Source organism: Meiothermus sp. (genome assembly GCF_026004115.1).
Lineage (GTDB): Bacteria > Deinococcota > Deinococci > Deinococcales > Thermaceae > Meiothermus.
In genome coordinates this window covers 5,001-48,203 of the sequence record NZ_BPIM01000002.1, presented here as the reverse complement: position 1 = coordinate 48,203, position 43,203 = coordinate 5,001, and the positions used below count along the sequence as shown (strand labels likewise).

At 60.6% G+C, this 43,203-nt stretch carries 43 protein-coding genes and 1 rRNA gene (1 of these 44 cut by a window edge); 27 read left to right on the top strand and 17 right to left on the bottom strand.

All coding sequences use genetic code 11. The features are described 5' to 3' along the window. From Q0X23_RS15905 to Q0X23_RS15890, 4 genes are all read left to right on the top strand, one after another. On the top strand, positions 1 to 559 hold a 559-nt coding region (locus tag Q0X23_RS15905), incomplete at its 5' end, for a TetR/AcrR family transcriptional regulator (RefSeq protein ID WP_308446101.1). Further along, a complete protein-coding gene (locus tag Q0X23_RS15900; protein WP_119340756.1) occupies positions 559 to 879 on the top strand; it encodes a multidrug efflux SMR transporter in 321 nt (106 codons plus the stop codon). The genes Q0X23_RS15905 and Q0X23_RS15900, both read left to right, overlap by 1 nt. Next, entirely contained in the window at positions 879 to 1,232 is a 354-nt protein-coding gene (locus tag Q0X23_RS15895; protein WP_119340757.1) for a multidrug efflux SMR transporter, read from the top strand. Before Q0X23_RS15900 ends, Q0X23_RS15895 begins: the two co-directional genes overlap by 1 nt. Continuing rightward, the gene (locus Q0X23_RS15890; protein ID WP_119340758.1) at positions 1,229 to 1,552 is read left to right on the top strand and encodes a multidrug efflux SMR transporter; all 324 of its coding nucleotides are present in this window, start codon (positions 1,229 to 1,231) and stop codon (positions 1,550 to 1,552) included. Before Q0X23_RS15895 ends, Q0X23_RS15890 begins: the two co-directional genes overlap by 4 nt. 42 nt (positions 1,553 to 1,594) lie before the next feature. Here Q0X23_RS15890 and Q0X23_RS15885 read toward each other — a convergent pair whose 3' ends face one another. After that, positions 1,595 to 2,869 (bottom strand): ATP-dependent 6-phosphofructokinase, encoded by a 1,275-nt coding sequence (locus Q0X23_RS15885; protein WP_206074902.1) that lies wholly within the window; start codon positions 2,867 to 2,869, stop codon positions 1,595 to 1,597. Between the two features lie 154 nt (positions 2,870 to 3,023). On the opposite strand from Q0X23_RS15885, the gene Q0X23_RS15880 reads away from it, so the two are divergent. From Q0X23_RS15880 to Q0X23_RS15870, 3 genes are read left to right on the top strand one after another with little or no spacing between them, the layout of a single operon-like run. Further along, complete coding sequence (locus Q0X23_RS15880) at positions 3,024 to 3,677, top strand: response regulator transcription factor (RefSeq protein WP_119340760.1); 654 nt, start codon at positions 3,024 to 3,026, stop codon at positions 3,675 to 3,677. After that, the gene (locus Q0X23_RS15875; RefSeq protein WP_297861262.1) at positions 3,664 to 5,397 is read left to right on the top strand and encodes a GAF domain-containing protein; all 1,734 of its coding nucleotides are present in this window, start codon (positions 3,664 to 3,666) and stop codon (positions 5,395 to 5,397) included. The genes Q0X23_RS15880 and Q0X23_RS15875 overlap by 14 nt, the downstream gene beginning before the upstream one ends. A gap of 46 nt (positions 5,398 to 5,443) precedes the next feature. Continuing rightward, positions 5,444 to 6,646 (top strand): MgtC/SapB family protein, encoded by a 1,203-nt coding sequence (locus Q0X23_RS15870; protein WP_119340762.1) that lies wholly within the window; start codon positions 5,444 to 5,446, stop codon positions 6,644 to 6,646. A 9-nt stretch (positions 6,647 to 6,655) separates the two neighbouring features. On the opposite strand, the gene Q0X23_RS15865 is transcribed toward Q0X23_RS15870, so the two are convergent. Together Q0X23_RS15865 and Q0X23_RS15860 are read right to left on the bottom strand one after the other, a co-directional pair. Further along, positions 6,656 to 7,498, bottom strand: a complete 843-nt coding sequence (locus tag Q0X23_RS15865; protein ID WP_119340763.1) for an isoprenyl transferase — start codon at positions 7,496 to 7,498, stop codon at positions 6,656 to 6,658. A gap of 212 nt (positions 7,499 to 7,710) precedes the next feature. Further along, positions 7,711 to 8,217 carry a hypothetical protein gene (locus tag Q0X23_RS15860; protein WP_297861261.1) on the bottom strand — a complete coding sequence of 169 codons (507 nt, stop codon included), beginning with the start codon at positions 8,215 to 8,217 and terminating at the stop codon, positions 7,711 to 7,713. 202 nt (positions 8,218 to 8,419) lie between these two features. Between Q0X23_RS15860 and Q0X23_RS15855 the strand changes: the two genes are divergently transcribed. The 3 genes from Q0X23_RS15855 (at position 8,420) to Q0X23_RS15845 (ending at position 11,983) form a co-directional block, all read left to right on the top strand. Beyond that, complete coding sequence (locus Q0X23_RS15855; RefSeq protein ID WP_119340765.1) at positions 8,420 to 9,952, top strand: serine protease; 1,533 nt, start codon at positions 8,420 to 8,422, stop codon at positions 9,950 to 9,952. Positions 9,953 to 10,196: 244 nt separating this feature from the next. Further along, positions 10,197 to 10,679 carry a hypothetical protein gene (locus Q0X23_RS15850; RefSeq protein ID WP_297861260.1) on the top strand — a complete coding sequence of 161 codons (483 nt, stop codon included), beginning with the start codon at positions 10,197 to 10,199 and terminating at the stop codon, positions 10,677 to 10,679. A 155-nt stretch (positions 10,680 to 10,834) separates the two neighbouring features. After that, the gene (locus Q0X23_RS15845) at positions 10,835 to 11,983 is read left to right on the top strand and encodes a phosphopentomutase (protein ID WP_119340766.1); all 1,149 of its coding nucleotides are present in this window, start codon (positions 10,835 to 10,837) and stop codon (positions 11,981 to 11,983) included. Here the strand turns inward: Q0X23_RS15845 and Q0X23_RS15840 are convergent. Genes Q0X23_RS15840 through Q0X23_RS15830 form a run of 3 tightly spaced genes read right to left on the bottom strand, consistent with a single transcriptional unit; the run spans position 11,980 to position 15,154 of the window. Next, positions 11,980 to 13,371, bottom strand: a complete 1,392-nt coding sequence (locus Q0X23_RS15840) for a nicotinate phosphoribosyltransferase (protein WP_119340767.1) — start codon at positions 13,369 to 13,371, stop codon at positions 11,980 to 11,982. The two genes, Q0X23_RS15845 and Q0X23_RS15840, sit on opposite strands and share 4 nt — an antisense overlap. Further along, entirely contained in the window at positions 13,368 to 14,399 is a 1,032-nt protein-coding gene (locus tag Q0X23_RS15835) for a bifunctional nicotinamide-nucleotide adenylyltransferase/Nudix hydroxylase (protein ID WP_119340768.1), read from the bottom strand. The genes Q0X23_RS15840 and Q0X23_RS15835 overlap by 4 nt, the downstream gene beginning before the upstream one ends. Continuing rightward, positions 14,396 to 15,154, bottom strand: a complete 759-nt coding sequence (locus Q0X23_RS15830) for an NUDIX domain-containing protein (RefSeq protein WP_170148248.1) — start codon at positions 15,152 to 15,154, stop codon at positions 14,396 to 14,398. The genes Q0X23_RS15835 and Q0X23_RS15830 overlap by 4 nt, the downstream gene beginning before the upstream one ends. 287 nt (positions 15,155 to 15,441) lie before the next feature. On the opposite strand from Q0X23_RS15830, the gene Q0X23_RS15825 reads away from it, so the two are divergent. Continuing rightward, positions 15,442 to 17,592 (top strand): glutamine synthetase III, encoded by a 2,151-nt coding sequence (locus Q0X23_RS15825; protein ID WP_119340769.1) that lies wholly within the window; start codon positions 15,442 to 15,444, stop codon positions 17,590 to 17,592. A 397-nt stretch (positions 17,593 to 17,989) separates the two neighbouring features. Here Q0X23_RS15825 and Q0X23_RS15820 read toward each other — a convergent pair whose 3' ends face one another. Next, a complete protein-coding gene (locus Q0X23_RS15820; protein WP_297861259.1) occupies positions 17,990 to 19,021 on the bottom strand; it encodes a hypothetical protein in 1,032 nt (343 codons plus the stop codon). A 186-nt stretch (positions 19,022 to 19,207) separates the two neighbouring features. On the opposite strand from Q0X23_RS15820, the gene Q0X23_RS15815 reads away from it, so the two are divergent. The 5 genes from Q0X23_RS15815 (at position 19,208) to Q0X23_RS15795 (ending at position 23,328) form a co-directional block, all read left to right on the top strand. Continuing rightward, a complete protein-coding gene (locus tag Q0X23_RS15815; RefSeq protein WP_119342357.1) occupies positions 19,208 to 19,723 on the top strand; it encodes a DinB family protein in 516 nt (171 codons plus the stop codon). Beyond that, on the top strand, positions 19,723 to 20,031 hold the full coding sequence (locus Q0X23_RS15810) for a DUF1905 domain-containing protein (protein ID WP_240637305.1): 309 nt from the start codon (positions 19,723 to 19,725) through the stop codon (positions 20,029 to 20,031). Before Q0X23_RS15815 ends, Q0X23_RS15810 begins: the two co-directional genes overlap by 1 nt. After that, a complete protein-coding gene (locus Q0X23_RS15805) occupies positions 20,028 to 20,543 on the top strand; it encodes a DinB family protein (RefSeq protein ID WP_119342356.1) in 516 nt (171 codons plus the stop codon). Before Q0X23_RS15810 ends, Q0X23_RS15805 begins: the two co-directional genes overlap by 4 nt. A gap of 164 nt (positions 20,544 to 20,707) precedes the next feature. Further along, entirely contained in the window at positions 20,708 to 22,600 is a 1,893-nt protein-coding gene (speA, locus tag Q0X23_RS15800) for a biosynthetic arginine decarboxylase (protein ID WP_297861258.1), read from the top strand. Positions 22,601 to 22,614: 14 nt separating this feature from the next. Next, positions 22,615 to 23,328: an FAD-dependent oxidoreductase gene (locus Q0X23_RS15795; RefSeq protein WP_371862147.1), complete on the top strand. Its 714-nt coding sequence runs from the start codon at positions 22,615 to 22,617 to the stop codon at positions 23,326 to 23,328. 38 nt (positions 23,329 to 23,366) lie between these two features. Here Q0X23_RS15795 and mutY read toward each other — a convergent pair whose 3' ends face one another. From mutY to Q0X23_RS15765, 6 genes are all read right to left on the bottom strand, one after another. Next, the gene (gene mutY / locus Q0X23_RS15790) at positions 23,367 to 24,365 is read right to left on the bottom strand and encodes an A/G-specific adenine glycosylase (protein WP_297861257.1); all 999 of its coding nucleotides are present in this window, start codon (positions 24,363 to 24,365) and stop codon (positions 23,367 to 23,369) included. A gap of 22 nt (positions 24,366 to 24,387) precedes the next feature. After that, a complete protein-coding gene (locus Q0X23_RS15785; RefSeq protein WP_119342358.1) occupies positions 24,388 to 24,801 on the bottom strand; it encodes a CoA-binding protein in 414 nt (137 codons plus the stop codon). Then, complete coding sequence (locus Q0X23_RS15780) at positions 24,785 to 25,363, bottom strand: ankyrin repeat domain-containing protein (RefSeq protein ID WP_297861256.1); 579 nt, start codon at positions 25,361 to 25,363, stop codon at positions 24,785 to 24,787. Before Q0X23_RS15780 ends, Q0X23_RS15785 begins: the two co-directional genes overlap by 17 nt. 34 nt (positions 25,364 to 25,397) lie before the next feature. Then, a complete protein-coding gene (locus tag Q0X23_RS15775) occupies positions 25,398 to 26,312 on the bottom strand; it encodes a metallophosphoesterase (RefSeq protein ID WP_297861255.1) in 915 nt (304 codons plus the stop codon). A 2-nt stretch (positions 26,313 to 26,314) separates the two neighbouring features. After that, positions 26,315 to 26,533, bottom strand: a complete 219-nt coding sequence (locus Q0X23_RS15770; RefSeq protein WP_119342352.1) for a hypothetical protein — start codon at positions 26,531 to 26,533, stop codon at positions 26,315 to 26,317. A 99-nt stretch (positions 26,534 to 26,632) separates the two neighbouring features. Continuing rightward, positions 26,633 to 28,024 carry an Ig domain-containing protein gene (locus Q0X23_RS15765; RefSeq protein WP_297861254.1) on the bottom strand — a complete coding sequence of 464 codons (1,392 nt, stop codon included), beginning with the start codon at positions 28,022 to 28,024 and terminating at the stop codon, positions 26,633 to 26,635. Positions 28,025 to 28,162: 138 nt separating this feature from the next. On the opposite strand from Q0X23_RS15765, the gene dcd reads away from it, so the two are divergent. The 3 genes from dcd (at position 28,163) to Q0X23_RS15750 (ending at position 30,622) form a co-directional block, all read left to right on the top strand. Next, positions 28,163 to 28,711 (top strand): dCTP deaminase, encoded by a 549-nt coding sequence (dcd, locus tag Q0X23_RS15760; RefSeq protein ID WP_119341950.1) that lies wholly within the window; start codon positions 28,163 to 28,165, stop codon positions 28,709 to 28,711. A gap of 211 nt (positions 28,712 to 28,922) precedes the next feature. Next, positions 28,923 to 29,471 (top strand): peptidylprolyl isomerase, encoded by a 549-nt coding sequence (locus Q0X23_RS15755; protein WP_297861263.1) that lies wholly within the window; start codon positions 28,923 to 28,925, stop codon positions 29,469 to 29,471. Between the two features lie 44 nt (positions 29,472 to 29,515). Continuing rightward, positions 29,516 to 30,622, top strand: a complete 1,107-nt coding sequence (locus Q0X23_RS15750; protein ID WP_119341962.1) for an ATP phosphoribosyltransferase regulatory subunit — start codon at positions 29,516 to 29,518, stop codon at positions 30,620 to 30,622. A gap of 201 nt (positions 30,623 to 30,823) precedes the next feature. On the opposite strand, the gene Q0X23_RS15745 is transcribed toward Q0X23_RS15750, so the two are convergent. After that, positions 30,824 to 31,291: an Lrp/AsnC family transcriptional regulator gene (locus tag Q0X23_RS15745; protein WP_206074927.1), complete on the bottom strand. Its 468-nt coding sequence runs from the start codon at positions 31,289 to 31,291 to the stop codon at positions 30,824 to 30,826. Between the two features lie 122 nt (positions 31,292 to 31,413). On the opposite strand from Q0X23_RS15745, the gene Q0X23_RS15740 reads away from it, so the two are divergent. From Q0X23_RS15740 to Q0X23_RS15720, 5 genes are all read left to right on the top strand, one after another. Then, a complete protein-coding gene (locus Q0X23_RS15740) occupies positions 31,414 to 32,598 on the top strand; it encodes a PLP-dependent aspartate aminotransferase family protein (protein WP_119341953.1) in 1,185 nt (394 codons plus the stop codon). Between the two features lie 425 nt (positions 32,599 to 33,023). Beyond that, positions 33,024 to 33,671 carry a GntR family transcriptional regulator gene (locus tag Q0X23_RS15735; protein ID WP_297861253.1) on the top strand — a complete coding sequence of 216 codons (648 nt, stop codon included), beginning with the start codon at positions 33,024 to 33,026 and terminating at the stop codon, positions 33,669 to 33,671. Between the two features lie 80 nt (positions 33,672 to 33,751). Next, entirely contained in the window at positions 33,752 to 34,717 is a 966-nt protein-coding gene (locus tag Q0X23_RS15730; RefSeq protein WP_119341963.1) for a tripartite tricarboxylate transporter substrate-binding protein, read from the top strand. Positions 34,718 to 34,727: 10 nt separating this feature from the next. Then, positions 34,728 to 35,159 (top strand): tripartite tricarboxylate transporter TctB family protein, encoded by a 432-nt coding sequence (locus Q0X23_RS15725; RefSeq protein ID WP_119341955.1) that lies wholly within the window; start codon positions 34,728 to 34,730, stop codon positions 35,157 to 35,159. A gap of 9 nt (positions 35,160 to 35,168) precedes the next feature. Next, positions 35,169 to 36,680 (top strand): tripartite tricarboxylate transporter permease, encoded by a 1,512-nt coding sequence (locus Q0X23_RS15720; RefSeq protein WP_119341956.1) that lies wholly within the window; start codon positions 35,169 to 35,171, stop codon positions 36,678 to 36,680. 33 nt (positions 36,681 to 36,713) lie between these two features. On the opposite strand, the gene Q0X23_RS15715 is transcribed toward Q0X23_RS15720, so the two are convergent. Beyond that, entirely contained in the window at positions 36,714 to 37,322 is a 609-nt protein-coding gene (locus Q0X23_RS15715; protein ID WP_119341957.1) for a hypothetical protein, read from the bottom strand. Positions 37,323 to 37,536: 214 nt separating this feature from the next. Here Q0X23_RS15715 and Q0X23_RS15710 point away from each other — a divergent pair, with 214 nt between their 5' ends. Continuing rightward, positions 37,537 to 37,842, top strand: a complete 306-nt coding sequence (locus tag Q0X23_RS15710) for a hypothetical protein (protein WP_119341958.1) — start codon at positions 37,537 to 37,539, stop codon at positions 37,840 to 37,842. Positions 37,843 to 37,885: 43 nt separating this feature from the next. Here the strand turns inward: Q0X23_RS15710 and Q0X23_RS15705 are convergent, their stop codons facing one another. Then, entirely contained in the window at positions 37,886 to 39,556 is a 1,671-nt protein-coding gene (locus tag Q0X23_RS15705; protein WP_119341959.1) for a DEAD/DEAH box helicase, read from the bottom strand. Positions 39,557 to 39,846: 290 nt separating this feature from the next. Here Q0X23_RS15705 and Q0X23_RS15700 point away from each other — a divergent pair, with 290 nt between their 5' ends. Then, the gene (locus tag Q0X23_RS15700) at positions 39,847 to 41,622 is read left to right on the top strand and encodes a stalk domain-containing protein (RefSeq protein WP_170148316.1); all 1,776 of its coding nucleotides are present in this window, start codon (positions 39,847 to 39,849) and stop codon (positions 41,620 to 41,622) included. On the opposite strand, the gene glp is transcribed toward Q0X23_RS15700, so the two are convergent. Beyond that, positions 41,619 to 42,836, bottom strand: a complete 1,218-nt coding sequence (gene glp, locus Q0X23_RS15695) for a gephyrin-like molybdotransferase Glp (protein WP_119341961.1) — start codon at positions 42,834 to 42,836, stop codon at positions 41,619 to 41,621. The genes Q0X23_RS15700 and glp overlap by 4 nt on opposite strands. A 252-nt stretch (positions 42,837 to 43,088) precedes the next feature. Between glp and Q0X23_RS15690 the strand changes: the two genes are divergently transcribed. Continuing rightward, a 23S ribosomal RNA gene (locus tag Q0X23_RS15690) occupies positions 43,089 to 43,203 on the top strand (it continues 2,775 nt past the right edge of the window).

Genomic DNA, 43,203 nt, shown 5'->3' with positions numbered 1-43,203 from the left:
ACTTGACGTTTATACCGTCCAGACGGTACAGTATGTTGCGGGTATCGGTATGGAGATTAAGTACCCAACCATAGAAGCCAGGACGCGGATTTTACAGGCCGCTGCGGAGGTGATACGGCAGGAAGGCGCGATGGCCCTAACGCTGGATGCGGTAGCAAGGGGAGCTGGGGTCAGCAAAGGGGGGCTGCTCTACCATTTCCCAAGCAAAGATGCACTGGTGCAGGGGTTGTTGGAATATCAGCTGGATACTTTTGAAGAGAGCCTGCGAGCCAGCGGTCTGCCTTTTGCCGAGGCCTATGTCAAGCTCGGCTCCTACGATGGCTCGCGGGGCCTGCTGTTGGGCATGCTGGCGGCCCTGGCCCTGAACCCTAGTTTGCTGGAAGTCGTGCGTGAACGCTGGCAGCGCTGGTACGCCCGGATTCCTCAGAACCCCGATGTAATGGTAGCAATCCTGGCCACCGATGGCATCTTCATGACCGATGTCCTTAAGTTGGGCGTGCCAGAGGGTGACTATAAGCGAAAAGTTTTGCAGCGAATGCTGGAACTGGCAGGTGGCTGATGGCCTGGGCCTTATTGATTTTATCCGGGCTTTTCGAGGTGGCCTTTACCACCCTGATGAAGCTCTCCGATGGCTTCAAGAAACCGCTGCCCACCCTGGGGTTTTGCGTTTTTGCGTTCTTGAGCCTGGAGATTCTCTCACACGTTATGTTGACTATCCCGGTTGGCACTGCCTACGCAGTCTGGGCCGGGATAGGCGCTTTCGGCACAGCGCTGGTGGGCATTTTCTTCTTCAAAGACCCGGTGAACCGGGGGCGTCTGTTTTTTCTCACCAACCTGATTCTTTCGGTGATCGGGCTGCGGGTATTCGGGGGTGCGTAGTGGCCTGGGTCTATCTGGTCATCGCTGGAATCTTTGAGGTGGGGTTCGCTACCAGCCTCAAGCTTTCGGAAAACTTTAGCAACTGGCCCTACACCATCGGCTTTTTCGTCTGCGCAGCCATCAGCTTTGGGCTGTTGGTAGTGGCTATCAAGCATATCCCCCTGGGCACTGCCTACGCTGTCTGGACGGGTATTGGGGCCTTTGGTACCGTGCTGGTGGGGATTCTCTTTTTTGGCGATCCCGCCACCGTGGGCCGCATCGTCTTTCTGGTGCTGCTGATTGGTTCGATTATCGGCCTCAAACTGGTCTCACCAGACGAAAGGAAACCTACACAGGTCAAGGAGGCTTCGTGAACGGCTGGGTATTGCTGCTGCTGGCAATTGTGTCGGAAGTGATCGGTTCGACCGGTCTCAAGGCCACGCAGGGCTTTAGTAAGCTTGGGCCCTCTGTAGTGGTAGTGGTGGGCTATGCCAGCGCCTTCTACTTTCTGAGCCTGGCGCTCAAAACCATTCCGCTCAACACCGCCTATGCGGTCTGGTCGGGGCTGGGCACCGCGCTAATTGCGGTATTGGGCTGGCTGGTGCTCAAGGAGCCCATGAACCTTCCGATTGCCCTGGGAATTGGGCTCATTATTGTGGGGGTGGTGGTTTTGAACCTGGCCTCGAGGCCCTGACTCCAGACCTTCACCGCCATGTTGGGCAGGTCGTCTTCCAGGTCACATCCCTCTGGGCTGCCCGGTAGCTCCTAAAACCTGCTGCCAGAGTTCGCTCTGAGGGTCAATCTGCTTGCGTTTTTGCGTAGCCATCGAAATAGGCACATGGGTGAAGTGCTGGTTCCAGTAGCCTACCATCATGTCGGTGCGCCCGCTCATGCCGGCATGGACAGCATGTTGCCCCAGGGCCAGACAATACTCCGAGTCCACTGCGTTGGCTGGTACGCTCCGGATGATGTAGCTGGGGTCAATGTATTTGATGGTGGCTTCCAGGCCTTTCTGGTCGAAATAGCGAGCCATGGCCTCCTTGAGGAAAAGCCCGATGTCCTTGAGCTTGACGTTGCCCGAGGCGTCTGTAGCTACTTCTCCTTCGATCAAGTCCTGGCCGGCGCCTTCGGCCAGGGCGATAACCGCATGGTGGCGGGTCAGAAGGCGCTCTTCTAGAGCGGCCAGAAAACCCGCCAGGCTAAAAGGCACCTCGGGCACCAGGCAGAAATTCACATCGGCGTTGGCTAAGGTAGCGTGGGCGGTGATGAAGCCGCTGTAGCGGCCCATCAGCTTGACCAGCCCGATGCCGTTGTAGGCCCCACGGGCCTCGGCGTGGGCAGCTTCCAGCGCCCTGGTGGCCTCCTCGACCGCGGTAGCCACGCCAAAGCTGCGTTCGATCCATTCGATGTCGTTGTCAATGGTTTTGGGGATGCCAATCACGCTAATCGCCAGGTTCCGCTTCTGTAGCTCCTGAACCAGGGCCGAGGCCCCGCGCAGGGTACCGTCACCGCCTACTGCAAACAGAACTTGTACCCCCAGTTGCTGCAAGCGCTCGATCATATCGGCGGGTTCCTGGGGGCCCCTCGAGGAGCCCAGCAGGGTGCCGCCGTCGTCGTGGATGTCCTGCACCATCTCGGGGGTCAGGAGCAGGGGCTCGATGCCCTGGCTGGCAGCCAGCCCGGCGTAGCCATAGCGGAACCCATAGATGCGCCTCACCCCATAGCTGTAGCTGAGGGTCATCACTACCGAACGAATCACGTCGTTCAGGCCCGGGCAGAGCCCGCCACAGGTCACGATTCCGCAGGCAATTTCGGTAGGGTTGAAAAAAATCTGGCGGCGGGGGCCCGCTAGCTCAAAGGTAGCGGGTGGATTTTGCAGCTCATCCAGCATGGAAGCCAGCAACACCCGGCTACCGTCCTCCACAAATACATCCCGCTGGTTTTGCAGAGGGCTCTGAAAGCGGGCCGGGCCCAGGATGGGAATTTGGGTGTTGGGAGTACTGTTTTGCACAAAGGCCATCTTATCCGTCGGTTGGGGTTTCAGGGCAAGGGTCTTTAGCCCTCAACCCGCCAGTGGACTTCCGCTAAAGAAGCGAAATTTTCGTTTCTGACGCAGTAAACATATTTCTCTGGTGAGCCTGACAACCACGGTGTACCCTAAAACTATGAGCCATCCCGGCCCAAAGGCAAGCCTGGGGGTATTGCTGGTAGACGACCATGCGGTCGTGCGCCAGGGGTTGCGGATGTTTCTGGCCACCGATGAGGGGCTTTATGTGGTGGGTGAGGCCGAAAACGGGCAGGAGGCCCTGGAGAAGGTGGCCCTTTTGCACCCCGACGTGGTGTTGATGGACTTGCTGATGCCGGTGATGGATGGGGTTCGTGCGACCCGCGAGATTAAGGCGCGCTTTCCCGAAGTAGAGGTAATTGCTCTGACCAGCGTATTGGAAGACCAATTGGTGGTTGAAGCCATGCACGCCGGGGCAACGGGTTATTTGCTCAAGGATACCCACCCCGAAGAACTGGTGGAAGCTATCCATGCAGCGGGCCGGGGGGAGGTGCGGCTGCACCCCGAGGCCGCGAAGCGGCTGGCCCAGGAAGTGCGCACCGCCGAGATGCGCGAGGCCCTCACCCCCCGGGAGACTGAAATCCTGCGTTTGATTGCGCATGGGCTATCCAACAAGCGCATCGCCCAGCAGCTCAACCTGTCCGAGCTGACCGTCAAGACCCACGTTTCTAACCTGCTGTCCAAACTGGGGCTGTCTTCGCGCACCCAGGCGGCTTTGTTCGCTATTCGGGAGGGGCTGGTTGGGCTCGAGTGACTTCCTGCTCAGGCTTGACCCCCGAACCCTGGCGGGGTTTTTGGAGGCCACCCGCGACGCGATTCTGATTGCCTCCGCTGAGCGCAGGCTGGTGTACGCCAACCGGGCAGCCCAGGACTTGCTGGGCTATAGCCTGGAGGAACTGCAAGCCGTGGACATCCTGGACTGGATTGCGCTGCCCTACCGCACACGGGTGGTTGAGCGCATCCAGCACAACCGCAGCGCCCTGCCCGGCTTCTTCGAGATAGCCCTGGTACGAAAGGACGGAAGCTGGCGGTATGTACGCTGCTCCATCTTGTATCTGGAGATTGAGGGCCAGTTGTACGGAGCGGTCATAGTCCACGACCTCACCTCACCCCAGACCCTGCGCCGCCACGAGGCGCCCACTACGGACGCGAACGGGCGGGATACGGCTCAGGACATGGTGGAGGAGGTGCGCCTCGCAAATAAGCGTCTCGAGGCGCCCACTACGGACGCGAACGGGCGGGATACGGCTCAGGACATGGTGGAGGAGGTGCGCCTCGCAAATAAGCGTCTCGAGGCGCCCACTACGGACGCGAACGGGCGGGATACGGCTCAGGACATGGTGGAGGAGGTGCGCCTCGCAAATAAGCGTCTCGAGGCCCTCTACCAGGCCGACGAAAAGCTCTATGCCTCCCTCGAGCTCGATCAGGTCTTGCAGGCGCTGGTAGATGTGTGCGTGGATCTGCTGGGGGCCGACAAAAGCTGCATCCTGATCTGGGATGAAACCCACCAGCACCTCATCACCCGCGCTCAGCGGGGGTTTGCCTCGCAGTTCGTACAGGTCATGAGCGAGTACGCCGGGCGGGGCCTGCTGGCCTACGCAGCCCAGAGCGGCGATACGGTGGTGGTACAGGACACCTACCAGGATGAACGCGTAGACCGCCACGTGACCGACCCCGAGGGCATTCGGGCCTTCATGCACATCCCCATACGCCTCGATGGCGAGGTGTTTGGGGTTTTTAGCATTAATAACTTGCTTCCCCACACCCTGGGCCCCGAGGAGCAGCGGGCTTTTACCTCGCTGGCCCGGCGGGCCGCCGTGGCCATTCGCAACGCCCGCCTCTACGCCGAGGCCCAGGGCAAGGCGGCTCTCGAGGAGCGCCAGAAACTGGCCCGCAACCTGCACGATTCGGTTTCTCAGGCCATCTACGGCATTGTGCTGGGGGTACGCACCGCCAAAACCCAACTGGCCCGCAACCCCGAACAGGCCCCCGCTGCGCTGGATTTCGTGTTGAACCTGGCCGAGGGGGCCATCGCCGAGATGCGGGCCCTGATCTTCGAGTTGCGCCCGGAGTCGCTTAAGCAAGAGGGATTGGTCGCAGCCCTGTCCAAGCAGGTCGCAGCGGCCAGGGCCCGTCATGGTCTTCGCCTCGAGGCCAGTCTATGCCCCGAACCCGCCCTGAGCCTGGAAGCCAAAGAAGCCCTCTACCGCGTGGCCCAGGAAGCCCTCAACAACATTGCCAAGCACGCCAAAGCCCACAAAGCGCACCTGCGCTTGCAGCAGGCAAACGGTATGGTACAGCTCGAGATTTGCGACGATGGGGTGGGGTTTGATAGCCAGCGCGAGTATTCGGGCCACCTGGGTCTGGTTTCCATGCGGGAGCGCATCGAGCGCCTGGGGGGTCGCTTTGAGGTTGTCAGCAGCCCCGGTGCCGGTACAACGGTGCGGGCAAACCTGCCTCTTCCGGGGGGTTGATGGGGGTGGGGGCTTTGTCCTGCGGCAAAAGGAGTAGCGTAATGATGTGCAGACGCTGCTGTGGCATTTACTGGCCGCCACCCTGATTGGGTTTGCGGTGGGCCTCGAGCGCGAACGGGCCAAAGTGGAGCGCCAGGGCTCGGCCATCGGGGGGGTACGTACCTTCACCCTGCTGGGATTGCTGGGCGGAGTGAGCGCCCTTGGGCCGAATTTGTGGTTGCCGGCGGCAGGTCTTTTGGCGGTGGCCGGACTGGCGGTGTACTCGCTCAGAAATAGCCGCGATGCCACCAGCCAGGTAGCCGCCCTGACCGTATACGTGCTGGGGGTGTTGTGCGGCCTGGGCACCGTGCTGCCGGCCCTGTTTGCCGGGGCCTTGCTGCTGGGGTTCCTGGCTTTTCACGACGAACTCCATGCTTTTGCAGGGGGGATTCAGCGCAGCGAAGTGGAGGCGGCGGTCTTGCTGGCCTTGCTGCTGGGGGTGGTCTACCCACTGCTTCCCGATGCCAACTATGGCCCCTATGGGGTCTGGAACCCCCGGGAAATCTGGCAGGTGGTCCTGCTGGTGGCCGGGGTCAACTTTGTGGGCTATCTGGCCTTGCGCTTGCTGGGTTCCAAAGGCCTGTGGGCAGCGGCCTTGATGGGCGGCCTGGTTTCGTCCACGGCCGTTACCCTTTCGATGGTGGCCCAGGGACGGGCTAACCCAAGCCGCAACCCGCTGTGGGCCAGCGGGGCTGTGCTGGCCTCGCAGATGATGCTGGGGCGGATTCTGGTCTGGAGCGCCACCGCTCCGGCCCTTTTGCAGATACTCTGGTTGCCGATTGCGGTGTGGCTGCTGTGGGGCTTGCTGACGGCGGCCTGGCTGGCCCGGCGCGACCGGAATGTGTCGGAAAGCATACCCGTGCAAAACCCCTTGCAACTTCAGAGTGCTTTGCTTTTTGCCGGGGTTTATGCGCTGGTCAAGCTGCTGACCAGGGTGGGCCTCGAGGTCTTCGGGAGTGCGGGGGTGTTTGTGGTGAGCGCCCTCTCGGGTGTGGCCGATGTGGACGCCATCTCGCTTTCGCTGGCGCGCCTGACGGCCAGCGAACAGCTGATCTTGCAGGTCGCGGCCATCGCCATCCTGATTGCGGCTTTGAGCAACACCCTGTTCAAAACCATGCTGTCGTTTGGCGCCGGGCGGCTGGGGGTTTACGTGGCCCTGGGGCTGTTGCCGGGTGGATTGTTGGCTTTGCTGACGATGCTGGGTCGCTAAACGCTTGCTTCACTTCCCAAAACGCCGCTCCCGTTTCTGGTAGTCGCGCACTGCCCTCAGGAAGTCCACCTTGCGGAAGGCAGGCCAGAAGGCGTCGAAGAAGTAGTACTCGCTGTAGGCGGCCTGCCACAGCAAAAAGCCCGAGAGCCGAATTTCGCCCGAGGTGCGAATAATGAAGTCGGGGTCGGGTACACCCGCGGTGTAGAGCCGCTCGGAGATGTGTTCCATGTCCAGCTCGGCGGCCAGCTCTTCCGGTGATTTGCCGGTCTGGGCGGCCTCGAGCAGCAGGCTCTTGACGGCATCCACAATTTCTTCCCGCCCCCCATAGCCCATGGCGATATTGAGGAGCATTCCGCTGTGGTGCTCGGTGGCTTTTTCTAGCTCTTCCAGGGCCTCCAGCACCTTGGGTGGGAAGCGGTCGTGCCGGCCAATTACCTTGACCCGCACCTCGTTGGCGTGGATGCGGGGGTCTTGGGCCATTCGCTTCGCTTCCTGAACAAAGAGCTGCATGAGGGTCTCGACCTCGGTCTGGCTGCGGTTAAAGTTGTCGGTGGAAAAGACCCAGATGGTCACGGTAGGAATTTTGAGCTCGAGGCACCACTCGAGCACTTCATAGGCTTTCTGTACCCCAAATTCGTGACCCTGATGTCCCTCCAGGCCCAGCTCCCTGGCAAAACGCCGGTTGCCGTCCAGAATCATCCCCAGGTGCTTGGGCGCCTGGCCCCGGCGCACCTCGGCCTCGATCCGTTTTTCGTACCACCAGTAAAGCGGCTTGAGCAAGGCACCAAAGAGCTGTACCAGTTGTTGTCGAATCGAACCTTTGGGAACGCGCACAGGGGATGTTGCCGCCATGGGCCACCTCAACCTATCTATCTTAGCGGGAAGTCTGTAGATAAGGTGTGCAAGTTGGGCGAAGCCAAGGCCTTGATCGTTTGCCACGCTGCCTGACCCTGAGCGGCTGGCTTTGGCGGATGGGGACGCTACCGGGATTTTGACCAAAAAATATGACCTGGACGAGAATTTCGGAAAACCGGCAAAGCCCCTGGTTGTGCAGCAAAAAGTGTTCAGCGACGCAGACGATCTACCTTGAGCACAAAGCTCAGCACGAAGCTGCCGTGTTTGGGGCTCTTCATCTGGATGCTGTTGCCCTGCAAGGTGAGGCTGGTAGGGGTGAGGGTGGTGATGGTCACGTTCCCGCTGCCGCCCCAACTCTTGCGGTTGTTGGGGTTGCGGTCATCCACGTAGCTCAGGGTGCCCCGCACCTGGGAGTTCAGGGGATCGCCTATGCGGTAGGTCTGGCCCTGTTTGAGCGGCCCTTTGAGGTCAACCGAAAGAATACGTGGCGCGTAGGGGGGTGGATTGCTGTTGGGGTCGGCAAAAAAGTGCAGGCTCACTCGAGCCGAGTCCTTGAATGCGTCCCCGGTCACCCGAATTTGGGGTTTGGCGGGTAACCTGCCCAGATCCAATCCGCGCACCTGAAGCCGGAAACTGCCGCCGGTGGCCGGGGTAAGCCCGGCTTGCGCCAGGGCCAAGGCTGCCAACATCAGTCCCATTACCCATAGTCTGGTCATGCCCCCAGGTAAACAGAACCCAGCCTGAGGGTTATGAAAGTTCTGTGGAGGCGCCTTGACTTTGCAGAGCTGGGTGGCTTGTGCAAACTGCTTCGGGAGGACTTGGCGTGTATTGGTGGTGCAAATGAACCGGGTTTGGGCTTAAGATCCTCTATATTCGGAGTTACAACGCAATGCATGCGTTAAACCGTGGAGGTTGACTATGAAACCTAGGGGTTTGGGTCTCTTAAGCTTGTTTTGTTTGCTGGTCTGGGGGATGGGGGGGACAGCCCTGGCCCAAACCCTGCCACGCGATGTACGTGAGCGCATTATTGCCGCCACAGTGTTCATCACCTACCCCACCGGCACCAACACCGCTAGTGTGGGTTCGGGGACACTGATTAGCCCCCAGGGCTTCATCCTGACCAACTACCACGTGATCGGCGACCTGGAGAACCGGCGCATTGCCCCACGCCTTTTCGTGGGTACCATTCGCTTTGTGGATCAGCCGCCGGAGGTACGCTACCAGGCCGATGTGGTGGCCAGCGACCCCAACCTCGATCTGGCCATTTTGCGCATCACCCGCACTTCTAATGGTCAGCCCATCGGGAATGTCACCTTTCCGGCGGTTCCCATTGGCGACTCCAATAAGCTGATTGTGGGTGACCCCATCTATGTGTTTGGCTTTCAGGGCACCGGCGGTAACACCATTACCATTTCTACCGGCGTGGTGGGCGGTTTTACCGGTGAAGACATGGTGAGCGGTGGCAAGCAGTGGATCAAGCACGATGCCCAGACCGGCCCCGGCAACTCGGGGGGCGGCATTTTCAACCAGGATGGCGAACTCATCGGTATCCACACCCGTGGGTTGTCGGGGCAGGGCAACTCCCGCACCGCCTTTATGCGCCCTTTGGCCCTGGCCTGGGGTCTGATTGGCCCCAATGTGGCGGGGTTGGTTAACCGGGCCCCCGCTGTGTCCAACCCCCAACCCCAGCCGCAGACAGCCACCAGCACCGCCTGGCCCCCGGCCCTTGGCACCGGCCAGACCTGGCAGGTGCGGATTCAGGGCGGCCAGTGGACGGGCGAGTGGTCGGTGGTGGTGGGCCAGAAGGATGCAGACGGCGACTTTGAGGCGACTGCCAGCCTGGGCAGCCGCCGCACCGAGGCCTTGTTTTTCCTGCAAGACAATATCCTGCGCCTGAACATTGGCGACCGGTATCCGCTGGCCCGCTGCCGCTTCGACCCTCAAAACGTGAGCGGGGTCATCCAGGGCAAGCTGTTCGTGTTCAAGGATGCCAACTCCGATGCCGAAGAAATTGGTACCTGTGTGGCCAGCCAGCGAGGCGCCCAGGCTGTACAGCCGGTGCAGCCCCAGCAACCCCAGGCCGCCTGGCCCCCCAGGCTGGCCGTGGGGCAGCGCTGGCAGCTCAGTGTGACGGGTAAAGATCTCGAGGACGCCGGAATCGTGACCCTCTCCGAGCGCGACAGCGATGGCGACCCCAAGGGAACTGCGGTCTTCGGCAATAACTTCTCAATGGTGGCTTACTTCTACATGAGCCGCAGCGGAGCTGCTTTCCTCGACATGACCGTTCCCAGCGGGGCAGATAGCCACCGTGCCTGGTTCCGCTGCCACTTCGAGCAGCAGGGCAATGCGGCCAGTCTCAAGGGAACCCTCCAGACCTTCCGCACCGATGCCAACGGTCAGATTAGCGACCTCAAGGATGTGGGGACCTGTACTGCTACCCTGAGCCGCTAGCGAATGCAGGCTAACTGAAGAAGCCAGAGAGCCAAATCAGACTCCTTAATGTTTATCGAGCGGCCCTAACTATGTGGTAACCGGATGCAGTTGCTAGGCAGTCCCAAGCTGACGAATCAATCCAGAATGCAATACCCAAACGAATTCACAGTTTGAGGTGCTTTGGGTACGTGGAGGTTAGCGAAGTAAGTTTTAGGGCATTCAACCATAGGTTCCTGTAGTTGATCTTCTGGAGGAGTAGCTCATGAAAAAGTTGATCATACCTATTTCTCTTGTCTTTATGCTTGGTTTTGCGCAAGAACAGCCTCAAGTTTTTGGAGATGCCAGATTTGTTGAACGACAGGATGTTATGACTGACGAAGACCGTTCTTCCGTGGTCATCTCTGAGTTAGCAGCACAACCAAATGCAACGTTGATTTGGCGGTGTAGAGGAGATCGTTTAGAGGTGTTGGTATTTGCTGGAGAAATACTAGATAGTAATTCAAATCGGTTGTTTTTCAGAAGTGATAAAGGTGCGGCAGCAGTGATAGTTGGTAGTTTGTCTACCAATAGGCGAGCGGTTTTTATCAATAACTCGGATCATAAAATGTTTACCCAAGCCGTCTTGGGTACAAAAAATATTTTCGCAGTTCGATTTGGATTTCTCGAAAATGAGGCGTTTACGTATCAATTCCGAGTATCAGGTCTAGCAGATGCATTGGCTAGATTGAAATGCTACAAGCAATAATCCGGCCTTATCTTATGAGGGTTTCTGAATTGCTTCTTCTTAGGCTATTCCTCCGGGCCACAAAGACAACTATCTTCCCTGGCGCCTGAAAGCATTGTGGACTGAGTGCAGAGCGTCTTCCTCTCTTCCGGTTCCCTCTCCGGTATGCTTGGGGCATGAAGATAACCACCATCGTGCTGGACTCGGTGGGACTGGGCTATCTGCCCGATGCCGCACAGTTCGGCGATGAAGGAGCCGATACCCTCGACCACACCGTGCTCAAAACCGGCCTCGAGCTCCCCCACCTGGCCTCGCTGGGGCTGGGCCATGTACCGGGGGTGCACACCCTGCCCAGGGTTGCAGAGCCTTTAGGCGCCTTTGGGCGCATGATGGAGGTGAACCCCGGCAAGGACACCTCCACCGGCCACTGGGAGTTTGTGGGGATTCGCCTCGAGCACCCTTTTCAGGTTTTTCCACAGGGTTATCCACAGGATTTCCTGGCACAGTACATCCAGCGCATCGGGGTGGAAGGCTACCTGCTCAACCAACCCTACTCGGGCACCGACGCCATCCGCGACTTTGGCGACGAACACCTGCGCACCGGTTGGCCCATCGTGTATACCTCGGCGGACTCGGTTTTTCAGGTAGCCGCGCACATCGGCAAGGTGCCCCTGGAAACGCTCTATGCTTGGTGCCAGACTGCCCGCGAGATGCTGGTGGGGCCGCTGGCCTGCGCCCGGGTGATTGCCCGCCCCTTCGAGGGTGAGCCGGGCCACTACTACCGCCGAGAAGACCTGCGCAAAGACTTTGCCCTGGAACCCCCGCCCAACGTGCTGGATCTCATCAAAGCCGGCGGATTGGAGGTGGTGGGGGTGGGCAAAATCCCCGACATCTACGCTCACCGGGGCTTCACCCGCGAGGTCAAGGCCGGCAGCAACGCCCTTGGCCTGGAACGCACCCTGGAACTGATGCGCGAGCCTTTCTCCGGCCTGGTCTTTACCAACCTGGTGGACTTCGACGCCAGGTACGGCCACCGCCGCAACCCCCAGGGCTACGCTGAGGCCCTGGCTGCCTTCGATGCCCGGCTGCCCGAGTTGCTCGCTGCATTGGGGCCGGAGGATTACCTTTTCATCGTCTCCGACCATGGCAACGACCCCACCTACCGCGGCACCGACCACACCCGCGAGTACGGGTTGCTGCTGGTGGTGGGGCCCGGAATGGCCGGCAAAGACCTGGGCACCCGCGCCACCTTTGCCGACCTGGCGGCCAGCCTGGCCAGGGGCTTCGGCCTCCGGTGGACGGGGCCTGGTACAAGTGTTATCTAGGTGTTTTGGCGCACCTCTTCAAAGGTGTAGCGCCGCATGATCTCGCCGTTTTCAAAAACCGTCTGCAGGATGCTCTGGGGATGGGGCTGGGTCTCTTCCAGCGGCAGCTCTACCGTGCGGATACCCCGCTCGTCCTTGATGACGTCCAGGCGGCCCTTTTTGGAGAGTTTGCTGGGGTCGTCTATCGGGCTTTTGCCTACCCCGTAGGTCTCGCCGTTCACGCTAACCAGGTGCAGCTTCTGGGCGAACTTCTGGGTGTCGCGGTGGGGGTGCTGCAAGAGGGCCCCGCCCATGCCGAAGGCCACGTTGGAGGCGCTGTAGCCCCACTGCTCGAGCAAAAACAATACCTTGCGGATGGTGTCGGCGTTTACCCCATCGCCCTGGATGACCCGTACCCCGTTCAAGACCTTGTAGCCCTTTCGGTTGAGGGTGGCTCCAAACCTGGCCTCGAGGGTTTGCACAGTGCGCAGTACCACAAAAGGCGGGTCGCCCGAGTCGGGCCGGATGACCACGGTGGCTCCGGACTGCTGAATGAGCTCGCGCAGGTCCTCTCCGATAATCTGGCCTACGGCGTGCTCGCGGTTGTAAGAGTCGATCACCATGGCAAAAAGTGCCCCCGGCTTGCCGTAGGTCTCGATCATCTGCCGGTAGGCCTGGACCTCGCCCTCGCGGCCAAAGCTGGTTACGGTGGCGTGCTCCATGGCCGGAATGGAGTAGCCGGCCATCTCGGCCCCGTAGTAGTTGCGGGCGTAAATGAGGGCAGTGACGGTGTCGGTGCCCTGGAAGTTGACCAGGTGGGCCATGCCGCCCAGCCCGGCGCTCTCCAGGCTGCTCACCCCCCGCGCGCCAAAGTCGTGCAGCTTGAAAGGCAGCTCGGCCTCAGGGTCGTCGGCGGTCTTCTCCAGGTAGGCCTGAAGGATGTTGCGGATGTTCCAGGAGATGGTGCAGACCGTGGTGGGATACCAGACTGCCCGCAGCAGGGCAGTCTCGAGCCAGCCCGGCAGCCAGGGCACCCGGGGGTCGGTGCTTTCGATAATCACCAGCGGGTTATGCACGGGAATTACCGCTCCTTCCGGCACGGCCCGGATGCGCACGGGGAGCCTGCCGCCCAGCTCCTCGGCAATGTAGCGCCAGCCGTCGGTGGGAAAGGGCAGGCCGTGGGTCAGAAAGACCTCTCGGGCCTCCTCCACATCGGCCATACTGACCCCTTTGGACAGGTACTCCATCAGAAAGGCCTGCAGGCCAAAAAAGCGCACAAAGTTGGAGTCGCCCCCCCGGCTCTCAATGTACCAGCTCGCGTAGGTCATGTTCTTGGGAAACTGGGCGAAGTGGCTGGCCTTGTAGCTGTCGGTGTTGAGAATCAGGTTGTGGGGGTTGAGGGGTTTCATGGGAGCTCCTTTCTTTGGGGCTTGACCGGTTTTTGCGGCGCCCGCCCCAAAAACCAACAAATCTGCTGATAGTGGTCTTCAAAGAAGCGAGCCTGGTGGGGCTCGAACTCGTCTAAGGGCAGCCAGAAAGCCCGGGCTGCGTCGTCTTGCCCTTGGACGGCCGGGGGTGGGGCGCTCCCGAGGTCGAAGTAGTGTCCGAAGCTAATCACCCTGCCCCGCAGGCTTCGGCCCGGGTAGTCGAAGGCTTTGGTGGCTTTGAGCAGGGAGGGCTTCAGTTGCAGGCCGGTTTCTTCGCGTAACTCGCGCAGGGCGGCCTCGAGCAGGGTCTCCTTAATCTCCACATAGCCCCCCGGCAAAGCCCAGGCCCCTTTGCTCAGGGCCCCTGCCCGCTCGACCAGTAGCACGTGTGCCTGGGCCAGCACCGTTGCGTCGGTAGCCACATGAAGCAGGGGATAGGGGTAGCGCTGGTCGAGAGAGCGATAGTACTGCAGGGTTTTCCATTCGGCCTGCAAACGGCCAAACTCTGCCGTGGCGGCAAACTGCTCCATGAAACGCAGTACGGCCTCGGGTACCATGGCCTTCCAGTCGGCGTTCCCGGCAAAATAGCTATTGCGCACATCGGTGGCGTTGAGGGTGCTCGCCACCCCACTGGGCTCAAAGGGCCAGTTGCCAAAGCCGTGCAGGTAGTAGCTGCTCTCGTCCTTGTGGTAGCCGGTGATGTAGATCTCGGCCCCTGGGCCTGCAAGGCCCTCCACGGCGGCCCGCACCGTGCGAAACCAGCGGGGGTCGTCGTAGAAGTCATCCGCGACGGCTACGAAGTGAAGCCGCTGGGCGGCCACGGCGTCCAGGCTCGCCCTGATCATGGCCTCGCGTTCGTCGGCGCTAAAAGGGTTTTTGGGGGTGGGATAGCAAAAAGCACTGCCCAGCACCACAATCAGCCGGTCAAAGCGGGCCAGGGCACGGGTAATGGTCTCGAGGTGGGCGTGGTGGGGCGGCTGGAAGCGCCCGATGAACACCGCCGTTTTCATAGCTCCCTCCGAAAGCGGTAAAGTTCCGCAGGCCGACCCAGGCCGCGCTCGAGCTCGCCGGTGGGCTCGAGCATCCCCGAGGCCAGCATCTTGCGGCGGAAGGAGTCTTTGTTGAGCCTTTTTTGCAGGATGGTTTCGTGTACGGTCTGCAGTTGGCGTAACGTAAAGCGCTCTGGCAGCAGCTCAAAGCCGATGGGGGTGTAGCCGAGTTTGCCCCGGATGCGCTGGATGGCTACCCCAAGAATCTCGGCATGATCGAAGGCCAGCGAGTACTTTTTGAACTTGCTATCGAAGATCTCCACCGCGCTTTCCCCCTCCGGGATGCGCAGCCTGAAGAGGGCCTTCTCCTCGCCCATCTCGCGGATGTGGCTGGCTTCCACCAGGGCGTAATAGGCCACGCTGATTACCCGCGTGCGGGGGTCGCGTTCAGGGTGACCAAAAGTGTAGAGCTGCTCGAGGTAGATGGGGTGGCGCAGGGGACCCTCCCGCTCCATGCCCGCTACCCCCTCGAGGCCGGCTTTTTGTCGTAGCACCCGCGCAGCGGCTTCGTCGAGCGACTCCTGCATTTGCACGAACCCGCCCGGCAGGCTCCAGTAGTTAAGGAAAGGATGCTCTTTGCGCTTGATCAGCAGGGCCTCCAGATGCCCGTCGCGCAGGGTCAGAATAACCACATCTACCGTAACGGAAGGCCGGTCAAATGCGCTGGCATTGTAGGAGTCCAGGTAGCGCTGTTCTTCGTGGCTGCGTTGATGCACCGGGCCCTCCAGGATAGAAAAACTTATATGCAATAAGCATATATCTAGTATCTAGATAAGTCAAGTCGTTCCGGCCTAGCGCTTTGTTGCGCCAGTATTCTTGCAAAATGTACACAAAATAAATGACGTTTAGCCAGTTTTTGCCTAAGGGTCTTGATGAAGTTTATCAATTTGTGCTAACGTGTCTCTTCAAGCGGTTGCTGGCGATACGCTTTGAGGTTGAAAAAGTTAGATATATAAAGCATCTAAATGTCAACCAGCGACCTGGCACCGCCCCAGGAGGCCCCATGAACCACGATTTTGACGTCATCTCGGCTGCCCGCAACTGGCGTTTCAAGGATGTTCGGCAGGTTTCCAGCGACATTGCCGGAGAGGTCTTTGCCAGTGATGTGCTGGATATGGATGAACTGCGCGAGCTGGTTTCCAAGCCGGTCTGGAAGTCGCTGCAGGCCACCATCGAAAAGGGCACCCCGCTCGACCCCAGCATTGCCGATACCATCGCCTTGGCCATGAAAAAGTGGGCCCTGGAAAAAGGTGCCACCCACTACACCCATTGGTTTCACCCCCTCACGGGCTACACTGCCGAAAAACACGATAGCTTCTATAGCCCCATCTCCGAAGGCAAGGTGATTGCCTCCTTCACGGGCAAGGAGCTCATCCAGGCTGAGCCGGATGCTTCTTCGTTCCCTTCGGGCGGTCTGCGCGCCACCTTTGAAGCACGGGGGTATACGGCCTGGGATCCTACCTCGCCAGCCTTTATCATGCGCCACTCCAACGGGGCAACCCTTTGCATTCCCACCGCCTTTGCTAGCTGGACCGGCGAAGCCCTCGACCTCAAAACCCCCCTGCTGCGCTCCATCGAGGCCCTTAACAAAAGTGCCCAGCGGGCCCTCAAATACTTTGGCCTGCAGGCCAATAAAGTTTCCTCGACCCTGGGGGCCGAGCAAGAGTACTTCCTGATTGACGAAGAGTTTTACTTCCGCCGCCCCGACCTGGTCATGACCGGGCGTACCCTCTTTGGGGCCAAGCCGCCGCGCGGTCAGGAACTTGAAGACCACTACTTTGGCTCCATCCCTGACCGGGTGCTTTCCTTTATGACCGACGTAGAAAACCAGCTCTATGCGCTGGGGATTCCTGTAAAGACCCGCCACAACGAAGTAGCCCCCGGCCAGTACGAAATTGCCCCCATCTTCGAACCCTCCAACATTGCTGCCGACCACCAGCAGCTCATCATGCAGGTGCTCAAGAACACCGCCCGCCGCTATGGCCTGGTGGCGCTGTTGCACGAGAAGCCCTTTGCCGGTATCAACGGCTCTGGCAAGCACTGCAACTGGAGCATGGGTACCGACACCGGTATCAACCTGCTCGAGCCCGGCGATACCCCCCACGACAACCTGCAGTTCCTGTTTTTCTGCGCAGCCGTTATCAAGGCAGTGGACGTGCACCAGGATCTGCTGCGCATCAGCGTAGCCTCGGCTTCCAATGACCACCGCCTGGGGGCCAACGAAGCGCCGCCGGCCATCCTCTCGATCTTCCTGGGTGAGCAGCTCACCGACATCTTAGAGCGGCTGGTCAGCGGTAAAGGCGGTTCAGGCAAGAAGGCGGGTGTGCTCGAGCTCGGAACCCCAGTGCTCCCACCTCTGCCCAAGCACGCCGGCGACCGTAACCGCACCTCGCCCTTCGCCTTCACCGGCAACAAGTTCGAGTTCCGTGCGGTGGGCAGCAGTCAGAGCATCTCCTTCCCCATTACCGTGCTCAACACCATCGTGGCCGATGCCATTGACGCGCTGATGGACGCGGTCGAGGCCAGGATGAAGAAGAAGATGGCCTTTGAACAGGCCGCGCTAGAAGTCATCAAGGAGACCTACGCACAGCACAAGCGTATAGTTTTCAATGGTGATGGCTACTCTGCGGCCTGGCACAAAGAGGCCGCCAAGCGGGGGTTGTTGAACCTGCGCACCGCAATCGATGCCATCGAGCACTTTACCGATGAGAAAAACATCAAGCTATTCACCCGCCTGGGGGTTCTCAACGAACGCGAGATTCACGCCCGCCAGGAGATCATGTACGACATCTACTTCAAGCAGGTCAACATCGAAGGCGAGACCACCGAGTGGATTGCCCAGACCCAGATTCTACCGGGGGCCCTGAGCTACCTGGCCGAACTCTCGGAGATTGAGGTCAAGTCTCGGGCGGCCGAGCGTACCATCGCGCAGGTGGTGCAGGCCACCGATGCCCTCTCCGATGCCTTAGAAAAGCTCAAGGCCCAGAACGCCGAGCTTGGCGGCGACGAGGTGCACGAAAAAGCCCACCACATGCGCGACAACGTGCTGCCGGCCATGGCCGAGGTACGCAAGGCAGCGGATGCACTCGAGCGCATCCTGGCCGATAGGTACTGGCCTCTACCTAGCTACCGTGAAATGCTTTTCGTCAAGTAAGAACCTGCCTCTGCCTCCGACACCTCCCTTTACGGGGGGTGTTTTTTTACTCCAGGGCCAGCTTCACGAACATCGAGCCATCCGGGTTAGAGCGCTCTTTACATAGAATGAGCCTCCCGAGAATCAAGAATCCTCTATCCCAGACAGAACAGTTGCCGCCCGGAAACTCGAAACCCAAGCACTCGTGGGCGCGTAACAATCGTCTGGGCGCAGACGCATTCTCGTTTTCGTGGGCGGCCACGTCTTTTAGGAGCGCGATAAACCTGTCTGCCGACCTCCGCGGAGTTATCTGGTCAACCCTGTAGCTGTTTTATTGAGGGCCTGGCGCTGTCTGAAACAGCCCGATAGTCGGCAATCGGTAGGTAACTTTGTGCGCGGTGGGCTTCAGTACGTCGACTCATCTAAAGAATTCGGTTGAGTAACGAAGTGGTGTGATGATGGGTAAAAACCAACATTTTGGAGAGGATTGGTTTGAAAGCCGTTGCCAAGCAGAGAGGGAATGTTGTATTGGACGGTGACGAGTACGGTAAAGGGCAATCTGCAGCCAGTCCTTAGCTCTAGGAATAGACCGGATGTTTCTCCGTTTTTGCCGTCGCCACAGCCTGCCATTCCCCACTTCGGCGGTGTTGTTGGTTTTGGGGAGCCGGGGTTCAAGCCAGTAACTTTTGACCTGATTCCAAGCCCGCATGAGGGGTTCCAGACAGCCCTTCCAGCGGGGTAGCAGCACTTGCCAGAAATAGGCTTCCGCCTCCCCCAAGGTCTTCATCTCCAACAGCACTTGCAGTTCCAGCTGCAGCCGATTCCTTTGATCTTTGGTGGTCTTGCCCAGGATATCCCTGCTCAGGTGGAACCAGCACCTGACCTGTTGCACTTTAGACCCCAGCCAGTTCAAAGCCTCTGCGATCTCGGGCGCCCCATCGGAAACCACATAATCAAGCGACCCATCGCTGAGCAAATCCCGTACCCGTTCAAACCCCCGCTCCTCGGCCAGATCAGCCGATATAGGACAGCCGCTCTGGGCTTCCCAGACCCCATAACCCTGGCCCCGGCTATCCCGCCCATACACCCAGTCATCCACACAAACCTTGCGGATAAGCCCTTTGATCTGTGCGTTCTCTGCTTTGAGCAAGGTCTGTCCCCGGTAACCACCGCTTTCTGCCCAATCCAGTCGGGTGGCCAGCACAATCGGATAACCCAGCAAGGCAGCGATATCCGCTTTGACCGCCTCGGTAACCCGATAGCTGTCAAGGATGACAAATAAACCCTGCACCAGGCGGCTATACCAGCGATAACGTTGGCATTCTGGGGTATATTCCACCCTTATCTGCCGTTTGCACGCAGCACAGCGCAGGCGTTTGAGTCGGGTTTCTTCTATGCCATTCAGGGTTCGAAGCTTCCGCTTGCGATAGCCGCCACATTCGACTTTCACACTTCCGCAGTTCTGGCAAGCTACACTATCTTTGGGCTTCTCTGGGTTATTCACAAATCCAGTTTAGAAGCCCCTTCCTTTGCTCAACCGAATTTTTTATATGACTCCAGTACGTCCCTGCCTATGCAGACTGACATAAATACGCTAAAATCATATTTATAGCCGGGTTGTGCGTAAGGAAAACGTATGAATGATTCTATTTTGGAGGCCCTGCTGGACTCTTATGCGCGCAACAACGCCATCTTGCTGAATCTGCTTCAGGCACTGCCTGAAGGGGGTCTGGATGCACAGGTACTCGAGGGCAGCCCGAGCATTGCGCAGCAGTACGCGCACATGCAGCAAACCCGTCTGTTCTGGCTGGGCCAGGTCGCGCCCGAGTTTGCTACGGGTATGAACCAACTCTTCCGCCAGGCCGGGGAGGAATGGGTGGCCGAACGTGAAACTGCCTGCATCGAGCAAGCACTGAACCAGAGCGCCCACGCCGTGTGTGAGGCGGTACGGGATCGGCTACATACCGGCCAGGCCATGCAGGGGCCACACGCTTCCTACGATCACCCTATTCTTTTGCTTCAACACCTGCTCTGGCACGAGGGCTACCATGTGGGGCAGATCAAGCTAGCCCTTAAGGCTACTGGCTACAGCATGCCGGAGGAAGTGGAAGAAAAAGCCATCTGGAGCCAGTGGCGAACGGAGGTTTGGTGATGATGGGCCTGCAGTTCAGCGGTGAAATCTGGGAGTGGCGCGGGCCTGCGCCGTTCTACTTTGTGACCGTTCCCGAGGAGCAAAGCCAGGCCATCAAGAGTGCCGAACGGTTGCTGACCTACGGCTGGGGCATGATTCCAGTGAAGGTGCGCATCGGAAAGACCGAGTGGAGGACCTCGCTTTGGCCCAAGGACGGTCGGTATGTGCTTCCGCTCAAAGACCAGGTGCGCCAGGCCGAGCGCCTGGAAGTGGGTCAGACGATCACGGCGAAGCTCGAGGTCAGCCCAGAGCGGAACAGGAAGCGATGAACATCCCCGAGATGTACAACTACCTGGTTCGCGCGCGCCGCGAGTTGTGGGGGGTACTCGAGGCTGTCCCAGACGATGTGCTGTCGCGCCCCCTGCTGGCTGGCGAGCGCTTCCACTGCATCAAAGACCTGGTGTTTCACCTGGCCAGCGTGGAGGACTCCTGGCTGCATGAGGACATAATGCGTACGGAGCCGGTGTTGATGAACATGCCGGCCCTGAGGAACACCACCGGCGGACCGGCGTACGCGGGCTTTGCCCTGCACGCCCTGCTGGACTACTGGAAGGCTGTCGAGCAGAGCACCCGGGCCTATCTCACCGCGCTCACCGATACCGAATTAAAGCGGGTGCTGAGCCCGCACGACGACCTCGAGCAGCGCTACACGGTGGAGAGCATCCTGTGGCACGTGATGCTGCACGAAGTGCGGCATACCGCGCAGATAGCTTTGCTGTTGCGTATCCAGGGCATTAAGCCGCCCGCCCTGGACTTGCTGTGGTTCTTGCCTAGGTTTTGAGGCCCTCGACATAAAAGCGCGTTGCGCCTACAGGCTGTTCATGTTTGTGCGGGGTGGCTATAGCATTGGGGGGCAGTTTGCCCTACACTCTCTTCTGGACAGCGCACGGCGAATGCCCCTCTGACATTCCACCCGTAGCCTGTGTGAGGAGACCCGGATTCAAGTTGGAGAAGCTCAAACGTTACACTGCCAAGGATGCCGAAGAAACCTACCTCGTCCCCCACTGGGCGGCGGGGTTTTTTCGGGTAGGGGAGGATGGCGAGCTCGAGGTCACCCCTGAAGGGCCGGATGGCCCCAGCGCTTCGCTGTACGAAATTGTGCAGGATCTGCGCGATGAAGGCCGCCCGCTGCCGGTGATGCTGCGTTTCCCGCAGATTTTAGAAGCCCGGGTCCTGGCGCTCAACGAAGCCTTCAAGCGGGCCATCAAGAAGTACCACTACCACGCCGGTTATCAGGGGCTTTTCCCGGTCAAGGTGAACCAGCGGCGTATGGTGGTCGAAACGGTGGCTCGAGCCGGCAAGCAGTACGCCTACGGCCTCGAGGCCGGTTCCAAAGCCGAGTTGGCCCTGATTCTGGCCCAGGATTTGCACCCCGAGTCCATCATTGCCTGCAATGGCTTTAAAGATGACGACTTCATCCGCCTGGCCCTGATGGGCAAAAAGCTGGGCAAAAACGTGGTGATTACTCTGGAGAAATTTGCCGAGCTGGGGCGGGTTATTCGCATTGCGCAGGAGCTGGGGGTGGAGCCCCAGATTGGCATCCGCTACAAGCTCAAGACCAAGGGTTCGGGGGCCTGGGAGGAGTCTGGGGGCGAGGCGGCCAAGTTTGGCTTTACCACCCCTGAAATTATCCGGGCCGTGGACATCCTGGCTGAAGCCGGGATGCTGGGCACCATTGCCATGCTGCACTCGCATATCGGCAGCCAGGTAACGGATATCCGCCGCATCAAGCAGGCCGTTCGCGAAATAGCCCAGACCTACGTACAGCTTCGCAAGCTGGGGGCTCCGGTGCGCTACCTGAACCTGGGGGGCGGCCTGGCCGTAGACTACGACGGCTCCAAGACTGCCTTCTACGCCTCGGCCAACTACACCCTGGAGGAATACGCCGAAGACCTGGTGTACGTGACCAAGGAAATCTGCGATGGCCACGGAGAACCGCACGCCATCCTGGTGACCGAGTCGGGGCGGGCCGTGACCGCCTACCACAGCGTGCTGATTTTGGAAGTGGTGGATACCATCCGTCCTCCAGGCGAAGAAAAGCTCGAGCAGCCCAAGGATGCCCACCCGGTGGTGAAGGACATGTTCGACCTGGCCAGGGGGATCTCGGCCAAAAATTACCGCGAGGTCTACCACGACGCCTTCGCCAACAAGGACACCATCCAGAACCTCTATGACCTGGGCCTCATCTCGCTGCGCGACCGGGCCGCTGCCGAGGCGCTCTTCTACCAGATTGCCCGCAAAACCCTGAAGCTGGCCCTGGAGCTCGACTACCCTGCCGACGAGCTCGAGGACCTGCAAAAGATGCTGGCCGACAAGCTGGTCTGCAATTTTAGCCTTTTCCAGAGCCTGCCCGACACCTGGGCCATCAAGCAGATGTTCCCCATCGTGCCGCTCTCTCGCCTGAACGAGCGCCCCACCCGCGAGGCCACCCTGGTCGACATCACCTGCGACTCCGATGGCAAGATCGACCGTTTCATAGACACCCACGACGTGCGCAACACCTTGCCTGTACACGAAATTCGTCCGGGAGAACCTTACTATCTGGGGGTTTTCCTGACCGGGGCCTACCAGGACGTGCTGGGCATGAGTCATAACTTGTTTGGCCGCATCGGCGAGGCTCACGTGGTCGTGGATGAAGATGGCTACGACATCGAGCGCTTCATAATAGGAGAGAAAGCCCGCAAGGTAATCGAAAAGATGGGCTACGAGGAGGGTGAACTGGCCGAGGCCGTAGAAAAGCTGGTGCGCTCCTCCAAGAAACTTACCCCGGCTGAGAAGGGATCTTTCATGGAACTGTACGCGCGGGAACTGGTGGGATATACATACCTGGAAGACTAGCCCTAATCGTACCAATGACGCCAATCGCTGACTACGACGTACTGATTGTGGGTGCTGGCTTTGCCGGTTCCGAGGCCGCCTACGCCCTGGCTAAACGTGGGGTGCGGGTGGGGCTTGTGACCACCAGTCTGGACTCGGTGTTTCTGCCCTTCACGCCTATCCAGGCCCCCTTTCCCAGCGGCTCTTTGCTGGCCGAGGTGGGTCAGGAGGGCCTGAAGGGTTGGGAACTCCACAGCAGGGCCAAGTATCGCCTGGAAAACCAGCCCAACCTGCACCTCCTGCAACTCTCCGTGACCGGCTTGCTGCTGGAAGGGCAGGCCGTGGCGGGCATCCGAAGCTGGGAGGGGCCACGCAAAACCGCGCCAGTAGTGGTGCTGGCGGTGGGCAGTTTTCTTTTGCCCAGGCTCTATATTGGCAGCGTGGCCGAGGAGGCCGGGCGGCTCTCGGAGGTGGCTTACCCCGACCTGTACCAGTACCTTCAGCAGTTGGGTTTTGCCTTTATTACCCAGGGGGCCCAGGTTGCTGAGCAGAGCGGAACGCCTGGTTACCGGGTGGAGTACCAGGTTTTCGCGCCCGGCGAGTGGGACTCAGCGACCTTCCGTCTGCATCGCCTGGGGGGGTTGTACGCAGTGGGGCTGTGTGTGCTGGGGCAGGGGACCTATGCCCAGATGGCCGAGGAAGGGATGCGGCTTGCGGAAAGCCTGCAGACTACAGTCAATCGTCGATAGTTGAATGACCATAGACCTATAGACCACGCAACTTGCAACTACAAAAGCCGTAGAGACTTGGTTTCAACCAACTTTAGTATCTTGCGATCCAGCCGCGATAAAGGGCGCTGCCCGGGGTTTTCTTTGGCCTCGTAGGGGGCTTTGTAGACCTGGATGTTCAGTTTGCGGTGCGTGAAGTCGTGGCGAACCGCGCCCACTGGCTCAGCTTTGTCCAGCCCAAAGCGGGCCAGCAAGCGCTCTAAAGCCCCTGGGTCTTCCTCCATCGGAACCCCCCAAAGCCCGCCCAGCACGGGGCCCTGGCGCAGTTCCAGGTGGACGCCCGCAGGCCCCTGCAAGACCAGCGCTACCATCTCGAGGCTTTTCTGCAGGCGTTTTTGGGCGGCAGGGTAGCGCTCGGGGTGGTTCTTTCCCTGGCAGAACGGGGCTACCGGGCAGGCCCCGCAGCTTGGGTTTTTGGGGGTGCAAACCGTGGCCCCCAGCTCCATCAGGGCCTGATTCCAGTTGCCGGGTGTGTCTCTATCGCCTCTGCGGTTCACCAGCTGGGCCATCAGGGTATCGGCGGTCTCCTGCACCTGTTTGGGGCTTGGCTTTTCCCAGGCAAACAGGCGCGACAACACCCGCCGCACATTGCCGTCTACCGTTGCGACGGGCTCCCCAAAGGCCATCGAGGCCACTGCGGCGGCGGTGTAGGGGCCGATACCGGGCAGGGCGAGCAGTTCAACGGACGAGCAGGGAAGCGCCTGGCCAGCGAAAACAAGCTGTTGGGCCAGCTTGTGCAGGTTGCGGGCCCGGGCGTAGTAACCACAGCCCTGCCAGGCCTTCAAAACATCTTCCTGGCTGGCTTGGGCTAGGGTTTCCAGGTTGGGAAATTGCTGCAAGAAGCGCTGGTAGTAGGGAATGGCCTGCTCGACCCGGGTCTGCTGCAAGAGCATCTCCGATAGCAAAATTCTGTATGCGTCAGATTCCCCCCGCCACGGCAGCTTGCGCTTGTGGTGCTGGTACCAAGTAAGCAGGGCTTTATGGAGGTTGCTGGGCATGGAAAAGCCGTGGTTGAGCGGTTCAGCAAAAGGCCTGGCCGAAAAGCTGCCGATGCACAACCATCAAGCAGCGATCCTGCACGACCGGTATGCCGGCCTGTCGCAGGGTTTCGGCAAAGGCCTCGTGCACAATCCCCGATTGTAGCCAGACCAGCCTGGGCTTGACGGCCAGAATCTCCTCCAGGTGGCCCGGCAGGGCCTCGCTCCGCCGGAACACGTTCACAATGTCGATGGGTGGCTCGAGTTCGCTCAGCGTGGCCACAATGGTACGCCCCCAGAGTTCCTGCCCCGCATAGGCAGGATTCACCGGCAGCACGCTGTAGCCGCTTTGGGTCAGATAGTCCGGTACATAGAAGGCCGCTTTGGCGGGGTTGGGATGGGCACCCAGCACCGCAATGGTGCGGGCCTGGAGCAAGAACTCACGCAGATTTTCCACCCAGGCCTCCATTCAAAAGTTCGATGATCTCGGTAAAGCCGGCTTCCTGGGCTACCTGCAAGGGGGTTTTACCCTGAAAATTTGGCAGGCTCAGGTCGGGGTGAGCGTTGGTCAGGAGCCAGCGCACGGCCTCAGTATGGCCTTGCATGACCGCCAGCTGCAAAGCCTGCTCAACCCCTTCTCTGGCTCCATACCTCCAGACCAGCTCGAGCATTTCCGGCAGCCCCGAGAGCGCTGCGTGGGGCAGCAAGGGTATGCCGTGGGCGCTTTTGTGCTTTGCGCGTGAGGGGTCACGCTTCAACATGGCCTGAACGGTTTCTACCTGCCCCAGCATGGCTGCGGTGGAGATTTCCAGAGGGGCTCCTCTGGATAGCAGAAACGCCACAATGGCTCGACTCCCCACATGGGCGGCCCCTTGAATGGCTGTTTCGGTATCGCCGGGCCGCCATTCGTGGGCCAGATTTAGCAACTCCGGGGTTTCATCCAGCATAGCCTGCACTTTTGCCAGATCGCCATGTCCAGCAATCACAAACTCACGGATGCGCTCGAGGGAGAGGCTCATGGGGGTAGCTTACAGCAGGCCATCGGCAGTCCGGCTAGACAAACCGCTCGGGGTGGGTGACCTGGTAGAGCCGCCAGGAGTCCCAGTCTCGGGGTCTGGTTTGAGCTTCGGCCCACTGCCAGAAGTGCATTAGCATAGAGCGCGCCGTGCGGGTTTCGTGGTAGAAGATGTCGGCCCCCAGCCCGCCTGCTTCCATCAGGCCCGAGTCGTAATAGGCCTGCAGGGCGACTTGCAGGTTGTAGGGAATCTGGCGAAAGTCCACCTGCACGTGGTTTTCCCCGATTTCCACCACCACATACTGAGCCCTTACGTCGCCGTTGAAGGGCGCCCCCACGGCCCCGCTGTTGAGCACCAGGGCCTCGCCCAACTGGTACATGAAGGGGCGGTGGGTATGTGACCCCACCAGCAGGCGGGCCGGGTAGTCCTCGCTGATTTCCACCAGGGTGCTCAGGGTTTGGTGTTCGTCGTAGCCTTCACGGTAGTGACGGGGCGAGCCATGGGTAGCCCGCACCAGCACGCTTTCACCCAGGCCTTCGGCTTTATCCAGGCCCAGGGCCCGCCGGGGTGCTTCCTCGATTACCACTTGAAAAGGCAGGCTGCCCAGCCAGTCCAGATGGTCCCGAGAGAGCTGGGCCACCGACCAGGCCGTGGGCTCGAACAAGGGGTCGGTGTAAAGGTCGTTGAGCGAAGGGTCGCGCTGGGCCCATTTGACCAACAAGTCGTCGTGGTTGCCCAGGGTAAACCAGAAGCCCTCGGGGGCCAGGGCGCGGCCTTGTTTGGAAGACGACAGGTCCAGCAGACGTTCCAGTACCTCGCGGTTGGAAGGCCCCCGGTTCACGATATCGCCATTGACTACCACCAGCCGGGGCCGGACTTCCTGCAGGTCGGCCAGGACGGCCTCGAGCGCCGGAAGATTGCCGTGAATATCCGACAAGATGGCAACGCGCATACTCAGTTTCCGGGTGCGAAGGGGTTGCGCTGCAGGGTGATGATGCCGGTGACCAGGGCCACTATAGCCAGCAGGCTAACGATGCTCAGGGCCTGTAAAAGCATCCAGAAAAAGTCCCGCAGACCCCACAAGGGAGAGGTTTTGGGGGTTTGGCGCAGTAGCAAAAACCCTGTCAGGGTAATAACCCACAAAAACGCCAGAACCACCAGCGCTCTGCCCACAGCTTTTTAGGATAACAGCCCAACCCAATTCCAAATAGCACAGTTCCCACCATTGCGCCAAACGCTACATGCGTGCGTTCTACAGGAGTACAGGCTGCTTCACTTGCCATCTGAGTTGTCGGGGTTTTCCTCGTCGCCGGGGCTGGAGTCCCCTGAACCCGAACCAGGTGTCCCACTGCCGGGTGGGGTTCCGGCAGGCGGTGTGGGGGGCGCAGGGGTGCGCTGATTGGGGGGCGGCGGGGCTTGTCCGGCGTTTACGCTGGCCCAGGCATAAGAGGCGCGCAGCATGTCCAGGTCTTTCTGGTCTACTACGCCATCGCTGTTGAGGTCGCCTTCCAGTTTTGGGGTGACGGGGGCTGATGCCTGGGGTACTGGCGTGGCCGAATCCTTAGGGGGTGAGGGGGGGCCTGGTGGGGTCGGTGTGGAGGTGGGCTGGACTGGTTCGGGTTGGGCGGGCTGCGCTTGACCAGGTTGGGCGGGCTGCGCTTGACCAGGTTGGGCGGGCTGCGCGGGGCTGGGGGGTACGGGTTCGCTGGGGGGGGTGTTCTCGGCAGCGCTGGGGGGGTTGGCGGCCTGGTTTTCGGAGGAAGCGGGCGGGGTCGCTTGTGCTTCGGTCTGGCCTTGAGGGGAGCTGTTTTCAGGGGCTTGGGGGGTGTTGGCCGCAGGCGCTTGGGGAGCGGTGGTAGTCAGGCGGCGGCCCCAGTTGCGGGCAAGGGCCTCGAGGTCGCTGTACTTGTAGCGCCCCTGAGTGCTTACCCGCTCGATGGCCTGGGCGTTGCCGGCCAGTTTGCCGTTTTTGTCGTAGAAGGCCACCCGGGTTTCGCGGAAGCTGGCTTCGGGCCGCACCTTTTTGTCGGGCAAGGGGGCGGCGGTGAAGCGAAAAACTTCGAAATCTTTGCGTGGGCCGATAAAGGCGGCATCAATATCCACCAGGCCCTTTTCCTCATCGTAGCGAAGCACATAGAGTACGCCGGCATCGGCCTTGAAGGTATCCAGGGTAGCTTTGAGGTCTTTTAGGGGAATTTGTGCCTGAAAGCCCCTGGCCTCGCGGTCGCGCACCCGGAACAGGTAGGGGAAGGGGTCGGATACCTCGGCCAGGGGGAAGACCTGGTCGAGCCGGGGGGGCGGGGTTTCCCCTATGACCAGGGTTACTTTTTGGGTGCGATTGGAAAGGTTGGCGTCCTCTACGCTCACCGTGAGCTCGAAGTTGCCCTTTTCCTGGGGCGTGCCGCTGATGCGCCCGTTGCTGTAGGTGAGGCCTTTGGGCAGGTTGCCCTCGAGGCTGAACTTGTAGGGCCGGATGCCGCCGTCTGCGGTGAGGGTGGTGCTGTAGGGTTCATCTACATAACCCGTGTCGATTCGAAGTGTCAGACGAAGGGGTTGACGGCTTTGGTTGTTTTGGCTGTCCGAACCGCAGGAGGCCAGCAGAATACCTAAGAATACGGGTAAACTCGCCCAAAGAACCCTGCTCAATACCGGTAACCCGCGCATGAGTCCAGTTTAGACCGCCGGATGAAGCCTGGTTGTGAAAATGGCCTGGCTATTACTCATGCGGGTACAACAATGGGGCCTCCACGATAAGCGTGATGGGGCATGCCTTCAGCGTTTGGGGCTTGTATAGTGTGGGGCATGAGTGTTAAGCCCGACTGGTGGATACGTGAAAAAGCCAAGCAAGGCATGATTGAGCCCTTCGAGGAGCGCCTGGTGCGCGATGGGGTGATCAGCTACGGGCTCTCGAGCTTCGGCTATGACCTGCGGGCGGCCCGCGAGTGGAAAATTTTCGCCAACGTGTTTCACACCATTGCCGACCCCAAAGGCCTGGATCCCAAGAGCTTTGTGGACTACGAAGGCGACGAGGTGATCATCCCACCCAATTCCTTTGTGCTGGCCCGCAGCATGGAATATATCCGCATGCCCGATAACGTTCTGGCCATCGCCATCGGCAAAAGCACCTACGCCCGGGTGGGCATCGTGGCCAACATCACCCCCCTGGAGCCAGGCTGGGAGGGGCATGTGACCCTCGAGTTCTCCAACACCACCCCCCTGCCGGCCAAGATGTATGCCGGGGAGGGCGTGGTGCAACTGGTGTTCTTCGAGGGGGAGCGCCCGGAGGTAACCTACAGCGACCGCAAGGGCAAATACCAGGGCCAGCAGGGCATTACCCTGCCCAGGATTTGAGTGAAGCCCAAAGCTGAAGGCTCAACCCCGAAAAGCAAAACCTTCACTGCCCTCGACACCTGGCCCTGAACCCTTCTGGCGTGTTCTCATCTGGGTAAGTAAACTGTTCCAGATGCGCGTTGCTTTGATCGTTGCCGTTCTGGTGGCCCTGGCCGCTGCCGCCTTTTTCTTGTGGCAGGGGAGTGGAGCAGACCGCAGTTTTGGAGGAAACATGGAAGCCCTGCCCTACAAGTCCGACAAGCCCGTGACCAAGTTTGCTAAAGCCGAGCAGGTGATTGACCCTGCCAAATTCGACTACTACGCCGAAATTGAAACCAGCAAGGGAAAAATCGGTATAGATTTATATGAAACAGAAGCGCCCAACACGGTCAACTCGTTTGTATTTTTGGCCCTCCACCGATACTTTGAGGGCATTGTGTTTCACCGGGTCATTCCGGGGTTTGTGGCCCAGACCGGCGACCCCACCGGCACCGGCATGGGCGGCCCCGGCTACCAGTTTGGGCTGGAAGTGACCCCCAAGCTCAACTACGACAAAAAAGGCGTGCTGGGTATGGCCCGCACCATGGATCCAAACTCCAACGGCAGCCAGTTCTTCATCACCTACGGCCCCACCCCCAACCTCAACCAGCAGTACACCATTTTTGGGCAGGTGGTACAGGGAATGGATGTGGTGGAAAATATCAACCCCACCGAAGGCCCCCAGGCCCGCCGGGAACGCGACAAGATTTTGTCGGTGAAGATATTTGCGAAGAGCAAATAGGCTTTAGCTCCGAGCCGATGGCTTTTGGGCTATCCGGTACCTGCATGATTCCCGAAGGCACCCGCTACTTTCTGCCCCCCGAGGCCCGCCAGCGCCGCGAACTGCTGGAGCGGCTGGCAGGGCTCTTGTATGGCTGGGGGTACGAGCCGGTAGAGCTGCCCTCACTGGAAATCTACGACCCACAACACACCCTGGCCGAGCGCGCTTTCAAGCTCGTAGACAAAACCGGCGAGGTACTGGCTTTGCGCTCGGAGTTTACCACCGCGGTAGCAGGGCTTCTGCGTAGCAACGGGCGGTTGGTGTCGGGCCAGCCGGTGCGCATGCAGTATGCCGGAACCCTCTGGCTGCGCGAGGCCAACGCCGAACTGGGGCGCAGCCGCGAGTTTAGCCAGGTGGGGGCCGAGCTGGTGGGGGTGAGCAGCCCCCAGGCCGACGCCGAGGTGCTCGAGCTGGCCTGGGAAGCTTTGCAACTCATTGGCTTCCCCGAGGCTAAGATCGAGGTGGGGCTGCCCGCCCTGGTGCGGGATTTGCTGGACGCCACGGGCTTGCCCGAAGAAAAAAAGGAGCGCTTGCGCCAGGCCATCCACCGCAAGAACAGCCCTGAGCTGGAGTCCTTGCTGAAGGACTATCTGGTACACCCCAGCTTGCAAAAGGCCCTGCTGGCCCTGCCCGACCTGTACGGCGGGCGGGAGGTGCTGGAAGAAGCCCGCAGGCTGCCCCTCTCGGGCAAAGCCCAGGCCGACCTGGACTGGCTCGAGGCCGTCCTGGCCCTGCTGCCCGAAGTACCGTTGCTTCTTGACCTTGGCCGGGCCCGGCTCCTGACCTTCTACACCGGCCTCAACTTCCAGGCCTACACCCCCGACTTTGGCCTGCCCCTGCTGGGCGGGGGCCGCTACGATGGGGCTTTGCTGCCTTATGCGGCGGGCTTTGCTCTGGGGCTCGAGCGGGTCATGGAGGCGCTACGCCTGCCGTTGTCCGAGGTCCCGCCAGAGGTACTGGCGCTGGATCGGGCTCTGGCCCGAAAGCTGCGCTCGGAGGGCAAGCGGGTAGAACTGGCCTGGACAGCCAACCTGCGCGACCTGAAGGAGTACGCTTTGGAAAAAGGAATCCGCTGGCTGGCGGTAGAGGGGCGGCTCGAGCCCATCGGGTAATACCGGATTCAAAAAGACTGGCTAGGAAACCAAAAACCCCAAAGGTCGTCTTTTTGAATCCTGGAGCACACCCCTCCCGAACGGTCGGCGAAAAAAGCATCTCCCTTTCCAAGGGGCGGTATCGCCCTCCGCTACGCGGATAACTTCGGCCCTGTTGATTCGTTACCGTTCGGTAACGAATCAACCGCACCTGGTATGTGTTCACACTGGCAACTCGGTGGTGCTCTTAACCTGCCGCAGCACCGCCGAGGAGATTACCGTGCTCAGGCCCGGAATGGCGGTGAGGTGATCCAGTAAAAATTTCTGAAACTCGTTCAGGTCGGCCACCATAATCTTGAGCAAAAAGTCGTCCTCGCCCATCACCACGTGGCATTCGGTGACCTCGGGGTATTTAAGCACCTCCTGCTCAAAACGCTCCACATCGGCGCGGCTTTTGTGGTCGAGCTTGACCCGCACAAATACGCACAGGCTGCGGCCGATTTTGTCCTTGTCCAGGAGGGCCACATAGCCCCGAATCACCCCCAGTTCCTCCAGTCGCCGAACCCGGCGCAGGCAGGTTGAGGGGGAAAGGTGAACCTGCTCGGCGAGTTCGCTGTTGGGGATGTGGGCCTGGCGCTGGAGGATGCTCAAAATTTTGCGGTCTTTTTTGTCCAGTTCAATAGTTGCCATGAGATTGCTCCATCTTAGCATTTTGTGCAATTTGATTGCATCAAAGAGCGAAAAATCGGGCGTTATCGCAAACTTTTGCCGTCCAAATGGTGCTACGCTAAAAGTAAATCCGAGGTATGCTTATGAAAATCAGAACCCAGGCCGTGCACGCCGGACACCACCCCGACCCCATGACCGGAGCCCATGTGGTGCCCATCTACAGCACCTCTACCTTCGCCTATGGTTCGTTTGCCAGGGGAGAGCGGCTTTTTGCCGGGGAGGAGGCGGGCTATATCTACGGGCGCGTCGGTAACCCCACCGTGCGGGCCTTCGAGGAGAAGCTGGCCAGCCTCGAGGGGGCCGAAGATGCAGTGGCCTTTGCCAGCGGAATGGCCGCCATCAGCGCGCTGTGCAACACCCTGCTGGCCCCCGGCGACGAAATCGTGTATCTGGCCCCTCTGTACGGCGGCACCGAGGGCTACTTTCTGGAGACCCTGACCAAATTTGGGGTGCGGGTAACCGACGCGGGGAGTGTGGAGAACCTGCCCCAGGTCCTTTCGCCTGCCACCCGGCTGATCTACCTCGAGACCCCCACCAATCCCACCCTGCGCATCTACGACCTAGCGGCGGTGGCCCAGCTTGCCCGCGCAAGAGGAGTGCTGACGGTGGTGGATAACACCTTTGCCACCCCCTACCTGACCCGCCCCCTGCAGCACGGTATTGACCTGGTGCTGCACTCGGCCACCAAATACCTGGGCGGCCACGGCGACTGCCTGGCAGGGGTGCTGGCCGGCCCCAGGGAGCCCATGGAGGCAGTGCGGGCCGAGGGGCTGCGGCATATCGGCGGTACCTTGGGGGCCTTCGAGGGCTACCTGATGCTGCGGGGCCTCAAGACCCTGCCCCTGCGCATGGAGGCCCACTGCGCGGGTGCAAATCAGGTAGCCGAATACCTCTCCCGGCACCCTGCCGTGCGGCGGGTCTATTACCCCGGCCTGCCCTCCCACCCCGGCCACGAGACGGCCCGGCGGCAGATGCGGGGCTTTGGGGGGCTGGTCTCCATTGAGCTGGAATCCAAACAGGCGGCGGCCATTTTCCTGGATAGCCTGAAGCTTTTCACCCAGGCCGTAAGCCTGGGCGATGTGGAGTCGCTGGCCACCCACCCGGCCTCCACCACTCACCAGCTTCTGCCGCCCGAGATTCGGGCTGCCCACGGCGTCAGCGATGCGCTGGTGCGCCTTTCGGTAGGCATCGAGGACCCCGAGGATTTAATTGCCGACCTCGAGCAAGCCCTTGCCCAGGTAACGCGGGCTACGGCGGCCTCGAGGTAGCCTTTGCTCCAGGGATGAGTATTTGTGGCGAGACGCCGGTTTTTATACCAGATTCGGTTAGTTCGTCACCCTTTGGTGACGAACTAACCCGACCGAAGTTATCCGCGTAGCGGAGGGCGATACCGCCCCTTGGAAGGGTGAGGCTTTTTTCGCCGACCGACAGGGAGAGGTGTGCTCTAGGATTCAAAAAGACAGCCTCTGGTGTTTTTGGTTTTGTAAACTGTCTTTTTGAATCCGGTATTAGGTGTGCTGGCGCCCCGGGTCAAAGGTTTAGGGCTTCAAGGGCCACGTTTGCAGTCCGACAAACCCCATCGGCCATAGACCATTGACTGCAGACGTTTTTTTCCTGCCATCGGCGAAAGGTTTGCACCTTTTCCTGAACCTCGAGTTGAGCTGGTATACCAAAAAGGGTAGCATATCCTTCCATGCTGGCTCCGCAAACCGAAGAGGCTTACCGCCGCCTGCGCCGGATGATTTTGTCGCTGGAACTGAGGCCTGGCGAGCCCCTGGTTGAGCGCAAACTGGAAGAACTGCTGGCGGTTTCCCGAACCCCCATCCGGGCCGCCATTCAACAGCTTTTCCGTGAGGGGCTGGTACAGCGCACGGGCCGGGTCTACACCGTAGCCCCCCTGGATCTGGCGGAACTCGAGGAGGCTTTTGAGTTTCGTACCTGGCTCGAGACCTACGTGGTGCGGGTGGCTGCCTCGCGCCGGCCCAACGCCCGCCAGCTTCGGGAACTGCTGGCCTCGGTAGAAGCCGACCTCGACCCCGAGATCGAACTGGAAAAAGCCACCGATTTCCACCTGGCCCTGGCCAAGCTTACCGGCAACCGCTTTGTGGTGGCCTCGCTGGCCCAGGTTTTGCAACGCATCTACCGGGCCCGCTACCTGGAAATTACCCGCCCCCAGGGGGCCGACCAGGCCCTGAGCGACCACCTGCACTTGATCGAACTGCTGCAGCAGGGGCAGGCCGAGGCGGCAGCAGCCTTTTTGCAGAGGCACCTCGAGCGTTCCCGGGAGGCCTTATTAGAAAGCCTCGAGGGCTCCATTTTGCTGGGCGTACGCTCATCTTGACGCCCAAGGTGGGCCGGATAGAATCAATGACACGCTATACCTTGGGCGATTTTTGCCTGTTGGAGATAGGAGGAACCATGATGCGATTGGCAACTTTAGCTGTAGTTTTGCTGGCTGCTGGAGGGGGGCTGGCCCAGTTCACCCCGCGCAACCCCGAGTGCATCGCCCCTGCCGGGGCAGGCGGCGGCTGGGACTTCACCTGCCGCAGCGTGGCCCAGGTGATGCAAGACCTGAAGATTGTGTCCCAACCCATCAAAACCACCAACCTAACCGGGGGTGGTGGTGGGGTGGCTTATGCCAACGTGGTTACTCAGCGTAACAACGATGCCAACCTGATTGTGGCGGCCAGCCCGGCCACCACGGTGCGGCTGGCCCAGGGGCAGTTCAGCCGCTTTACCGAGCGAGATGTGCGCTGGCTGGGCGCTGTGGCGGCCGACTTTGGCCTGGTGGCGGTCAAGGCCGACGCGCCCTGGAAAACCATGCAAGAGCTGGTGGCGGCCTGGAAAGCCGACCCCTCCAAAATAGCGGTGGGCGGGGGCAGCGCGGTGGGCGGCCAGGACCACATGAAGGTGTTGCTTCTGGGCCGGGCGGCAGGTATTGAGCCGCGTTCCATCAAATATGTACCCTTCGATGGCGGTGGCCAGGCCCTGACCTCCTTGCTGGGGGGCTTTATCCAGGTATTCGCCGGAGATGCTTCGGAGCTTCGGGCCCAGGTGGAGTCCGGTACGGTGCGGGTGCTTGCGATGATGTCGCCCCGTCGCCTCCCTGCGCCCTATGCCAACGTGCCGACCCTTCGGGAGCTGGGCTACAACGTAGACTGGGTGGTCTGGCGCGGCTTCTATGTGCCTAAGAATATGCCCACCGAAGCCTACGAGTTTTGGGCCAGGGCTTTGCGGCAGGTGGAGCGCAGCCAGGAGTGGGCCAAAGTGCGCGAGCAGAACAGCCTGGGTCAGTTCTTCATGACCGGGGCCGAGTTCCAGGTCTTCATCGACCGGCAGGTCAACCAGTTCCGCAACCTCTCCCGCGAACTGGGCATCATCCGCTAGACCCCAGCCGATGGCCGACCGCATCGTAGGCGTCCTGGTCTTGCTGCTGGCCCTGGGGTATGGCCTCGAGGCCAGCCGCATGCAGGTAGGCTTCCTTTCCGACCCTTTGGGCCCCCGGCCTTTCCCCTACATCATTGCTGTATTGATGGGGCTTTCGGCCCTATGGCTCATCTTCAAACCTGACCCCAGCCCCACCTGGCCGCCCGCGCGCTTCTGGCCGGTGCTGGGGCTGGTGCTCTTGAGCCTGGTGGCGTATGCCTATTTGGTGGTGCCGCTGGGTTTTATACTCACCACTACCCTCGAGATGACCTTGCTCTCGCTGCTGTTTGGCGCCCGCTGGTGGCAGGGGCTGGGGGCTGCGCTGGCCTTCACCCTGGCCGTCTACTTCTTGTTCACCGAAGGGTTGGGTGTGACCCTGCCGGTAGGCCGGATTTTCGGATAGGGGAGACCGGTGGACATCCTGCAAGCCCTCCTTAATGGTTTTGGGGTCGCTTTCCAGCCCCTCAACCTGTTCCTGGTGGTGCTGGGCTGCCTGGTGGGTACGCTGATTGGGGTTTTGCCAGGTATTGGCCCTATCAGCGGGGTGGCCCTTTTGGTGCCCCTCACCTTTGCCCTCAAGATGCCGCCCGAGTCGGCCCTCATTTTGCTGGCGGGCATCTACTACGGGGCCATGTACGGCGGCTCCACCACCAGCATCCTGCTCAACATCCCCGGCGAGACCTCCTCGGTGGTCACGGCGCTGGACGGCAACAAGCTGGCCAAGCAGGGCCGGGCCGGCCCCGCACTGGCCATGGCGGCCTGGGGCTCGTTCATTGCCGGCACCCTCTCGGTGGTGGGCCTGATGACCCTGGGCCCCTTGCTGGCCCAGTGGGCCATCCGCTTTGGGCCTGCCGAATACTTTGCCCTGATGGTTTTTGGCTTCTCCACCCTCTCGGCCCTGGCGGGCAAAAACATGTTCAAGGCCCTGATCGCTACCGGCTTTGGCCTGATGCTGGCCACGGTGGGCCAGGACCCCCAGTCGGGCATATCGCGCTATACCTTTGGGCTCTTGCAGCTCGAGGACGGCATGGACTTTCTGGTGGTGGCCATCGGGCTTTTCGCGGTCAGCGAGGTGCTCATGCTTCTGGAGGAGAAGACCCCCGGCGCCATGCGGGCCCAGGTGGGGCGCATCTACCTTTCCTTGCGGGACTTCATGGCCTCGCTGCTCACCATTTTGCGTAGCAGCGTGCTGGGCTTCCTGATAGGGGTTCTGCCGGGGGCCGGAGCCTCCATTGCCAGCTTCGTGGCCTACACCACCGAGAAGCGCCTGCTGGGCGCCAGAGCCCGCTTTGGCGAGGGCGACCTGCGCGGGGTGGCGGCGCCAGAGTCGGCCAACAACGCGGCGGCGGGCGGGGCCATGATTCCCCTCCTGACCCTGGGCCTGCCTGGCAGCGGTACGACTGCCATCATGCTGGGGGCCCTGATCAGCCTGGGGGTCACGCCGGGGCCGCAGATGTTCCAGAAGAACCCCGAGGTGGTCTGGGGCCTGATCGCCTCGATGTACGTGGGCAACGCGGTGCTGCTGCTCTTGAACCTGCCCCTGGTGGGCCTTTTTGTAAGGCTTTTAGCCGTGCCCGCCTGGTTCTTGATTCCGGCGGTGCTGGCCATCAGCTTCATAGGCGTGTATGCAGTCAACAACAACCCCTTCGACCTGCTCCTGATGGCGGCGTTTGGCCTGGTGGGCTACCTGATGCGCAAGCTCGAGTTTCCCCTGGCTCCGGTGTTGTTGGGCCTGGTGCTGGGCTATCTGATGGAGATTAACCTGCGCCGGGCCATGACCATCAGCAACGGCGATGTGGGCTATCTGTTCAGCAGCCCCATTGCCGTCGCGCTGTGGGTACTGGCTGCACTCTCGCTGTTCGCGCCTGTGATAATCGCCCGCTTCCGCAAGCAGGGCTTGGGGCAGGGCGATGAGGAGTTGTAGGCAGGTTAGCAACCGCTGTTCTAGAGGAAGCTTTTAGCGCATTTCCTTTACCAGAACCTGTGCAGTACCAAAGCATCCGGGATCGGTAAAAGCTTCGGTCCCTGAGCCGTTGTTGGCAGCTCTTACCCAAATGCTTACGGTGTGGGTACCTGTCGGCAGGCCCGTCACCACACCGTTCATTGTTGCGTTGACCCCTGTCCCCCCGACTTCATTGCTGAGCACCAGGGCGCGGATTCTCCCGGTTGCTGTGGGGTTGTTGTCGACCCGTAACTCGAAAATGGCCCCATTTGAGCTGGTCAGGGACTGGACGTACAGCCGCCCGGTGAAGGTCAGTTCGATGGTTGAGTTTGCGTCTTGCTTGTTGAAGGTTCCCAGGTCTGCGATTTTGGTGTAGGTGTTTGTGAAGGCTGCAACGGTTTCGCAGGACACTGGAATTGCTGTGCTTCGCAACAGCCCGGTGGTGGGTTTGGCCTCGAGGGTGTCCACGGCTGTCTTCAGGGCTGTAAAATTGGCGTTCAAGGCTGCCGCACTAATAACTTGCCCGGCCGAAAAACTGTTGGGAATTGTCACTGCCAACGCGCTTAACCCCGCCGCTACGATGGATACACCTAAAACGAAGTATTTGAGGTTCTTTCCGTTCATGGTTCCTCCTTTGAGGGCAATATAGTCAACCCAGCGTTATTTAAGCGTTATGTAGACGTCTGCACGATTGGTAATCGGTTTGTGGATTTCGGTCGGACTGTTGTTAGCGTCTGACACCGTCACACGATTTCGCTAGCAACGGATTGGCGGGCCGAGTAGTGGCAATCGTGACCCTCCTTACGACCTCCACCCCCGGTTGCGCTACCCTCAGGGCATGGAACTCCTCGGGTGGTCGCTGGTCATTCTGGCGGTGCTGCTGCTCACGGGTTGGTTGGGGCCCCTTCTGGGGGTGGTGCTGGCCATTGCCGCCCTGCCGGTACTGGCCGTGCTGGGTGTGGTGCTGTTCCCCCTGCTGCTGGTGCTGCTGGTTCTGGGCCTGGTGCTGTGGGTGGTGGGCAGCGCCCTGGGGGTGGCGGCGGGCTTGCTGGGGTTTTTGCTCCAGTGGGGGCTACCTCTCCTGCTTCTGGGAGCGGGTATCTGGCTACTCACCAGAAAGCGACATCCGCGCTTGCAAGCCTAAAAAAAAGCCCCCTCGAGCGAGGGGGCTCTAAGTAGTGTGCTATTTATCGGTACACAATGCGCCGACGCTCACCCTCGCGCCGCTCTTCAAATCCTTCGAGACGGCGCTCACCCTGGCTGCGGCGCTGCCCTCCACCCTGTGAACGGCCCTGGCTCTGACGACTGCCTTGACTACGGAAGCCCTGGCGTTCAGGCAGCCGGGACTCCGCAGGCACCTCGGTGGCTTTCATCAGGCGCAGGTCGCGTAGCACCGAATGGTCGAGCTTGCTCACGTCCTCAGGCCGAATATCCACATAAGCGGCCACCTCGCCGTCCAGGCGAATGCGCCCGATCTCGCCTGCGCCCGCGCCTTTCAGCACTGCAACCACACGGTTCACGCTGAGGCGCGAGCCCGAAAGCTTGAGGGTGACCCAGTTCTCCTCGCCGGTAATCAGGCTCTTGGGGGTGGGGGCTCCGCCCAGAATCAGGGCCAGCATGCCGGCCACGGCGTCCACGCCTCCTTCGGCAATCAGGCGCTCGGCCTGTTCGCGCCAGAGCTTCTTGTCGGCCTCGGGCTGCCTGGCAATCCGGCGGGCCAGCACGGCCCACTTGGCCTCCATGACCTCTTCGGGGGTGGGGGGGTTGACCCGCTTGAAGCTGCGTTTGACCTCGCGCTCGAGGGTCTCCAGTTCGCGCTTCTCGCGGGGGCCATACAGAATTACCACCTTGCCCGAGCGCCCCGCCCGACCCGTGCGGCCCGAGCGGTGCAGATAAGATTCGCTTTGATCCGGCAGGCGGTAGTGTACTACCAGATCGACCTCGGGGATGTCCAGGCCCCGGGCCGCTACATCGGTTGCGACCAGCACGCTTACGGCCCCGCTGCGGAAGCGCTCCATTACGCGCTCGCGGTCAATCTGGCCCATGTCGCCGTGAATGGGGGCCGCGCTGTGGGCCCGGCTTTCCAGGCCCAGGGCCAGGTCGTTGCACTCGGCCTTGGTACTTGTAAAGACGATGGTGCGCTCGGGTGCATAGGCAAAGAGCAGATCCGAGAGCACCGAGATGCGGCCATGGATGGGGGCCTGAATGGCGACTTCCTCGTAGGAGATGGCCTCGTCTTTGATGACATTGATAAGGGTAGCCCCCCGTTGAAAGCGCTCCGAAAGGCGACGCGCCCAGGTGGGTAGAGTAGCCGAGAACAACAGGGTCTGCCGGGTGGCAGGCGTGGCCTCCAGCAGTTGCTCGACCGCTTCCTCAAAGCCCATCGAGAGCATCTCATCGGCTTCGTCGAGCACCACAATCTCGACCCTGGATAGCTCGAGAACGCGCTGCTCCATGTAGTCAATGGCCCGCCCCGGGGTGGCTACTACCACGTCGGTGCCGCGTTTGAGGGCCTCGGCCTGCTTGCCGTAGCCGGTGCCACCGTAGATGGGCGTGATGCTGAGGTGCGGCGCCAGCCACTCGAGTTCCTTGGCGACCTGCAAGGCCAGCTCGCGGGTGGGGGTGAGGATAAAAGCCCGGGGGGCGCGTCCGCGCTCACGGGCGGCATCCAGCCGATGGGCGATGGGGATACCAAAAGCCAGGGTTTTGCCGGTGCCGGTGCGGGCCTGGCCCAGTACGTCCTTGCCCTCCAGGGCCAGTGGGATGGCCGCAGCCTGGATGGGGGTGGCGGTGGTAAAACCTTTGGCTTCGAGGGCCCTGGCAACTTCAGACCTTAACGTAAATGCAGAAAACTCCATGTTTCAAACGTCCTTTTTGGGTGGTGGGCTGAAAAGCCTTCGAGGCGAATCCAACCCTGTAGGGTTCGAGCCGCTCATCCCAGAAAGAACCGAATGTCCAAACTGTACCGAGGTATAGGATGTACGGCTTTGTTGAACCATGCGCTTGGCCGCACCCTGCGGGAAAGTAAGCGCAACCCTTGCAGTGTGGGGGATGGTGTGGGTTTTGTCAAGGGTTATTGGTTGAAAGCCCGAAGCCAAAGGCCCAAAGCGTATGAATATTGCCTAAAAATCAGACTATTACCGATTTTTTGGCTATCAGCTTTGGGGCTTTAGGATACTTCTTTACACGGCTTCTGTTATCCTTGGCCCTCGAGGTGATTGTGCGCTGGTTTGTGTTGCTTTTGTGGATTGCTGTCGGTGCTTCTGCGCAGCAGCTTGCCACCCGTCAGTTGGTACTGGACTTCGAGGGGGGGCTGGCCTACCTTAATGGTTCGCCCATCACCCTGAACCCCCCTGCCCGTGTGGTGGAGGGGCGGGCCCTTATTCCGGTGCGGGAGGTGGCCCGGGTACTGGGGGTCAGCCTGGAGAACCTGAACCATGGCACCCAGGGGGTGCGGCTGGGTAAGCTGGAACTTTACCCCGCTTTGGGCCAGGCCCGCCTGGACGGACGGCCTTTGGGTTTGAACGAGGTGGGGCAGTTGCAGGATGGGGTGATGTACGTTTCGGCCCGCGCCCTGGAAGCGGCCCTGGGGGCTACCGTGGTGTTCGATCCGCTACAGCGCATGCTCACCCTGACCTATACCCACGGTGCCATTGCGCGGGACACCACCCGTCCGGTTGCGCGTTTTGCTACCGACAAGCAGGAGTACAAAATCGGGGAGCCGGTGCGTATCATCGAGTACTCCTATGACCCCGACGGGCAGCCGCTTTCCCTGAGCTTTACCGGACGCGAAGAAGCCTACTTCACCCCTGGCGAGAAACTGATTACCCTGGTGGTCACCAATCGCGCAGGGCGCAGCAGCGAGCCTTTTTCCCGGCGCATCGTGGTGCGGCCCGAGGTTATGTACAGTGCGCGCGATTATGCCCTGCGCTTTTACAGTTTGGGGCGCCTCTTTCTCGACTCCGAGATACTGAGCTATCCGGTTCTTGCGACCGATAAGCAGGACGGGGACATACCCCTGCTGGTCTCCAACTCCCCCGAACAGGTCGCGCGCTCGGGGGTGCTTTATGCCGACGCAATAAGCGGATCGGCTCGCCTCCTGGCCTATCACCAGAACGCCCTACCGACTCCGGCCCGGCTGGTGGTGCTGGTGAGCAACGTGGACATAGTGCCGGTTCAACTTAAAGTCGAGCGGCTGGGCGAGACGGCGGCTACCCGGGTAGTGGCGGTGCTGGGGCAGGTGAGCCTGATGGACTTCTTGCTGGCTCAGGCAGGCGAGCAGGTGCGCCTTGAGCCTGGCCAGACGGCGGCGCTCTACCGATCGGACCCGCTGGCTACCGGACAGGGCCTCAACCTGATGGTCGATCTCCAGGCCAGTGGTCAGGTCAACCTGACGGTGGCGATGATCGAGGAGAGCTTGCTGCCTGCGCTCAGCAAAGAGGGGCTGGCTTCTCTGCTGCCCTTGCTGCCCAACCTCGAGCCCGATGGTATCCATGTGCGCGGTACTTTTCCATCGGCGCTGCGTACCCTGCGGGTGCGACTGGAAGGCATGGTGGGCCGCATCGTGATTGGTGATGGGGTTTTTGACCCAACGCCTGCCGGCATGGATGCCCTCACGGGTCAGCTTGTGCGCCTTCGGGGCCACTACGGCCTTACCTACCGGGTTGTGCTGGACGGGGCACTCAACACTGTGGGCGCTTTCTCTCCCCGCGGGGGGGCTTATGCGGGTGCCATCCGGGTCAACGGCCTCTTGCAGCCTGTGCCGTCCAATGGGGTGCTTTTGCGCCCGGACAACCCCCTGATTTTCTTCCGCGAAACCCAGAATGATCAGGTTACCATCGAGCTCATACCGGCTTCCGGTTCGTATCTGCCGGTGAATCTGGTGGTGTACCGACTGCAGCCACTAGAGGCCACCCGGCCCTAAGAAGCCCCCGGAAAGGGAATTACATCTACCGAATCGCCAGGCTGCGCCAAGAGGCCGGCCTCGAGCACCACCAGCGCATTCCCCACCGCCATCGAGTTCAGCACGCCGCTGGACTGGTTGCCGGTGCTGGCCACGCGGTAGCGGTCGTTTTCCCAGCGCAGTACGGCCCGCCGGTAGGCCCGCCGGGTAGGGTTGGCCTCGAAAGGGGTATCGGCCACAGCCCTCAGCAGGCTGTAAGGCGCATCGGTGCGGCCTAATAGTTTGAAGAGAAAAGGCCGCCCGAAGAGCAAAAACGTCACCATCGCCGAGACCGGATTGCCCGGCAGGCCCATCAGGGGTAGCCCGTTCCAGGTCGCAAAGAGCAAGGGGCCCCCCGGCTGCAACTTGACCTTCCAGAAATGGATCTCACCTTCGCGCTCCAGCATCTGCCGCACGATGTCGTACTCGCCCATCGAAACCCCACCCGTCGTGAGGAGCAGGTCAAGTTTGCCAGCTCGCTGTAGCTGGGCCCGAACTCCCTCTACACTGTCCGACGCTTTGGGTAAGATGACGGGCTCACCGCCTGCCTCCAATACCAGGCCCGCCACCGAGTAGCTATTGGAGTTGTAGACCCCGCCATAGGGTAGCGGCTCCCCTGGCTCAACCACCTCGTCGCCGGTGGACAGAATACCCACCCTGGGCCGCCGAACCACCGGCAGTTGGTCGTAGCCCATGGCCGCTGCCAGCCCCACCCGGCCGGGGGTGAGTAAATCGCCCTTGTGCAAATACGTCTGCCCCAGCACCAGGTCGTCGCCCTTGCGGCGAATGTCGGCAGCCGAGGCCGGTTTCATCAGCCAGACATAATCGCCCTCCCGCAGGGTGTCTTCCACCCGAATCACCGCATTGGCCCCTCTGGGGATGGGGGCGCCGGTAAAAACCTGCACGGCTTCTCCGGGCTCCAGCTTTCCGGTGAATGGTTTGCCGGCGGGTGATTGACCGACCACTTTGAGCTTGACCGGGTTACCCAACGAGGCGCCCCTGGTGTCGGCCTCGAGGCAGGCATAGCCGTCTACTGCCGTATCGTCGGTGTAGGGGTGGTTAACCTTAGCACTTAGTTCTGCGCCCAAAATGCCGCCGTAGGCAGCGGTCAGGGGCAATAGCTCAATGCTTTCCAGGGGTTTGGCCTGTTGCAATACAATCTCAAGGGCTGCTTCGACGGTAATGTTCTGCTTCATAGCTTCTATCCTATCCAGTTGGGGTTATCTTCGTGATACAAGGACGTCCCCCCTATTGACACATCCAAACACCTTTGATATTCTTCTCGTTGCGCCCCAATACGAAGGCTGGCGCGAGGATCATGACAAAGGGGTAGTAGATAAGGGAAGGAAGTCCATCCTGGACGTTATCTATTGTGCGAGCGATAGAGGGGATTCAGGGTGGGTGTGAATAGACCTAATCTCTGGGGGTGACTCTAGAGAGGGAATAAAGGTCAAGATAGAACGGGCACACGGTGGATGCCCTGGCACCTAAGCCGATGAAGGACGTGATTACCTGCGAAAAGCCCGGTGGAGCTGGTAGTAAGCTTTGATACCGGGATATCCG

Bases quoted from the DNA above. Each gene is read 5' to 3' on its own strand.
- Q0X23_RS15900 (WP_119340756.1), top strand. From the start codon at position 559: ATGGCCTGGGCCTTATTGATTTTATCCGGGCTTTTCGAGGTGGCCTTT.
- Q0X23_RS15880 (WP_119340760.1), top strand. From the start codon at position 3,024: ATGAGCCATCCCGGCCCAAAGGCAAGCCTGGGGGTATTGCTGGTAGAC.
- Q0X23_RS15865 (WP_119340763.1), bottom strand. From the start codon at position 7,498: ATGGCGGCAACATCCCCTGTGCGCGTTCCCAAAGGTTCGATTCGACAA.
- Q0X23_RS15860 (WP_297861261.1), bottom strand. From the start codon at position 8,217: ATGACCAGACTATGGGTAATGGGACTGATGTTGGCAGCCTTGGCCCTG.
- Q0X23_RS15855 (WP_119340765.1), top strand. From the start codon at position 8,420: ATGAAACCTAGGGGTTTGGGTCTCTTAAGCTTGTTTTGTTTGCTGGTC.
- Q0X23_RS15850 (WP_297861260.1), top strand. From the start codon at position 10,197: ATGAAAAAGTTGATCATACCTATTTCTCTTGTCTTTATGCTTGGTTTT.
- Q0X23_RS15845 (WP_119340766.1), top strand. From the start codon at position 10,835: ATGAAGATAACCACCATCGTGCTGGACTCGGTGGGACTGGGCTATCTG.
- Q0X23_RS15840 (WP_119340767.1), bottom strand. From the start codon at position 13,371: ATGAAACCCCTCAACCCCCACAACCTGATTCTCAACACCGACAGCTAC.
- Q0X23_RS15835 (WP_119340768.1), bottom strand. From the start codon at position 14,399: ATGAAAACGGCGGTGTTCATCGGGCGCTTCCAGCCGCCCCACCACGCC.
- Q0X23_RS15825 (WP_119340769.1), top strand. From the start codon at position 15,442: ATGAACCACGATTTTGACGTCATCTCGGCTGCCCGCAACTGGCGTTTC.
- Q0X23_RS15815 (WP_119342357.1), top strand. From the start codon at position 19,208: ATGAATGATTCTATTTTGGAGGCCCTGCTGGACTCTTATGCGCGCAAC.
- Q0X23_RS15810 (WP_240637305.1), top strand. From the start codon at position 19,723: ATGATGGGCCTGCAGTTCAGCGGTGAAATCTGGGAGTGGCGCGGGCCT.
- Q0X23_RS15805 (WP_119342356.1), top strand. From the start codon at position 20,028: ATGAACATCCCCGAGATGTACAACTACCTGGTTCGCGCGCGCCGCGAG.
- Q0X23_RS15795 (WP_371862147.1), top strand. From the start codon at position 22,615: ATGACGCCAATCGCTGACTACGACGTACTGATTGTGGGTGCTGGCTTT.
- mutY (WP_297861257.1), bottom strand. From the start codon at position 24,365: ATGCCCAGCAACCTCCATAAAGCCCTGCTTACTTGGTACCAGCACCAC.
- Q0X23_RS15780 (WP_297861256.1), bottom strand. From the start codon at position 25,363: ATGAGCCTCTCCCTCGAGCGCATCCGTGAGTTTGTGATTGCTGGACAT.
- Q0X23_RS15775 (WP_297861255.1), bottom strand. From the start codon at position 26,312: ATGCGCGTTGCCATCTTGTCGGATATTCACGGCAATCTTCCGGCGCTC.
- Q0X23_RS15765 (WP_297861254.1), bottom strand. From the start codon at position 28,024: ATGCGCGGGTTACCGGTATTGAGCAGGGTTCTTTGGGCGAGTTTACCC.
- dcd (WP_119341950.1), top strand. From the start codon at position 28,163: ATGAGTGTTAAGCCCGACTGGTGGATACGTGAAAAAGCCAAGCAAGGC.
- Q0X23_RS15755 (WP_297861263.1), top strand. From the start codon at position 28,923: ATGGAAGCCCTGCCCTACAAGTCCGACAAGCCCGTGACCAAGTTTGCT.
- Q0X23_RS15750 (WP_119341962.1), top strand. From the start codon at position 29,516: ATGATTCCCGAAGGCACCCGCTACTTTCTGCCCCCCGAGGCCCGCCAG.
- Q0X23_RS15745 (WP_206074927.1), bottom strand. From the start codon at position 31,291: ATGGCAACTATTGAACTGGACAAAAAAGACCGCAAAATTTTGAGCATC.
- Q0X23_RS15740 (WP_119341953.1), top strand. From the start codon at position 31,414: ATGAAAATCAGAACCCAGGCCGTGCACGCCGGACACCACCCCGACCCC.
- Q0X23_RS15735 (WP_297861253.1), top strand. From the start codon at position 33,024: ATGCTGGCTCCGCAAACCGAAGAGGCTTACCGCCGCCTGCGCCGGATG.
- Q0X23_RS15730 (WP_119341963.1), top strand. From the start codon at position 33,752: ATGCGATTGGCAACTTTAGCTGTAGTTTTGCTGGCTGCTGGAGGGGGG.
- Q0X23_RS15725 (WP_119341955.1), top strand. From the start codon at position 34,728: ATGGCCGACCGCATCGTAGGCGTCCTGGTCTTGCTGCTGGCCCTGGGG.
- Q0X23_RS15715 (WP_119341957.1), bottom strand. From the start codon at position 37,322: ATGAACGGAAAGAACCTCAAATACTTCGTTTTAGGTGTATCCATCGTA.
- Q0X23_RS15710 (WP_119341958.1), top strand. From the start codon at position 37,537: ATGGAACTCCTCGGGTGGTCGCTGGTCATTCTGGCGGTGCTGCTGCTC.
- Q0X23_RS15705 (WP_119341959.1), bottom strand. From the start codon at position 39,556: ATGGAGTTTTCTGCATTTACGTTAAGGTCTGAAGTTGCCAGGGCCCTC.
- glp (WP_119341961.1), bottom strand. From the start codon at position 42,836: ATGAAGCAGAACATTACCGTCGAAGCAGCCCTTGAGATTGTATTGCAA.